The sequence below is a fragment of the Azorhizobium sp. AG788 genome (assembly GCF_943371865.1).
In the GTDB taxonomy this organism is placed as follows: domain Bacteria; phylum Pseudomonadota; class Alphaproteobacteria; order Rhizobiales; family Xanthobacteraceae; genus Azorhizobium.
In genome coordinates this window covers 1-56,297 of record NZ_CALRWL010000017.1, presented here as the reverse complement: position 1 = coordinate 56,297, position 56,297 = coordinate 1, and the positions used below count along the sequence as shown (strand labels likewise).

Genomic DNA, 56,297 nt, shown 5'->3' with positions numbered 1-56,297 from the left:
GGAGCGGGTGGGCCTGACGCGGGACGAGGTTAAGGTGGTGGCAACGCCTGCGGTCAAGGGCGGGGAAGTGGGCATCGCCGAAGCCGCCGCCCTCCTGGGCCTGCCGTTGGTGCTGGTGCCGCAGGGCCAGCTGGAGGCCATGGCGGACCAGACCCTGACCCATTCCGACCGGGTGGTGGCCTTGCTGCGCGTGCCCTCGGCGGCGGAGACCGCAGCGCTGGCCGCCTGTGGACCGGACTGCCACTTGCTCGGGCCGCGCCTGGCATTGGGCTCGGTCACCTGCGCCCTGGCGCGCAGTGGAAAGACCCCATGACCGTTCATTTCATCGGTGCCGGCCCCGGCGCTGCCGACCTCATCACCGTGCGCGGCCGCGATCTCATCGCCCGCTGCCCAGTGTGCCTCTATGCCGGCTCCATCGTGGCGCCGGAGCTTTTGGCCTATTGCCCGCCGGGCGCCCGCATCGTCGACACCGCGCCGCTGGATCTCGACCGGATCGAACAGGAATATGTGGCCGCGCATACCGCCGGGCTGGATGTGGCGCGCCTGCATTCGGGCGACCTGTCGGTCTATAGCGCGCTGGCCGAGCAGATCCGCCGGCTGGAGCGGCACGGCATCGCTTACACCCTCACCCCCGGCGTGCCGGCCTTTGCCGCCGCCGCCGCCGCGCTGGGACGTGAACTCACCGTGCCGGAGGTGGCCCAAAGCCTGGTGCTGACCCGCGTGTCGGGGCGCGCCTCCGCCATGCCGGAAACCGAGCGCCTCGCCGCCTTCGCCGCCACCGGCGCGACGCTGGCAATCCATCTCGCCATCCACGCGCTCGATCAGGTGGTGGCGGACCTGACCCCCTTCTATGGCGCCGATTGCCCGGTGGCGGTGGTGGTGAAGGCCTCCTGGCCGGACGAGCGCATCGTGCGCGGCACGCTGGCCACCATCGCTGCCCAGGTGGCGGCGGACCCCATCGCCCGCACGGCGCTGATCCTGGTGGGCCGGGCGCTCAGCGCCGCCGATTTCCGCGACAGCGCGCTTTATGACGTGGATTATGTCCGCCGCTTTCGCGGGATGGGCGAATGAGCCACTCAGTCCACCGCGCGGAACGGCGCCCGCCCCATGAGGGCGCCGTCGCGGTCGAACACCACGATCTCCAGCGCCGACCCGGAGCCGCGCAGCACCGGCGCCGCCGTCGCCCATGCGCGGGCCGCCACCAGATCGCCCAAGGCGATGCCGGCCGCCGCCGCCTCCTGGAAGGCCAGGGCCACGGTGTTGGCGGAGCCGATACGGTCGGCCAGATCGAGATCGGCCCCCGCCTCGCGTGCCAGATGGGCCAGCGCGGTGAGATCGGCGCTGCCGCGCTTGGAATGCAGATCCAGCAGCCCTTGGGCCAGCTTGGTCATCTTGGCGACGCCGCCGGCGATGGTCACCCGCGGCACCGGATGGGCGCGCAGATATTTCAGCGTGCCGCCGACGAAATCGCCCATGTCCAGCAGCGCGGTCTCCGGCAGATCGTGCAGCGCCTGAATGGCCGCCTCGGAGGCGGAACCGGTGGCGCCGGCCACATGGGTCAGGCCCATGGCGCGGGCCACGTCCACGCCGCGATGGATGGAGTGGATCCAGGCGGCGCAGGAAAACGGGATCACGATGCCGGTGGTGCCCAGCACCGAGAGGCCGCCGACGATGCCGAGGCGCCCGTTCAAGGTGCGCTTGGCCAGCATTTCGCCACCGGGAATGGAGATCTCCACCTCCGCATCGGCGGCAACCCCGGCTTGATGCGCCACCTCGGCGATGCCCTGGGCGATCATGCGCCGGGGCACCGGATTGATGGCCGGCTCCCCCGGCGGGATCGGCAGGCCGGGGCGCGTCACCGTGCCGACGCCTTCGCCAGCAATGAACGTGACGCCGCTGCCGGGACGGCCGCGCCGCACCGTGGCCCGCACCAAGGCGCCATGGGTGACGTCGGGATCATCGCCCGCATCCTTGATGATGCCGGCGCTGGCGCTGTCCGCGTCCAGGGTCGTGGTGGCGAGCGCGAAGGCCGGGCGGGCGCCGCTGGGCAGTTCCACCTCCACCGGATCGGGAAACACGCCCGTCACCAGCGCGGCGAAGGCGGCCTTGGCCGCGCCGGCGGCGCAGGCGCCCGTGGTCCAGCCTCGGCGCAGCACCGCGCCGGCCGCGCCGTCGGGCTGTTCTTCGAAATGCCCCTCGGGCGGGTCGTCGGACGGTTCCACGTCGCCATTCATGGCGCCCTTCATAGGCCGCGCATCGCGGCCCGTCACGGGGGCGACCTGCGATGACCCCACGCGGACTGCTCATCGCCGCGCCCCGCTCCGGCTCCGGCAAGACCACGGTGACCCTCGGCCTGCTGGCGGCCTTGGCGCGGCGCGGCGTCGCCGTGCGCGCGGCCAAGTCCGGGCCGGACTATATCGACCCCGCCTTCCACGCCGCTGCCACCGGCCGGCCGGGGCTCAATCTCGACAGCTGGGCCATGCCGCCGGACCTGTTGGGCCACCTCGCCTCCATGGCTTCCGCCGGTGGCGAACTGCTGGTGGTGGAAGGGGCCATGGGCCTGTTCGACGGCGTGCCGGGCCTGCCCGGCCGCTCCGGTGCCGGGGCCGACATCGCCGCGCGGCTCGGCCTGCCGGTGCTCCTGGTGCTGGATGTCTCCGGCCAATCCCAGACCGCCGCGGCGGTGGCGCGGGGCTTTGCCACCCATGATCCGGAAGTGCGCATCGGCGGCATCCTGCTCAATCGCGTCGGCAGCGAGCGGCATACCCGATTGGTCCGCGAGGCCATGGCGCCGCTGGGCATTCCGGTGGTGGGCGCCATTCCGCGCGATGACACGTTGGGCCTGCCCGAGCGCCATCTGGGGCTGGTGCAGGCGGGCGAGCATCCCGATCTTGCCGCCCGGCTCGATGCCCTGGCGGCCATGGCGGAACGCCATCTGGATCTGGACGCCATCCTCGCTTTGGCCGCGCCGCTCACGCTGGGCGACACGCCGCACGCCCCCGCCTTGCCGCCGCCGGGGCAGCGGATCGCCTTGGCGCAGGATGCGGCCTTTTCCTTCGTCTACGCCCATGTGCTGGCCCACTGGCGGCATGCGGGCGCGGAAATCCTGCCGTTCTCACCGCTGATGGACGAAGGGCCGGACCCGAGCGCCGATGTCTGCTGGCTGCCCGGCGGCTATCCGGAACTGCATGGCGGCCGGCTCGCCGCCGCCGGGCACTTCAAGGCGGAATTGGCCGCCTTCGCCCAGACCCGCCCGGTACATGGGGAATGCGGGGGCTATATGGCCCTGGGCACGGTGATGGTGGATGCCACCGGCACGGCCCATCCCATGGCGGGCCTGCTGGGGCTGGAAACCAGCTTTGCCAAGCGCAAGATGAATTTGGGCTATCGGGAAGCCCATCTGCTCGCCGCCTCGCCCATCGGGCCGGCGGGCGCCAAGGTGCGCGGCCACGAATTCCATTACGCCACTGTGCTGACCCGTGGCGCGGACGCGCCCCTGGCGGATCTCAGCGACAGCCAAGGCATCGCTCTGGGCGCGGCGGGAAGCCGGCGCGGGCTGGTGAGCGGCGGCTTCTTCCACGCCATCGCGCCGGTGCGCTGACAGGCGCGCGCACGCTCGAAGAGCCCTGCGTGGGACGCATGTCTTTTTAAGTGGTTTCAGCGTTATACTTCAAAAATAGAGCCCGAAGCGGCCACGCGCGCAGTTGCGAAGAAGCGCCTCAACACCGGGAGGACGTTTTATGCAGTGTCAGCACAAGGAAGACGATTTCCGCCAGGCGGTGGTTGATATCGTCAGCGCCAAGGCCGGACAGGCCATCGTGATTCAGGTGATCGGCGGCAATACCATCACCGGCTATGCGCCCATGAGCGTCGGGCGTGACTATCTGCGCTGCCATATTGCGGCGGGCGACAACCACAAAGAGCAAGTGGTGCCATTTCACTCCATCACCTGCGTACGCTGAGCGCAGACCTGCCATCCTGCGCCTTCGCAAACGCGCGTTGTCGACCTATATGAGGTCTCGCATCCTCGCGGGCGCACAGCTCTGATGTGCCTGCCTCCGGTCGGCGCCTGTTCGCGCGCCCCTCTTTCCAGGAGACGAAACATGGCCGCATCGCAGCCCTTGTCCACGGCGTCCGCCCTTTTGCCGTTCCAGCGCGAACAGATCCTTATCGGCGGCGTCTGGAGCGGCGCCGATAGCGGCGCGGTGGTCGAGGTGAACAACCCCGCCACCGGCGCCATCATCGGCACCGTTCCCAAGGCGGGCCGCGCCGAGACCGCCCGCGCCATCGAGGCCGCCGGCGCCGCCTTCAAGATCTGGCGCGCCAAGACCGCCACCGAGCGCTCCGCCGCCTTGCACAAGCTGGCGGATCTGATCCTCGCCAATCAGGACGATCTCGGCCGCCTGCTCACCACCGAGCAGGGCAAGCCGTTCGCCGAAGCCAAGGGCGAAGTGGGCGCCTCGGCGGCCTATGTGCGCTGGTTCGCCGAAGAAGCCCGCCGCCTCTATGGCGATGTGATCCCGTCGCCCTGGGCCGGACGCCGCATCATGGTGACCAAGGAGCCGGTGGGCGTGGTGGCCGCCATCACCCCCTGGAACTTCCCCTCCTCCATGCTGGCGCGCAAGATCGGCGCGGCGCTGGCCGCCGGCTGCACCATCGTCGCCAAGCCGGCGGAACTGACCCCCTATTCGGGCCTCGCCTGGGGCCTGCTGGCGGAACAGGCGGGCATTCCCGCCGGTTGCGTCAACATCATCACCGGCGATGCCAAGGAGATCGGCCTGGAGATGACCTCCAACCCGATCGTCAAGAAGGTGACCTTCACCGGCTCCACCCCGGTGGGCAAATTGCTGATGAAGCAGTCCGCCGACACCATGAAGAAGATCTCCATGGAACTGGGCGGCAATGCCCCGTTCATCGTGTTCGACGACGCCGATCTCGATGCGGCGGTGGAAGGGGCGATCGCCTCCAAATATCGCAACTCGGGCCAGACCTGCGTGTGCGCCAACCGCTTCTATGTGCAGGCCGGCATCCATGACGCCTTCGCCGAGAAGTTTGCCGCAGCCTCGCAAAAGCTGAAGGTGGGCAACGGCTTCGACGACGGCGTGGTGGCCGGCCCGCTGATCGAGGAAAAGGCGGTGGGCAAGGTGGAGCGCCTGCTGAAGGACGCTTTGGACAAGGGCGCCACCGTGGTCACCGGCGGCAAGCGCAGCGCGCTGGGTGGCACCTTCTTCGAGCCCACCGTGATCGCCAACGCCACCGCGGACATGGCCTTTGCCCGCGAGGAAATCTTCGGCCCCATGGCGCCGCTGTTCAAGTTCGAGACCGAGGAAGAGGCGGTGCGCCTCGCCAATGACACCGAATACGGCCTCGCCTGCTATTTCTACACCAAGGATCTCGGCCGCGCCTTCCGGGTGGCCGAGGGCCTGGAATATGGCCAGGTGGGCATCAATGCCGGCGTCATCACCACCGAGGTGGCGCCCTTCGGCGGCGTCAAGGAGAGCGGCGTCGGCCGCGAAGGCTCCAAGTACGGCTGCGACGACTATCTGAACATCAAGTACATGTGCATCGCCGGCATCTGAGCCGCCCGGACCCGCGACGCACGCGACGATTGGCGGCGGCCCCCTCCGGGGGCCGCCGTTCTCAATTCAGACCCCCGAACGGGCCGAAGACCATGTCTGGGGCGCTGGTGTTGTGGCGCGAGGGCACCATCCGCCCTGTCCACATCTCGCTCACCGTCCCGCCGGGATAGTCCATCACCGGCGCCTCGCCCCAGCCGGCGCCGCGGGCGGTCTTCCAGGCCAGGCGGGCCACGTCGGCATTGAATTCGGTCACATACATGGAGCGCAGCGCCGCGAACGGCGCCCCGGCAATGGGCGCGTCCAGCGTGACTTCGAGGGCGATATGCTCCCGATCCAGCGCCAGCAGCGCCATATGCGCGCCGCCGCCGCCGGCAAAGCTCAGCGCGAAGGTACGGGTCGCCGGATCGAAGCCAATCTCCTTCAGCTTCACCAGCGGCCGCTCTTCCTGTTCGACCGGCCCCACCAGGAAGGACGAGCCATAGCCTGCCCCGCCCAGATGCGCCGGCGGCAACGGGCGGGCGCGCCAGTAACCGTCAGGAGGATAGACCACCATCACCTCTTCGGCTCGCTCCGCATGGCGCACCCAGAGCTGCACCATATGCAGCCCCTCTACCACCTTGCCATCGACGCGGAACGGCACGGATGCCGGACGCCAGAAGCTGGGGAAGGTGTACCCGGTCAGCCAGAGATCGGGGGTTTCATAGAGCGTTACCCGCTTGGGCTCGGCGGGAACGACCGGATCATCGCTCATGTCGCAGGCGGTGAAATCCGCCGCGGTGCGGTCCACGGCAAGCATGCCGACATAAGCGGGATGCACCGCCTGGATGCGAAACTGCATCACCTCCGCCGAGGCGAAATTCAGCGCCACATTGTCGGTTTCGGCGCACAAGGTCGGCTGGCTTGCGTTGGTGACCTCCACCGACAGCGGCCGCGCCAGAGCCGGCGCCATACCCAGTGAAATCCCCGCAGCGCAGGCGAAGGCGATCTGCAACCGTGTCTTCAATCCCATGCGTGGGTTCCTCGGGTGGCCTTACGCCACCAAGGCATAACCCATGTTGCGCACCTCAATGCGGCCGCGATCGGGAATATGGGCCCCGGTCACGGGAATCTTATCTGCCGCCAGCCGGTCGAGGATGCCCCGGCGGGTGGCCGCCGCCTGGGCCTGGTCCACGTCGAACAGCACGGTCCAGGCCGGGTGCGGGAATTGCAGCAGGGCCGAATGGATGACATCGGCGAAGAACAGGAACTGCTCATTGCCGTCCGCCAGCATCAGGCCCGCATGGCCGGGGGTGTGGCCGGGCAGCGGCACAAAGGTCAGGCCCGGCGCCGCCGTGATGGCGCCGGCCACGGTGCGCACCTTGCCGGGATAGGCCGCCAGCGCCGCGCGGGCGATGGCGAACATGGCGTCCGTGCCGGCGGGGGCGCGGGAGCGCGCACCGTCGTCGGTCCAGAACGCCACTTCCGCCTGCTGCACAATGATTTCCGCATTGGGGAAGAAGGCCTTGCCTTCGGGCGTCATCAGCCCGCCCGCATGGTCGGCGTGCAGATGGGTCATCAGCACGGCCTCCACCTTGGCGGGATCGACCCCCACCGCCGCCAGCCGCTCCGGCATCTTGCCCAGGTCCGGGCCGAGCACGGTGCCCCCGCCCGCATCGATCATGAAGATGCGCTCGCCGCGCTGCACCACGAAGGTATTGACCGGCTGCGGCCACGGCCCCTTTGCGGGCAATCCGACCCGCTCCACCAGTTTCTCGCCTTCCACCGAATCGGCCTGGGGCATCAGCGCCGCCGTGAGGCCGAACGGGCCGTCGAGCAGCGGCATGACGGTAAACCCGCCTACCGCGAACGGCGCGTTGAGGGGCACCGAATGGGCCACCGAAGGCAAAGCCGACGCCAGCGGCAGCGCCGCGGCGGCGGAGAGGAAGGAGCGGCGGGTCAGGAGGGAGGGCATCGGGCCTCTCGAAACGGCGGGTGGCACCAGCACATGCAGCTATTACCCTAAGCGAGGCCTTGCCGTGCGGGCAATGCGGGCCGCAGCGTCCGCGCCAGCCTGGCGCAAGCCTTCCAGCGGCCCCCATATGCGCCGCGCCATTGTCTTGCGGCACCAGGAGTGCTAAAGACCCGCGCTTCAAGAGGACGGCACTGCCGATCCGCCGACCGGGCCAGGAGCCCGGAGGTCCCCGCCCGACAGCGCGTTGCGCCCTCGGGCGCGTTCCGCGTTGCGCCGTCATCGGCGCGATGCCCGGTGGTCGCCCAGCGCGGGACTTGCGAAACCCAACCTCGGCTTCGGCCGAGGGGACCAGGACGGACCCATGTTCGACAGCCTTTCCGACCGCCTTGGCGGCATACTCGACAAGCTGAAGCGGCGCGGCGCTCTCACCGAGGCCGACGTGGGCGAAGCCATGCGCGAAGTGCGCCGGGCGCTGATCGAGGCGGACGTGGCGCTCGATGTGGTGCGCGCCTTCATCGACAAGGTGCGCGAGCGCGCCGTGGGCGTGGAGGTCATCAAGTCGGTGACCCCCGGCCAGATGGTCGTGAAGATCGTCCATGACGAGTTGGTCGCCACGCTGGGCTCCGACGCTGAACCCATCGATCTCAATGCCCCCGCCCCCGTCGCCATCCTGATGGTCGGCCTCCAGGGCTCGGGCAAGACCACCACCACCGCCAAGATCGCCAAGCGCCTCACCGAGCGCGGCAAGCGCCGCGTGCTGATGGCCTCGCTCGATACCCGCCGCCCGGCGGCCATGGAGCAGTTGGCGACGCTCGGCACCCAGGTAGAGGTCACCACCCTTCCCATCGTGCCCGGCCAGTCCGCGGTGCAGATCGCCCGCCGCGCCATGGATGCGGCGCGATTCGGCAATTATGACGTGGTGTTGCTGGACACCGCCGGCCGCGTGACGCTGGACGAAGCGCTGATGGCGGAAGTCGCCGAAGTGCGCGCCGTCACCAATCCGCACGAAGTGCTGCTGGTGGCCGACAGCCTCACCGGCCAGGACGCGGTCAACACCGCCAAGGCCTTCGACGCCCGCGTCGCCCTCACCGGCATCGTGCTCACCCGCGCCGATGGCGATGGCCGCGGCGGCGCCGCGCTCTCCATGCGCGCGGTCACCGGCAAGCCCATCAAGCTCTTGGGCACCGGCGAAAAGATGGATGCGCTGGAGGATTTCGATCCCCAGCGGGTTGCCGGCCGCATCCTCGGCATGGGCGACGTGGTGGCGCTGGTGGAGCGCGCCGCCGAAACCATCGACATGGAGAAGGCCCGCGCCACCGCCGAGAAGATGCGCAAGGGCGCATTCGATCTGGAGGATCTGCGCGACCAACTGGCCCAGATGCAGAAGATGGGCGGCATGTCCGGCCTCATGGGCATGCTGCCGGGCGTGGCCAAGGTGAAGAACCAGATCGCCTCCGCCAATCTCGACGAGAAGGTGTTCAAGCGCCAGACCGCGATCATCAATTCCATGACCCGGCACGAGCGGCGCAACCCGAAGGTGCTGGATGCCTCGCGCAAGCGCCGCATCGCCGCCGGCTCGGGCACCAAGGTGGAAGAGATCAACCGCCTCATCAAGATGCACCGCCAGATGGCCGACATGATGAAGGCCATGGGCGGCGCCGCCGGCAAGCGCGGCCCGCTGGCGGGTCTTGCGGGCATAATGGGAATGGGCGGCGCGCCCTCCCCCGATGCGCTGCAGCAGATGGCCGAGAAGATGCCCGGCGGCATGGGCGGCCTCGGTGGCGGCGGCCTGCCGGCGAAGTTTCCGGGCGGCATGCCCGGCCTCGGTGGCCTGCCCAAGGGCCTTTCCGGCCTGCCGGGCCTGGGAGGCCCGAAGAAGAAATGACGCCGCGCCCCGCGGCTCCCGGCAGCGCCGGGCGCGGGGATCGGCCGATTAAACCTGAAGACACACCGCTTACAGAAATACCGAAAGGAAGAATCCCATGTCCCTGAAGATCCGTCTCGCCCGTGGTGGCGCCAAGAAGCGTCCCTACTACCGCATCGTCATTGCCGACGCCCGTTCGCCCCGCGACGGCCGCTTCATCGAGAAGATCGGCACCTTCAACCCGCTGCTGGCCAAGGACGCCGCCGACCGCGTCGTGCTCGACCAGGAGAAGGCCAAGGCGTGGCTCGAAAAGGGCGCCCAGCCCACCGACCGCGTGGCCCGCTTCCTGGACGCCCTCGGCCTGATCAAGCGCGAGACCCCGAGCAACCTGAAGAAGGGCGAGCCCGGCAAGAAGGCCCAGGAGCGCGCCACCGAGCGCGCCGCCAAGGCCGCCGCTGCCGCTGCCGCCCCCGCTGAAGACGCCCCCGCGGCCGAGTGATCCCGATGCAGCGGGGCGCACCTGCGCCCCGCTGCATGTTCCAGCCGGCCATCCTTTGCGACGGGGCGGTGATGTCCAAGACCGGAAGCCTGCCTACCATGACTGAGCGCATTCTCATCGCCCGCATCGGTGCGCCGCATGGCGTGAAGGGCGAGGTGCGCCTGTTCCCGTTCGGCGAAGATCCCAACGATCTCAAGCGCTACACTCTCACCGACGAAGCCGGCAAGCGGACCTTCAAGGTGCTCTCTTTGCGCCCCGCCAAGGACCACTACGTGGCCCGGTTCGAGGGCATTCCCGACCGCACCGCCGCCGAGGGCTTCACCAATACCGATCTGTTCGTGCCCCGCGACGCGCTGCCGCCCGCCGAGGACGACGAGACCTTTTATCATGTGGACCTGATCGGCCTGCGGGTGGAGGACGCCACCGGCGCCCATCTCGGCAACGTGCTGGCCATGCATGATTTCGGCGCCGGCGATGTGCTGGAATATGCCCCCCTCGATGGTGGCAAATCGCTGCTGCTGCCCTTCAGTAAAGCGGCGGTCCCGGTGGTGGACGTGCCCGGCGGCCGCCTGGTGGTGGTGCCCGACGCCGCCCCGGACGAGCCCCCGCCGCCGGAAGAAGCCGACGCGGCCAACGAGGCGTGACGGCACCCGGCGCTCATCAACCGCCCGCGATTGACGCGCCGGACCGCCTCCCCCATCACACCGCCATGACGACCAGCGCCCCCGCTTTCCGCGCCACCGTGCTCACGCTCTATCCCGAGATGTTTCCCGGGCCGCTGGGCTATGCCCTGGCCGGGCGAGCGCTGGCCAACGGCCTGTGGGCGCTGGAGGCGCTGCAGATCCGCGACTTCGCCACCGACAAGCACCGCTCGGTGGATGACACCCCCGCCGGCGGCGGCCCCGGCATGGTGATGCGGGCGGACGTGCTGGCCCGCGCCATCGATGCCGCTGCCCCCGAAGGCGATTCCCGCCCCCGTTTGCTGATGACCCCGCGCGGTCGCCCGCTGACCCAGGCCCGCGTGCGCGATCTGGCCGCCGGGCCGGGCGCGATCATCCTGTGCGGCCGCTTCGAGGGGGTAGACGAGCGCATCGTTGCCGGCCGGGATCTGGAAGAGGTCTGCGTCGGCGATGTGGTGCTGTCGGGGGGCGAGGCCGCGGCCCTGCTGACACTGGACGCGTGCGTGCGACTCATTCCCGGCGTCATGGGCAAGATCGAGAGCGGCACCGACGAGAGCTTCTCCCAGGCGCTGCTGGAATATCCCCAATACACCCGCCCGCAACTGTTCGAGGGCGCCGGCATTCCCGAGGTGCTCACCTCCGGCGATCACGCCCGCATCGCCGCCTGGCGCCGGGCGCAATCGGAAGCGGTGACCCGCGAGCGCCGGCCGGATCTGCTGGCCCAAACGCCCGCACAGCCGGAGAAGCGGCGGTAGGCGAATTGCCGATCAGATCACCGCCCCATGACGCGGCGATGAACAAAAAGGCATGACAGCCCGGCCATTCTCGGCTATGGACCGGCGTCCCTTAACTTATAACGACACGATGTGGCGCCGGGGCACGGCCGGAGACGGCTTGGCACGGGTGACTGCTAGAGGTTGGTGACATGAACATTATCCAGACCCTTGAGGCCGAGCAGGCTGCTCGCCTCCATGAAAACAAGACCATCCCCGACTTCCAGCCGGGTGATACCGTGATCGTCAACGTGAAGGTGGTCGAAGGCGACCGCACCCGCGTTCAGGCGTACGAAGGCGTCGTGATCGCCCGCAACGGCGGCGGCATCAACGAGAGCTTCACGGTCCGCAAGATTTCCTACGGCGAAGGCGTGGAGCGCGTGTTCCCGGTCTATTCGCCGCTGATCGATTCGGTGAAGCTGGTGCGTCGCGGCAAGGTCCGTCGCGCCAAGCTGTATTATCTGCGTGACCGTCGCGGCAAGTCCGCCCGTATCGCCGAGCGCACCGACGACCGCGCCAAGAAGGTCAAGGGCCCCGCCACCTCCGCTCCCGCGGCGGAGTGAGGCCGGGCGCCGCACGCCGGCGCCCCCATTTTTCTTCGAGCAGTTCAACGCCGCCGGGTTCGCCCGGCGGTTTTTTTATGCCCTGGCTTTCAGGGATGTCCGCGGCCTTCAGGCGGTGGCGGTTTCCAGCAGGCGGTCCAGCAAGCCATTGGGATCGGCCATGAACGCGCGCTGCACGGTCGCCAGCGCCGCCGCGCCGCCGCCGCGATGGCCGGCGCCGCCCACATGCAGCCAGCCATCCGCCAGCAGATAGGGCTCCGGCGTGCCGGTGTCCGGATCGGGGATCCAGGCGGTGCGGGTCGCCGCCTGCGCCAGGTCCGGCAGATGGAGGTCGCGATAGAGCACCTGCCAATTCTGCCCGCCGGTATCCAGGGTGAGGGGCGTATCGGTGCCGAAATCCAGCGGCAACGGGCCCAGAGCGGCAAAGTCGAACACGCTGTAGCCCGGCCACAGGAACCAGCCGCCGAACCGCGTGCCATGGCGCACCATGCCATAGGCCGGCTGATCTGCCACCAGGGCCGTCAGTTCCACCGGCGCCAAGGGCACCAGGTCATGGTCCAGCAGCGCGAACACCTTGGGTGCGGCGGGGCGGATCAGATTGTGCAGCACCCAGTTCAGCGCCACCGCATGGGAGCGGGAGCCGTTGCCCCCGCCCTTGAGCGGCGGCGGCGGCAGGGCGCAATAGGCCAGCCCCCGCTCGGCGCACAGCGCGGCGATGGCGGCGCGGGCCTCCGGCCGGCTGGAATTGTCGCATACCACCAGGGGCGTATCCGGCAGGAAGCGGGCCATGCCGTCCGCCAGCAGGGCGATGGCCGGCGGCAGGTTGAAGGCGATGGTGAAGGCCAGCGCCGGGGCGTCCAGGCCCTGCAGCCGGGCCACCAGTTCGCCCTGTCCCGGCGCCGGGCGGCCGCGATAGAGGCGATCCACCATCACGTTGCGGCCCCGGCGCAACCGGTGGATCGCCGGGGCGATCGCCAGCCATTCTGCCAGGGTATAGTCCTTCAGCGCGCGCATCGGCGCCTTGTCGGGGCAGAGGTGCGCGCCGTCAAGCCACCGCTCTCATTCAGCCGTGGCGGGGAGCGGCGCTTGGGCCGGCGCAGGCAGGGCCGCCCGCACCAGCGGCGCCACTTTGGTGCCGAACAGCTCGATGGATTTCATCAGCTTGGCATGGGGCAGCGTGCCGACGCTCATCTGCATCAGGAAGCGCTGATGGCCGAACAGGCCATGCTCGAACACGATCTTCTCCGCCACCTGCTCCGGGCTGCCCACCAGCAGCGCCCCGCGCGGCCCGCACTGGGCCTCGAACTGCCCGCGCGACGACGGCGGCCAGCCCCGCTCGCGGCCGAGCTTGGTCATCACATCCGCATAGGGCGGGAAGAATTCGGCCTTGGCCTGTTCCGTGGTCTCGGCCACATAGCCGTGGGAATTGATGCCCACGGCCAGCGTCTCCGGCGCCCGTCCGGCCCGGCGCGCCGCCTCGCGATAGAGCTTCACCAGCGGGGCAAAGCGCTCCGGCTCGCCGCCGATGATGGCGATGGCCAGCGGCAGGCCCAGATGGCCGGCGCGGGCCACCGATTGCGGCGTGCCGCCGACCGCGATCCACAGCGGCAGCGGCTGCTGGATCGGTCGCGGATAGACCCCCTGCCCGGTCAGGGCCGGCCGCAAGGTGCCGCTCCAGGTGACATGCTCGCTGTCCCGCAGCTTCAGCAGCAGCTCCAGCTTCTCGGTGAACAGGGTGTCGTAATCATCCAGGTCGTAGCCGAACAGCGGGAAGGATTCGATGAATGACCCGCGCCCCGCCATGATTTCCGCGCGCCCGCCGGACAGCAGGTCCAGGGTCGCGAACTGCTGGAACACCCGCACCGGATCATCGGAGCTGAGCACGCTCACCGCGCTGGTCAGGCGGATGCGCGTGGTGCGCGCGGCGGCGGCCGCCAGGACCACCGCAGGGGACGAAACCACATAGTCCGGGCGGTGATGCTCGCCGACCCCGAACACATCCAGCCCCACCGCGTCGGCCAGGGCGATCTCTTCCATGAGATTGGCCAGCCGCCGGGCCGGGCTGAGCAGACGGCCGGTGGCCGGGTCCGGGGTGTTTTCGGCGAAGGTATAGAGACCAAGTTCCATGGAAGTGCCTTCTCGGGGCCGTGTGCCCCCGTTTTGAAGCCCATCGCCGACACGACCCGGCGATGGGCGCATCGTTCAGGCCAGCGCCGCCACCTGCGCCAGGGCGGCGTCCACGCCTTGCTGCTTCTGCTCCGGCCCGAGGTTCACGCCGGCAGCGCGAACGACGTCGATGTGGGAAATGCCCAGAAAGCCCAGAACGCTGCGCAGATAGGATTCCTGATGCTCCAGGGCCGCCAGCGGACCATCCGCATCGTAGTGCCCGCCTTGGGCAGAGGCTAGGATGACTCGCTTGTTGCCGGCCAAGCCCTCGACGCCGGCGGCGCTGTAGCGAAAGGTCTTGCCGGCGACCGCGATGCGGTCGACCCAGGCCTTCAGTTGCACCGGGATGGTGAAATTATACATCGGCGCGCCGATCACAACGATGTCCGCGGCGAGGAATTCATCAACGATGGCCGTGCCTTGCGCCAGGTCCTGCTGAAGCGCCGGGCTGTGCTGGTCCGCCGGGACAAAGGCTGCCGACAGCGTCAGACCGCTGACCGCCGGGACCGGATCGGCAGCCACATCGCGATAGATCACCTCCAGGTGAGGATGCTGGTGGCGCAGCTTTTCGACCACGGCGGACGACACCTTCCGGCTCACGGAATGGTCCCCGAGAATGCTGGAATCGATGTGCAGGAGGTTCATGGGAGAGGGCCTTTGATCAGTACCTATTTGGTACCGAGGCTATATGGAGTACCGTCTCCAGCGCTCGCAAGGAGGCACAATTTTGGAACCCAGGCACATCCATACAACCGAGTCGTGCCAGCCCGCGACCGAGATCCTGGCCCGTGTCGGGGACAAATGGAGCATGCTGGTGGTCATGCTTCTGGGCGCCGGACCCAGGCGTTTCAACCAGTTGAAGCGGGAGGTGGGGACGGTGTCGCAGCGCATGCTCACCCTCACTTTGCGCGGGCTGGAGCGGGACGGGCTGGTGACGCGCACCGTCTTTCCCACCGTGCCGCCACGGGTGGATTATGAACTGACCGCGCTCGGCCATTCCCTCAGCGCCACGGTGCGGGTGCTGGCGGACTGGGCGTCGGCGAACCGGCCCGAGATCCTGATCGCGCGGGCCAAGTTCGATGCCGTCGAGCGCTAGAAGCGCGCTCTCTTCAAAGACTTAGAGCGCGGGACGCCCCGAGGGCGCATCGAAGTCCCGCTCCGGGCCGACCGGGACGATGCCGTGGGGATTGATGCCCCGGTGGCTCTGGTAATAGTGCTTCTTGATATGGTCGAAATCCACCGTCTCGCGGATCCCCGGCGCCTGGTAGAGGGCGCGGGTGTAGGCCCAGAGATGAGGATAATCAACGAGTTGGCGGATGTTGCACTTGAAGTGCCCCACATAGACCGGGTCGAACCGCACCAGGGTGGTGAACAGCCGCCAGTCGGCCTCGGTGGGGGTGTCGCCCACCAGATAGGGCTGGCGGGACAGCAGCGCTTCCAGCCAGTCGAGGCTCGCGAACAGCGGCCCGACGGCTTCCTCATAGGCGGCCTGGGTGGTGGCGAAACCACACCGGTACACCCCGTTGTTCACCGTTTGATACACCCTGTCATTGACCGCATCGATCTCGGCCCGCAAAGCGGCGGGATAATAGTCGCCGGCCTTTGCCCCCACTGCATCGAAGGCGGAATTGAACATGCGGATGATGTCGGCGGATTCGTTGCTGACGATTGTCTCAGACACTCTGTCCCACAACACCGGCACCGTCACCCGCCCGGAATAGGCCGGATCGCTGCTTGTATAGACCGCGTGCATGACCGCGGCGCCGCCGATGGTGTCGCCGGTCACGCCGGGTCCGGGGGCGAAGGTCCAGCCGTCGTCCTGCATCAGCCAGTGGGTGACCGAATAGTCGATCATCCCCTCCAGCCCCTTCAGGGCGCGGAAGATCATGGTGCGGTGAGCCCAGGGGCAGGCGCGGGCGATGTAGAGATGGTAGCGACCCGGCTCGGCCTTGAAGCCGCCGCTGCCGGTGGGACCGGGCGCGCCGTCCGCCGTCACCCAGTTGCGCAAGGGCGAGTCCGGGCGGGTGAAGCGGCCGCCGCTGTCGGTGGGAAAGTCTTCCTTGCCGTACCAGACGCCATCCACCAGCCGACCCATGATGTTCTCCTGCGCGGGTGCGCCCCGCCATTATAAGACAACGCCCCGAAGGGCGGTCGGTTCAGAATGCCTTGCCCTGCATCACCCGGGCGGACAGAGCGGCGGGGTCCGGCACCTTGGCGCCGTTGCCGCTCAGCGCATAGAGCTTGGCCTCCCCCTTGCCATCGGCGCGGGGATAGCTGGCCACCGGGCGGAAGCGATCCGGGAACGCCGCCGCCGCTTCCAGCAGTTGGCGATTGTGCAACAGGCTCTGGGAGGCCGGAGAGGTGTCCACCACCACGGCGCCGACCCCCAGATCATCCAGCCCGGCCATGAGCGCGGCGGGATCGGCATAAGTGGGGGTGTAATTGGCGGCGTTCCAGTCGCTGGTGGCCAGCATCTTGGTGCCGCGCAGCACATAGGTCTTGCGGGCGCGGTCGCGCTGGGCGACGGCGGCGATCAGCCCGCCCTCGCCTTCCGCATCCGCCCCCACCAAGATCAGCGGATTGGGCACCTCCCGCGCCAGGAAGGCCTGGGCGGCGGCGTCCATGCCGGTGGGCAATTTGCGCACCTCCACCAAGAGCGAGGGCAAGGTGCCGGACAGCAAGGTGAGCGAGACCACCAGCCCCACCAGCACCGGCCAGCCGCTGGTGAGGAGGCCCAGAAAGCGGGTGCCGCCGAAGGCCGCCAGCATCACCAAAGGCGCCGCCACCGGCAGCAGATAGCGCGCGTCCAGCCCCGCCGGCACCAGGCATTGAAACGCCAAGGTGCCGATCACCAATGCCGCCAGCGCCAGCCATAAGGCATCGGCGGCTTGGGCGGCCACCGCCTCGGCGTCCCCGTCCGCTGCATCCAGATCCGCCGCCGGGCGGCGCCCCCGCCAGCCGCGCACGCCGGCAAACAGCAGGCCGATGACGGCGAGGCCCAGCATCAATGCGCCCAGCGTCGCCGTGAGGCCATGGGCATAGGTGCGCCCGGCCAGAGCGCTGAAGTCCATGCCCCACTTATATTGGAAGCCGGCGGCGGCCATGGCGTAGGTGCCGAGCGTCCACGGCCCGGCCAGCACCGCCACGATGGGCACCGGCAGCCAGAACGACACCCGCTTCAACAGATCGAACCGCCCGCCGATCAGCACCGCCAAGGGCGGCAGCAGGGCGAGAGCCGCCCCGGTGCCCTTGGTGAGGATGGCGGCGGAGGCCAGCAGCGCGAACAGCACCGCGCTCTGCCAGCGCGGCCGGGCCAGATAGCGGGCATAGGCAAAGGCGGCCAGCAGGGCCAGCAGCGCCACCGGCAGATCCAGCAGGATCACCAGGGTCGCCTCGCGCACCAAAGGCAGCGCCAGCAGCACCACGCCCACCGCGATGCCCTGCAATGGCCCCAGCGCCCGCGCGGTGGCCCAGCCGGCGGAGACCACGAGCAGCGCCGCCAGGGCTGCCGGCAGCAGCAGCGCCACCGAGGTCATGGGCGGCAGCAGCAGGAACAGCGCGCCTTCCAGCAGGTAATAGAGCGGCGGCCAGTGGCCGATGCCCACCTTGGGAAAGTGCAGATAATAGTCGCGGGCAAACGGCAGCGGATTGGGCAGGCCGGCGCGCACATAGTCCGCCAGCATCAGGCCGGAGATGAAGTGGCTGGCCTCGTCCGCATTATTGGCGGACAGTTCGGCGGTATAGCCGCCCATGGCCCGCTGCTGGACCGCGATCACCACCACCACCAGCGCCACGAAGATGAGAAACAGCAGGCTGCGCAAGGCGGCACCGGCCACACGTTCCGTCCGATGGGTGCCTGCCACGCTGTCCTCCCCCTTCGCCTCGGCGCACCCGGCGTGGGCGCGGCCCGATGCGGCGCCCCCACGTCCGGCCCACGCAAGGCTGGTTCGCGACAAACTTCTAGTGCGCGGGCGCGCCGGAGGGAAGCTGAAGCAAAGCGGGCCCCAACCCGCAGGGGCGGAATGGCCCCGTCTTCACCTTTCCACACACATGGTCTAAGGCCGAAGGGGATGCCGCTGCGGGGCGGCGGTATCTCAGGGCGCCGGGGAGTTCGACGATGGGCAAGTTACGCTTGTGGCTCAGCGGGTTCGCCTGGGGCGCGGTGCTCGGTGTGGTGGCCAGCGCGGTGCTGGGGGTGATGGTGCTGCGCCCGGACATTGCCGAGCGCCTGAGCTATGAGCGCATCGAGCGGGCGCTGAACCGGGGCCTCGGACAGAAGGCGCAGGCGCCCGCCAGCGCCCCCGCGCCGCAGATGCAAAGCCGCACCCTGTTCACCAACACCACCACGTCGCCGGCGCTGGATGCGGACTTCAAGCCGCCGCGGAGCTTCTCCCCCGGTGATTCCCTGGTCATTCGCGGCACCAACACCTCCACCGACTTCCTGGAGATCGACCTGCGCATTGACGACGCCAGCTCCAAGGACTGGAGTTCGCGCTTCGGCGGGGTCAATGTGGTGGGGGCCGGCCCGTTCGAATGGGTGATCCCGTTCAAGGGCCTGCAGACCCAGGACAAACGGGCGCTGGATATCAACGCCATCACCCGCATCATCGTCTTCACCCCGGTGGATCTGCCCCCAGCCAAGATCGCCAGCGTGACGCTGGAGACGCGCGGCGCCGCCCCGGCCGCAGCCACCGGCGCCGCCGCCCCGGCCACCACCGGCACCGCGAGCGCTCCGGCCGCCGCCAGCGCCCTGTTCGCCAACACCACCACCGCCGAACCGCTGGAGCAGAATTTCGCCCCGCCCCGCGCCTTCGGCCCCGATGACGCTCTGGTGATCAAGGGCACCAATGCCAATCCCGATACGGTGGAACTGGACCTGCGCATCGATGACACCCAGTCCAAGGACTGGGGCTCGCGCTATGGCGGCACGCAGATGGTGGCGCCGGGGCCGTTCGAATGGGTGGTGCCGCTCAAGGGGCTGATGACCCCGAACAAGACCGCGCTGGACACCAAGGCGGTGACCCGCCTGATCCTGTTCAGCCCGGAAAAGCTCACCCCCGCCACCATCTCCAGCGTCACGGTGGAGACCCGCGCCGACGCGCCGCTCGCCACCACCAATGTGGCCAAGCTCGGCCAGAGCTGGCTGAAGGGCGCCAAGACCACGGCGGAACAGGAATTCTTCCCCCCGCTGGCCTTCGCCGCCGACCAGGAACTGGTGGTCACCGGCACCAATCCCGGCCCCAATCCCATCACCGTCTATCTGCGGGTGGACGACGTGAATTCCAAGAATTGGAACTCCCGCGTCAACACCACCCTCACCGTGCCGCCCGGCCCCTTCACCTTGCGCTCGCCGGTGTCGTCCTGGGTCACGCCGTCCAAGGCGCGGCTGGATCGCACCCAGGTCAGCCGGCTGGTGATCTCATTGGGCGATGGGGAGGGCACCATCCGCCTCGGCGACGTGCATGTGGCCGGCGGCAGCCCGGTGCCCAAGGACGCCCTGGCGCTGCGCTTCGGCCCGCCGGAGGTCTCGGTGCCGGGCTTCGAGACCGTGACCAAGAATGACCCACGCCTCTCCGCCCCCGCCCGCGATCTGGTGCGGACCCAGAACGATGCCCTGCTCTCCAGCGGCCTCAATGGCGTGCGCACCATCACCGTGCCCTGGACCAAGAGCCAGACCGCCACGGTCTCGCTGTGGACCGAGGATCAGGGCGAATGGGAATATTTTCCCCACTCCTTGCATCGCAGCTTCGTCATCAACGGCAAGGTGGCCTTGCAGGAGGACTACACGCCCGATGAGTGGGTGCGGCAGGTGTTCCATCGCGGCCTGAATAAGGAAGCGATGATCGACGGCGGCCCGTGGGAGGTCTATGCCGCCCGCCGCGCCGGGCTGGTGACCGCCACCGTGCCGGTGGTGAACGGCAAGATCGTGGTGGACATCTCCTCCGACCAGCCGCCCAATGACGGCTATATCGCCGCCATGGTGATTGCGCCGGGGGACAGCCACGCCGCCGTGGATGCCATCGAGGCCTGGCGCAAGGAACGCTATCTGGAGCGCTGGCCGGTGGTGGACAAGCCGGTGGACCCGGCCCTGGCCAAGGGCACCACCTTGCGGGTGCTGCCGGTGGGCACCCCGCGCAGCCAGCACCCGTTCTGGGACGCCAACCTGCCCACCGACACCACCCTGCGCGCCGTGCGCGGCACCTTGGTCTCGGTGGACTTCCTCGCCTTTTCCGATCTGAACGACGCCGCCCCCGACGTGGCGCTGAAATTGCCCGAGGGCCTCGTCGGCGAGGTGCGCTGGGGCAAGTGGACCTATATGCGCCGGGGCAGCGGCGAGAATTCGCTCTCCATCACCTCCGACGTGCTGGAGGGCGATCTCTCGCAATTGCGCATCGCCGCCGGCGTGCCGCGGCGGCTCAATGTCAGCTTCACCGTGCCGGACAGCGCCTCCGGCACCGTTCCCGTGGTGCTGGCGATGAATATCGGCGGGCAAGCGGTGGAGGCGCGGGCCAATGTGGAGGTGATCCCGCTCACCTTGCCGCCCACCACCACGCCGGTGGGCTATTACATGGCCGCCCCCAATCCGGACTTCTGGTTTCCGCCCGCCCCCGCCACCGCCGACCGGCTGATGGCCTGCGACCTGCGGGCGCTGCGCCGGTTCGGCCTCACCGGCCTGTCGCCGGATCTGGTGACGCCCACCGCCGACCAACGGGCGCGCTACATCGCCCAGACCCGCCTGGCCAAGGAGGCCGGCTTCTCGCCGCCCTTCTTCGATTATGTCTCGGTGAAATGGCTGGTGGACAAGGTGGGCGTGCAAGCCATGGGCGAGAACGTCGCCGCCACCCAGCAGGCGCTCACCGCCGCCGGCCTGCCGCTGCCGCTATGGTCCATCGCCGACGAGCCGCAGAATCTGGCCAATCCCCTGGCGGATCTCACCCGCATGCGCGACGCCATCCGCATGTATGCGCCCACTGCCAAGATCTCCGGCCAGCTCAACGACATCAAGGACAAGCCGTTCCTGAAGCTGTTCGACACCGTGCTGGTGAACAATGGCTATGGCGTCTCCTCGCGCCTCTTCGCCGACATGCGGGCGCAGGGCGTCACCCCCTGGCTCTACAATATGCCGGACATGGAGGCCGCCGCTGGCTTCCTGCTGTGGCGGGTGGGGGCGGAGGGCTATATCCAGTGGCATGCCCGCGCCGCCACCGCCGACCCCTCAGACCCCACCGACGGGCGCGAGCCGGACTTCATGTTCCTGCCCCTCACCGCCGATCGCTGCCAGCAGGTGCCGAGCGTGGATGCCCTGGTGATTTCCACCGGCGACGGCATCACCGATTTGCGCTTCCTGCAATGGCTGGATGGCCGGGCTGCCTCTGACCCCAAGGCCAAGGCCCTGCGCGACGAAATCTTCGCCGCGCTGCCCGGCGACTGGGCCGCCTTCGCCAAGGCCAAGCCCTCGCTGCCGGCCCTGCGGCAGAAGCTGCTGGACTATGCCGCCAGCCTGCCCCCCAGCTGAGGGGCGCGGGAGAGGGGATAAAAAAAGCTACCCGCCGGCCGCGCGCTCCGTGCACACTGGCGCGCGGCCATTCGGCGGCGATTTGCGCTCACATCACGGACGGGCATGGCCAGCGATCTCCTGTTGCGGATTGTCATCGTCGATGAAAGCCCGGTGCGCGCGGCGATCCTCAGCGAGGGCCTGCGCGAGGCCGGCTATGTGAACGTGCTGCGCATGGAAGGCCGGCACAATCTGCTGGAGCGCATCTATGCCATCGATCCGGACGTGATCCTGATCGACCTGGAAGATCCCAGCCGCGACGTGATCGAGCAGATGCTGCACGTCTCCCGCGAGGTAAAGCGGCCGGTGGCCATGTTCGTGGACCAGTCCGACGGCCAGACCATCCAGGCGGCCATCGAGGCCGGCGTCGCCTCTTATGTGGTGGACGGCCTGCGCAAGGACCGGGTGCGGCCCATCGTCGAGACCACCATCTCCCGCTTCCGCGCCTTCGCCCGGCTCAAAGCCGAGCTAGAGGAGGCCAAGGGCCAGCTGGAGGAGCGCAAGCTGGTGGACCGGGCCAAGAGCATCCTCATGAAGATGAAGGGCATCGACGAGGAGGCCGCCTACGGCCTGCTGCGGCGCACCGCCATGAATGAGAAGAAGCGCATGGCCGACATCGCCCAGTCGATCATCACCACCGCGGAGCTTTTCCGATGAGACGGCTTGCCATGGGGTTCATTCCCCTCACCGACGCCGCCGTGCTCATCGCCGCCGCCGAGCGCGGCTTTGCCATGGCCGAGGGCATCGAGATCGCCCTGCACAAGGAAGTGTCCTGGGCCAACATCCGCGACAAGGTGAATGTGGGCCTGCTGGATGGCGCCCACATGCTGGGGCCGCTCGCCATCGCCTCTTCGCTCGGGCTGGGCCATGTGCGGGTGCCTCTGGTGGTGCCGTTCGCGCTCAATCTCAACGGCAGCGCCATCACTTTGGCCAAAGACATCTATGCCGCCATGGGCGAAATGGGCGACCTTTCCACCGCCCCTGGCGCGGCGCTGGCCTTGGGCCGGGTGGTGGCAGAGCGCCGCGCGCGCGGGCTGGAGCCGCTGACGTTTGCGGCGGTCTATTCCTTCTCCACCCATCATTATCTCATCCGCCATTTCCTCACCGCCGGCGGCATCGATCCGGACACCGACGTGCGCCTGGTGGTGATCCCGCCGCCCTTCATGGCCGAGAGCCTGCGCAACGGGCTGATCCACGGCTTTTCCGTCGGCTCGCCCTGGAACAGCGTGGCGGTGGATGCGGATGTGGGCCGGATCGCCGTGCTGGGGGCGGAAATCTTCGGCTGGGTGCCGGAGAAGGTGCTGGGCGTCCACGCCCGTTTCGCCAATGCGGAGCCCGAGCTGCTGCACCGGCTGGTGCGGGCGCTGCACGCCGCCGCAGCCTGGTGCGAAGACCCGGCCAACCATGCGGATCTCGCCCGCCTGCTCAGTGAGCCGCGCCATCTGGCCCTGCCCGCCGACCTGATCCGCCGCACCCTGGACGGTCGCCTGCAAACCGCACCCGGCGGCGCGCTGCGGGCGCATCCGGACTATCTGGTGCTGCATCGCGACGGCGCCAACCGGCCCGATCCCGACCATGCCCTGTGGATGTACCACCAGATCGTCGCCGCCCATCAGGGCGAATGGGCGCCGGACGCGGCCCGCGAGGCCATCAGCGTCTACCGCCCGGACATCTTCGATGCCGCGGTCGGCGCCACTCCCCCCGCCCCGCCCCGCCAGCCCGATTGCGTGGCGACCCAGTTCGGCGCGGTGTTCGACGCCGAGCGCTTTCTCGCCACCGGCACCTGAGGGGCGCGCCCCTCAGCGCATGGCGTAGGCCGGCTCGGGCACGGCCACATAGATCCGCCATTGGCCCGGAACGGTTTCCGCCAGCCGGAACTGCGGGCTGATGGCGAAGGGATCGTTGGCAAAGGCTCCGTCCTGCGCGGTGACCACGGCGGTGACGCAGCCATAGCGCTTGGCCATCACCTCCACATCCTCGCGCGTGCCCTCCCCCGCGAAGACGCGGGCGAACAGGGCAGAAAGCGCGCCGCGCTGGCGCGGGGTGATGGCGGCGAAGGCCAAAGCCAGTTCATCGCCCGCAAAGCAGGAGCGGCGCTGGGCCAGCAGCGCCCAGGAGATGTTCACCGGCCAGGGGGTGAGGTCTTTCAGGAACGCCGGATTGTTGGCCACCCGCCCGTCCGGCGGGGTCCAGCGGCGCACTGCCTCCCACAGCGCCGGGCTCTTGGCGAACACCGCCCCCTGTGGCGTGGGCTCGCCGCGCAGATTGCCCTTCAGTATCCCCACGCCGTCAGGCAGGCCCAAAGCCAGCCCCAGCGCCACCACCGCCGCCACCGTGCGCGGCGCCGTGACCATCCAGCGCGACAGGCCGGCAGCGGCATAGACGGTCATCACCATCACCCCGGGCAGGATCGAGCGCCAGCCCAGGTCATTGTTCTCGCCGGTGGTGCTCACCAGCAGCCAGCCGCAGGCCAGGCTCACCGCCGCCAGAGCGGTCAGCGCGCGCACCCCATAGGGCATCCAGCTGCCGCGGAACAACAGGCCCAGCGCCACCACGCCGGGCAGGAACACCAGCGGGAATTCCACCACCAGCAGCACCAGCCAATAGGCCGGCAGATCCAGCAGCCGCCCCAGGCCATCCGGCAGGAACGGGCCGAGCACATGGAACGGCTCCACGATCACCGGCAGGCCGCCGCCGCGCGTCACCGCCGCATTCAGCTGCGCGGCGATCAAGGGCGCGGAGAGCACGGCGCCCAACAGCCCCGCCCCCACCGTGCCGGCGACGAAATCCAGCCGGTCCCGCGCGCTCAGCAGCAGCAGCACGAATGCCACCGCAAAACCGGCGAAAATGAACATGACCCCGCCGACCCAGAGCGAACTCTGGAACCCCGCCGCCAGCACCAGCCCCAGCACCACCACCGCATAAAGGGAAAAGCGCCGCGCCATCGCCGCCATGATCAAGGTGGCCAGCACGGTGCAGCCGGCGGCGGCCACATGGTGCGGGCTCCAGGTGACCTGGAACAGCCAGCCGGCGAGGCCACTGGCGGGCTCCAGCACCGCATCCACCCGGTCTTGCCCCACCAGCGCCAGCACCGGGCGCAGCGAGCCGCACAGGCAGGCCAGCAGCACGAGCACCGGCCCCAGCGCCCGCCGCGACAGCGCGAAGGCGAGGCCGCACATCAGGCTCAAGGTGGCAAAAGCGGTGAACCAGGTGGCGGCGATATCCGCCTCCCACCCGCTGGCGCCGGTGAGCCGGGCCAATTGGGCAGCGCTGAACTGCCAGAGATAATAATAAGCGAACGCCCCGCGCCCCGGCCCATCGCCGAACACCGGATTGGCCGGGGGCACGCCGTTGCGGGCGATCTCGTCGATCAGCGCCACCTTGGCATGATCGAAGATCGGCGCCGACAGCAGGATGCCATCGCCCACCGCCTTGGGCAGCAAAGCGACGGCGGGCGCCAAGGCCACCACGGCCGCCAGCCCATAGACCCACAAAGGCATGGCCGGCCCGCGCCAGGCCACCTTCGGCCCGCGCACCAGGGTGAGCGCCAGTGCGCACGGCACCACGGTGGCGGCGAGAATGACCGGGGCGGTGAAGCCGGCGAACTGCGTCACCGCCAAGGCGAGAACACTCTGCACCGCCCAGCCCAGCAGGGGGGCCAGCGGCAGGGCCAGCGCGCGAGGCAGCGGCAGGCGGCGGGCGAAGATCCAGCCCACGGCGCTCCACAGCACCAGGGCCAGCAGCGCGCACAAGGCGGCGGAGAAAGACGAGGCCATCGGGCTCCCGGAAAGCTGCGACGGCGGGCGGCCGTCCCGCCACCCATGGCACGGGACGGGCCCGGGGGAAATCCTTCCCGCGCCCGAGCGGCGCTACAGGCCGGCGAACCAGTTGAAGCCCTGCTTCTCCCAGAACCCCTGGGTGTAGGTGTTGGTGACCTCGATGGCCCGCACCCATTTGGGGTTCTTGAACCCCAGTTTCACCGCCGTGCGCAGCCGCAGCGGGGCGCCGAACGGATCGGTGATGGGCTCGCCGGCATAATGGGTGGCGAGGATGGTCTGCGGATGCAGCGCCGAGGCCATGTCGATGCTCTCCATATAGTCATCGGCCCCATGGAAGGCGACATATTTGGCGGTGAGATCCGCACCCACGCTGGTGAGGAACTGCCGCAAATTCGGCCCCGACCATTGGCCGATATAGTCCCACCCCTCCACGCAGATATGGCGGATGATCACCTCCTGCTGGGGGAAGGCGTTGATGCGCTCCAGCGTCCAGGGCCGCTTGTCGGTGACAAGGCCCGCCAGCTCCAGGGACCAGCCGTTGAGGTCCACCGGCTTGACGTCCTCGATCTCGTAATAAGCATTGAACCGCGGCGGCTTCACCACCTGGCTCGGGGAAAAGGTGGGGGCGAGCTTGGTGGGGTCGAACAGCGCCGCCTGCACGCCGTCGTTGAAATCGGACACGGTCTTCAGCACGCTCTGCACCGCGCTGTCATTGGAGATGTCGCAGCCGGTGAGCAGCGACAGTGCGCCGAGACTGAGCGTGCCGCGCAACAGCTTGCGGCGGCTGATGGTCTCCAGCAGCGCGCTGTGCTGGGTGAGGATGGTCTGATCGGGCGTCTGGCGGGGGCGGAAGCGCGAGGGGGCAGGCAGGCGGAACGACATGACGGCCTCCGATCAGTGCGCGGGGGGAGTTGTAGGCGGCGCGGGATCGACCCGCGGGCCGCCGGTGAGCATGGCGAGGATGGTCTTGGGCACCAGCAGAGCCAGCGCCACATGCACGACCATGAAGCCGACGATGAGCGCCATGCCGATGAAATGCGCCAGCCGCGCGCCCTGGAAGCCGCCGAACAGGGAGACGAGGCCGGAGAATTGCACCGGCTTCCAGATGGCGAGCCCGGTGATCACCTGCACAATAATGACCGCCATCACCCCCACATACAGCACCTTCTGCACCGCATTGTAGTGGGTGAGGTCCGCATGCTTGAGGCGGAAGGTGAGCGCGGCGAGCGCTTCGCGCACCACCTCCAGCGGCCGGATCGGCCACAGCAGGCGGCGAAAGCGGCCGGATATGAGGCCATAGGCCAGATAGACCAGGCCGTTCAGCATCAAGATCCACATGCCGAAGAAATGCCATTGCAGGGCATGCTGCGCCCAGATGCCGAGCACGATCTCCTGCGGAAAGTGCAGGAAGCCGAAGATCACCTCGTCATTGTAGATCTTCCAGCCGCTGCCGATCATCACCACCATGGCGATGGCATTGGTCCAATGCATCACCCGCACCGCCAGCGGATGCATGCGCGGCTTTGGTCGCGAACCGGCGACCGGCATGTCGATTGCGGTCATGACGCCACCTCTATCCTTTAACATTTATATTTTACTTGTATTTTACTTCATGATCGCTACTGATCAGTCGGTCAAATACACACACTCGCCCGATTAAGGACCGCGCCATGCGCCTTTCGTCCCGTTCCCGAAGCCGGCTGGCGCTGATCCTGGCCGCCGGCACCCTCGCCGCCGGCCCCATGGCGGCCCGCGCCGCTGACCCCGTGCCCATGCGGGCCGAGCCGCGCAGCGGCGGCGCCCACACCCAGGCCCAGCCGGCGGATGAGGACGAGGCCCTCACCCCGCAGGAGCGCATGGCCCGGCGCCATCCGCAGAAGGTCCGCGCCGGAGATCTGGTGGGCCTGCCGCTGCTGGATCTGGACGACCGCACGCTGGGCTTCGTCCGCCAGGTGACACGCACGCCGGACGGCGGCGTGGTGCTGGTGGTGCCGGTGGGCGGCTGGTTCGGCTGGGGCGGGCGCCCGGTGCCGGTGCCGCTGGAGACCGTCGCCATTCTCGGCCGCCAGATCGCCTTGCTGGACATTGACCGCGCGGATCTGCCCGGCCTTGCCACCTGGCAGGGCGGCGGCGACACGCCCATCGCCGCCGACGAGACCCTGCGCATCGCCATCACCCGCCGCTGAGGCGGGCGGGCGCGCCCGGGGGCGGCCGGCCCTCATGGCCGGCCACCGGCGAGCAGCATCGCCATGCCATTGACCTGCGCCATGGTCAGGCCGTCGGCGCGGTGGAGCATCAGTTCCCGCCCCAGCCGCAGCGCCCGGCGCTCGCAGGCCGCACGCACCGCCTCATCGGCAATCTGCTCGAACTCGGCGATATGGGCGAGGCCAAGGATGCGGCGGTGCATCTCCAGCCCGGCAAAGCCCAGCGCATCCTGCCACACCGCCGTGAGGCGACGGGCCAGCGCCAGTTCGGATGCCATTTCGTCCCCCTGCTCCTCGAACAGGCCGCGACCGCCCAGCATGCCGGTGCGCTCGGTGCGCCAGAGCAGGGAGAACTCCTGCATGAACACCTGCCACACGCTCTGCGCCGTCTCCAGGATCCAGGCGGCATAAGGCGCGCGGGCCTGCGGGCATTCCCCCAATCCCGCCTGGGCGAAGGCGGACAGCCACAGATTGCCCAGCAGCATCCCCACATCGAAGCCCATGGGGCCATAGACGGCAAATTCCGCGTCGATCACCCGGGTATCATCCCGCGTCACCATCACCGATCCGGTGTGCAGATCCCCATGCAGCAGGCTCTCGGCGCGGGTGGCGAAGATGAGCTTCAGCTCATGGGCCGCCAGCTTCAGGTCGCGATCGGCGCGCACGGCGGCGGCGTCCGCCTCCAGGCCCGGGGTGTGGCGGTTGCGCTCGCTGATCATGAACGGATCGGTGAACACCAGATCCTCGGTGATGCCGCACAATTCGCCATTGCCGGCGAACAGCGCCAGATCCGCCTTGCGCCGGGCGGTGTCCATGGCCAGGTCCGAGCCGCGGAACAGGGTGCGGGCGAGATAGAGCCCCAGATGCCGGCCCATATGGGGCATTTTCTCCCCGGCGATCAGCGCCTTGCGGGCGATCACATGGGGCGAGAGATGCTCCATCACCACCAGCGCCTGCACTTCATCGAAGGCGAACACCTCCGGCAACCGGTCGGGATCGCGGGCGCCGAGGCGGGTGAGCGCGTGATATTCGTAATAGGAGCGGTCCAGCGTCATGGGCCAGCTCTCGCCCACCACCCGCGCATAGGGCAGCGCCTGCTTCACCACCACGGACTCCTCCTCGCCCTCGACGATGAAGACCAGGTTGAGATTGCCGTCGCCCACCTCGCGCACCCGCCAGCCCTCCGGCTCGCCCAGGCGCAAGGTGAGATCGGGCCGCGACCCCAGGCGCTCGGCCAAGGTGCCCGCGTCCAGCGGTCGATAGGGTGTCCGGTCAAGCATGGGTGCCCCCCACTGTGGTGATGATGGTCTCAGGCGATCTTCAGCGTCGTCGCGCGGGCGCCCCCGCGTGGGTCGATCCTGGCGTCGGCCTGCGCCGTCCAGGCGGTGGCGAAGGCCCGCACCAGGGCCATGGAGGTGCTGGCGCCGTTGTGGCAGCCCTTCTCGAAATCCCCCTCCACCTGGCCCATCTGGTTGGTCACATGGGCGAGGCACAGCACCGGGCGATGGCGCGCGGCGGAAAAGGCGTAGAGCGCGGCGGCCTCCATCTCCACCGCCAGCAGGCCCTGGCCCTTGCGGGTGGCGATGCCGGCCTCGGTCTCGCGGAACGGCGCATCCGTGGTCCAGGTGGCGCCCGACAGCACCGGGCAGCCGGCGCCCGCGAACGCGGTGCGGGCCAGGGCCAGGAGCGCCGGGTCCGCCTCCGCATAGGGGCTGGGCGGGAGATAATGATAGCTGGTGCCCTCGTCTCGCAATGAGCGCTCGATCAGCACATGGTAGGAGACCGGCGCCTGTTCCGCGATCTGCCCGGCGGAGGCCACCGACACCAGGAGGTCACAGCCGGAGACGAACACCTGTTCGGCCACCAGCACCGCGAACGAGGCGCCCACCGCATAGCCGACGATGCCGAAGGCGAGGCCCCCTTCCTCCCACTCCCACATGTCGGTGTGGTAGCAGGCCCAATGGGGGGAGCGTGTGGCCTGCCGCTGGGCGCGGACGAAATCCACCATGTCGCCATCGGGATCGAGAATGCAGATGCGCGGCACATTGCCGGCGGAAAGGCCCTTCTGGCGCCGCGCCTCGCGCAGCATGTTCTCGGGGCGGAAGACGGAGGGCGCGCGATGGTCGGCGCGGTCCAGCAGCGGCAGGACGCGGGCGCTGGCGTCGCCGCGTGGGGACGCGGCCTGGGTCTCGAAGGCGGGAAGCGGGTGCAGCAACATCGGATGGGCTCTCACATCTCGCTGGCGGCGGGAACGGGAACGGCGGCGGGCGGGACGGGCTGGCGCGCCACCCGCAAAAACGTGGCGCAGATGCGCATCCCGGCGCGCAGCGAGGTGGACAGGTTTCCCGCCACCTTGGAGGTGCCGCCGCTGCGGCAGCGATAGGCCACCGGCACCTCGCGGATGCGCAGCCCGGCGCGGGCGACGCGCATCTGCATCTCGATGTTCCAGCCATAGGTCATCTCGCCCATGCCGAGCGCCAGCAGGCGATCGCGGCGAATGGCGCGGAAGGTGCACATGTCGGTGAAATGCACGCCATAGAGCGCGCGCATGCCGAGGCCCGCCATCTCCCCCGCCAGCACCTGATGCCAGGCCATGCTGCCTGGCTCCCGCTGGCCCCGGGTGCGCGAGGCGATGACGAAATCCGCCTCCCCCGCGAGCAGCGGCGCCAGCAGGTCGGGGATGAAGGCCGGATCGTCAGCGCCGTCGCCATCCATGAACAGCAGGATGTCCGCATCGTCCGCGGCGCGGGCGGCGGCGAGGCAGGCGCGGCCGAAACCGCGGCCGGCATTGAGCACCTGCGCACCGGCGGCGATGGCGGCGGCGGCGGTGCCGTCGGTGCTGCCGCTGTCGGCGATGAGGATCTGGTCCACCAGGACGCGCGGCACCTCCGCCACGGTGGCGCCGATGGACTCCGCCTCATTGAGGGTGGGGATGATGAGGGCAACGCGCGGGCGCATCACAGGCTCCACCGCAGGCCGCAGCTGGCGCAGGCCGAAGGCGGCGTGGGCGAGAGAAGCGCTTCGCGGAAATCCTGATAGGCCGGGCCGTCCCAGATCTCCCGCAAGGTCTGCTGGGTGGCATCCCCGAGGGTATAATTCTCATAGCCGCGCTGGGAAAACGGCGCGATGCAGCAGGGCAGCGCCCGGCCGTTGGCGGTCACATACATCACCGTCCAGGGCCGCCGGCACAGCGACCAGGGGGTGCCGTCATCGGCCCGCTTCAGGCTCATGCCCGGCTCGGAGGCGGCGCCCGAGGCGCTGAAGATCATGCCCTTTTCGTGGGCGATGCGGGTGGCCTCGGCAATATGGACGGCCTCGTCCGCATTGATCTGCTCATAGAGCGCCTGGTCGGGCCGGGCGAGGCCGATGCTGTCGGTCTCGAAGAACACCAGGCGCTGGAGATAGACCTCCTTCACGCCGATATCCGCAGCCACCTGCACGAAGGCGGGCAGTTCCGCCACCGTCTCCTTCAGCCCGGTGAGCCAGGCGGAGACGCGGGGATTGGTGGCGCCCTCGCGCTCCTGCAAGGCGCGGAAGGCGCGCACATTCTTCAGGATGCGGCCGAAATAGTCCTTGCCGCGTACCGCCTTGTAGGACTTGGCATTGGCCGCATCCAGCGAGACTCGCAATTCATCCAGGCCCGCATCGATGAGCGCGCGACCATTACGGTCATTCAGCACCGTGCCATTGGTGTTGAACAGCACATAGGTGCCGCGGTCCTTCAGATAGCGCACCATGCGCGGCAGGTCCTTCACCAGCATGGGCTCGCCCACCCCATGCAGCACCGCCCGCTCCAGATCGGGGATCTGGTCGACGATGGAGGTGAACAGCTCCCAGCTCATGTCCGCCGGTGGCTCCAGTTCCGCATAGGTGCGCGGGCAGGTGGTGCAGAGCAGATTGCAGCGGTTGGTGGTCTCCAGATAGAGGCATACCGGCTTGCGGGTGGGCACGCCGGCGGGCTGGGGCGCGGCCTGCTCGAAATAGCGCCGGGGGTCCACGGTCGGGGTCAAAGCATTCATGCGGCGAACCTTGGATCAAGAGCGGGAAGGTCTGGCGTCAGGAGGCGCGGCGGTAGTCCGGCGCACGCGCGGGCAAGCGGAGGCGCTCCCCCAGGTCGGCCTCATCCAGCAGCCGGGTCAGGAAGTGGGTGCTGTGCCGGGCGGCCCCGCGCGGCAGCGCGCCATCGCCGAACGGCACCCCGGCGATCAGCTCGCCATGGAGGGTGCGCAAAGCGGCGGCGTCATCCACGTCGTACCAAGGCGGCAGGATGTGCATGGGCAGGCCGATCTCCCGCGCCCGCGCCAGGGTCTGCGCCGCCACCTGGTCGGTGCTCCAGGCGATGTCCGCGAACAGTCGGTCGTGAGGGGTCTTGAGGGCGAGCAGATAATAGCCCCCGTCCGTGGACGGCCCCAGCACGCCCCGGTCGCCCGGCAACATCAGCGCTGCGGCCATCTCCACCAGCAAAGCCGGCGGCAAGGTGGGGCTGTCGGCGTTGAGCACCGCCGCGCCGCCATGGCCCTGGGCGAACAGCCGTTGCAGCGCCAGCCGCAGGCAATCGCCGAAATTCGGCAGCCAGGCCTCGAACCGGTCGATGCCCGGCAGAATGTCGGCAAAGAATGCCCCCGACCCCGGCGGGCCATAGGCCGCATGGCCGGTGAGCGGCACATGGCGGGCGGCATCCGTGATATTGGCGAAGATGTCTTTCAGGAACGCGGTGTTGGCCTCTGCCGCCTCGGCTCCGGTGAGGGGCGGAACGAGGCGGGTCTTGGTGCGTCCGGGGGCGGACGCCTTGGCCATCACCGCAACGCCGCAGGAAAATTCCCGGTTCGGCGGGGCAAACCCCTGGCTGTCACTCATCTGCGGCACCCCGAGCTGGAATCGTTCCAACAGGGGGACTTCGATGCTCAGCCCCGGTTCGTTACATGCCTCACGCGCCAGTGATGCAAAATTTCACCCTCAGCCCTGGGCGGCGCGCCCGTCCGGCCGGCGCACCAGCACCCGGCCCAGCGCCAGAGCGAGCACGCCCGCCAGCAACAGCGCCAGCGCCAGCACTTCCAGCCCGCTGCCATAGCCGCCGCTAGCCTGGCGCAGCAGCCCCACCACATAAGGCCCCGCCACCCCGCCCAGATTGCCGATGGCATTGATCAAAGCGATGCCCGCCGCCGCCGCCGTGCCGCGCAGGAACAGAGGCGGCAAGGTCCAGAACGGCCCGAGCGTGGCATAGATGCCCATGGAGGCGACCGTGATCGCCCCCAGCGCCAGCAGGTCGGAGCCCGCATGGATGCTGGCCACGAGGCCGACGCCGCCCAGCAGCAGCGGCCCCGCCACATGCCACACCCGCTCGCCGGTGCGGTCGCTGTGCCGGCCCCAGGCCAGCATGGCCACGGCGCTCAACGCATAAGGCAACACCAGGATCCAGCCGATGGCGCCGGGGGCATAGCCGCGCGCCTGCACCATCTGCGGCAGCCACAGCCCCACCCCATAGAGCCCCATGACCAGGCCGAAATAGATCAGCCCCAGGCCGATCACCCGCGGGTCGCGCAGCGCCGGGCCCATGGCATGGCGGGTGGAGGCATCATCCGTGGCCGCATCCGCCGCCAGCCGGGCCGCGATCGCCTGCTTCTCGGCGCCGGAGAGCCAGCGGGCCTGCTGCGGCCCATCGGGCAGGAAGATCAGCACCACGATGCCCAGCAGGCAGGCGGGGATGCCCTCGATCAGGAACAGCCACTGCCAGCCGGCGAGGCCCAGAAAGCCGTGGGTCTGCAACACCATGCCGGACAGCGGCGCGCCCACCGCACTGGCGATGGGCACCGCCGCCATGAACAGAGCGATGGTACGACCGCGAATGGCGAGGGGAAACCAATAGCCCAGATAGAGGATCATGCCCGGCAGGAAGCCGGCCTCCGCCACCCCGAGCAGGAAGCGCACCACATAGAAGGAGGTCGGCCCGGTGACGAAGGCGGTGGCGGCCGAGAGCAGGCCCCAGGTGACCATGATCCGGCAGATCCACAGCCGCGCCCCCACCTTCTCCATGATGAGGTTGCTGGGCACTTCGAACAGGAAATAGCCCAGGAAAAAGATGCTGGCGCCAAAGCCATAGACGGCGGGAGAGAAATCCAGATCCGCATTCATGGTCAGGGCGGCAAAGCCCACATTCACCCGGTCCAGAAAGCTGACCAGATAGAGCACCATCATCAGCGGAATGAGCCGCCGGGCCACCTTGCGGAAGGCGGGGTGCTCCTCGGGGGCGATCATGGCTGGCCTCTTGCTCTGTGCGTCCGGCGCGATTCGGGCGTGCGGATCATGGCGCAGGCGGGTGGGCCGGTGCCAGTCGGTTGTCGGTCGCCTCACGCCCCGAAGGGCTCAGCGCACCACGCCCTTGGCCGCCAACGCCGCGTGCTGCGCGGCGTCATAGCCCAGCCGCTCCGCCAATATGTCGGCACCGGCGGTGCCCAGCCCCGGCGGCATGCGGCGCACCGGCACCCGCGCCCCATCCAGCCGATAGGGCGGCGCCAGCACGCGGGCGGGGCCGTCGGCGCTCTCCTGCGCCCCGGCCACCACGCCCGCCTGGGTGGCGCGCTCCGAGGTCAGCGCCTCATGCAGGCCCAGCACTTCGCCGCAGGGAATGCCCGCCGCCCGCAGCCGGGCCAGCAATTCGACCCGCGGCAAGCGGGCCAGTTCCGCATCGATGAGCGGGATGAGGTCGGCGCGATGGCGCGCCCGCAGCAGATTGGTGGTGAAGCGGTCGTCGGCGGCGAGGTCCGGCCGGCCGATCACCTGGGCGCAGAAGCGCTGATACTGGGCATTGTTGCCCACCGTGATCACCAGCGGCCCGTCTGCGGCCTGGAACACCCCATAGGGCACGATGGAGGGATGGGCATTGCCATAGCGCGGCGGATCCTGGTTCTGCGCCAGGGCTTCCAGTCCGTAATAAGAGGTGAGCGCGGTGCCGCAATCATACAGCGCCAGTTCCACCAGCCGGCCCTTGCCGGTGCGCGCGCGGGCGAACAGCGCCGCCAGCACCGCCTGGGCGGCATATTGGCCGGTGAACAGATCCACCGCCGCCACGCCGAACTTCAGCGGCGGCTGGCTGGCCTCGCCGTTCAATGCCATCAGGCCGCTCTCGCCCTGCACCACCAGATCATAGCCGGGGCGGGTCGCCTCCGGCCCATCGGGGGCATAGCCGGAGATGGAGCAATAGATCAGGCCCGGATTGTCGGCGCTGAGTTGGGCATAGCCCAGACCCAAGCGATCGGCCCCGCCGGCCTTGAAATTCTGGATCACCACATCGCTGTCCCGCGCCAGCGCCTGGACGATGGCCAGCCCCTCGGGGGTGGCGAGATCCACGCCGATGGAGCGCTTGTTGCGGTTGACGCTGTCGAAATAGGCGGTGTTGCTGGCCCCGGTGCGCAGGCCCCAGTCGCGGGTGTCGTCGCCGGTGACGGGATGCTCCACCTTGATGACATCGGCGCCGAGATCGCCCAGCACCATGCCGCACCACGGGCCGGCCAGAATGCGGGACAGGTCCAGCACCCGCACCCCGGCCAAAGGCAGCGCGGGCGAACGATCATCACTCATGGGGTTTCCTCCACCCGTCTTTGGAGCGCTCACGCGCCCATGACGCCTTCCAGGCTGCGCACCACTTCGATCAGGCGGGGGCGCACCGTGTCCATCAGGAAGCGCGGATCGGTGATGACGGTGGGTGCGCCGCAATTCACCGCCATGGGCGGCAGGCCGCCGCCGGGATGGAAGCCCACCGCAATGGCGCTCACCGTCTCCTGCCACTCGCCGAACGAGGTGCAGCAGCCGATCTCCTGATATTCCGCCACCGCCTTGTTGAGGCTGTCGCGCACCTTGGGCCAGGCCAGCGGATCGAGCGCCTGAAGCTCCTCATAGATGGCGGCACGCTCGCGCGGGCTGCTCACCGCCACATAGGCACGGCCCATGGCGCTGCGGGCGATGTTCAGGCGCGAGCCCACATCAATGTTCAGCGAGATCGCCGCCGGCCCGCGCAGGCATTCCACATAGCGCATGCTCAAGCGGTCGCGCACCCCCAGGCCCACCGAGGCATTGGACAAGGTGGCCAGTTCGCGCAAGGCCGGGCGGGCGATCTGGCGCACATCCAGCCCGCCCAGGGCGATGGAGCTGAGCGCGATCAGCGCCGTGCCGAGGCGATACTTGCCCACCTCCTCCACATAATGGAGATAGCCCAGCTTGGTCAGGGTGTAGGTGAGACGCGACACGGTGGAGCGCGGCAGCTTGCAGCGCTCGGCAATGTCGTGATTGGCCAGGAACGTGCCGCCGCGACCGAAGCAGGCCAGCACGTCCAGACCGCGCGCCAGAGCGGTGACGAAATGGCGGTCGTCCTTGGGGCCGCCGATGTCGTCGGCGCCATCGGGCAGCAGCGGATCGAGGGATTTGGGGGCGTCGGTCATCGGGCGAAGAAGGCGGCGAAGGCCGCCTGCGCCTCGGGGCCACGGCGCAGAGCGTGGAAGGACTGCGCCTCGGTCTCCAGCGTCTGCGCCACCGTGGCGGCCACCCCGGCCTTGAGCAGACGCTTGGTGGTGGCAATGGACAAAGGCGGCAGAGCGGCGAGGGCCTGCGCCTTCGCCAGCGCCAGATCCAGCGCCCCGCCCTCCGGGGCAACGGCATTGATGATGCCCGCGTCCAGGGCGGTGTGGGCCGAGAAGCCCTCGCCCAGCAGCAGCAGTTCGGCGGCGAGCTTGGCGCCGGCCACCCGCGGCAGCAGATAGCTGGACGCCCCTTCCGGGCACAGGCCCAGATTGACGAACGGCAGGCGGAATTTCGCTCCCGCGCCCGCATAGGCCAGGTCGCAATGCAGCAGCAGCGTGGTGCCGATGCCCACCGCAAAGCCTTCCACCGCCGCGATCACCGGCTTGGAGAGGGTGGACAGCACCTTGAGGAAGGTGAGGCCGGCGCTCTCCTGGATGGTCTCGCCGCTGTCCTGGAAATCCGCCAGATCATTGCCGCTGGTGAAGCAGCCCGCCGCGCCGGTGAGCACCACCACCCGCACGGCAGGGTCCGCATCGGCGGCGGCCAGTGCCGTGCCGAGCGCGCCATAGGTGGCGCGGTCCAGGGCATTGCGCCGCGCCGGACGGGAGATGGTCAGCAGCCGCACGCCGTCATGGGGCGTGGCGATGATCAGGGTGTCGCCGGTGGGTTCCGTGCTCATGCCGCTTCCTCCTCTGCCCGGCCCTCAGGCCGGGACGAACGGCGCGGACGCCGCAATCATATCGGCGCGCGCCTGCGCATATTCGTGCCGCAACCGGGCCACCAGATCGGCGGTGGTGGGCACATCGGCGATGGTGCCGACGCCCTGCCCGGCGCCCCACACGTCCCGCCACGGCTTCACCCGGCTGCTGCCGAAATTCATGGCGCTCTTGTCCGCATGGGGCAAGGCCTCGGGATCCAGCCCGGAAGCGGTGATGCTGGCTTTCAGATAATTGCCCGGAACCCCGGTGAAGAACGGGGTGTAGAGAATGTCCGCCGCCGCCGACTGGGTAATCATGGTCTTGTAGCCGGGCGCCGCATTGGCTTCCGCCGTGGCGATGAATCTCGTGCCCATATAGGCCAGATCCGCCCCCATCGCCTGGGCGGCGAGAATGGCGCGGCCCGTGGTGATGGAGCCGGACAGGATCACCGGCCCGTCATAGAAGCGGCGCACCTCCCCCAGCAGCGCGAACGGGCTGAGCGCCCCCGCATGACCGCCGGCACCGGCACACACCAGGATCAGGCCATCCACGCCCGCTTCCAGCGCCTTTTCCGCATGGCGCACATTGGTGACGTCGTGGAACACCACGCCGCCATAGCTGTGCACCGGGCGCACCACCTCGTCGGGGGCGCGCAAGGAGGTGATGATGATCGGCACCTCATGGGCGACGCAGGCCGCCACATCTTCCGCCAGCCGGTCATTGGAACCGTGCACGATCTGATTGACCGCGAATGGCGCGATGATCCGCGCCGGATCTTCCGCCTTGGCCTGCGCCAGCTCAGTCTTGATGCGGGTGAGCCAGCCGTCCAGCGTATCGGGGGCACGGGCATTCAGGGCCGGGAACGAGCCGACCACGCCGGCCAGGCACTGGGCGATCACCAGCTCCGGCCCCGAGACGATGAACATGGGCGAGGCGATCACCGGCAAGGCCAGCGTGCCGCGCAAGGCGGGAGGCAGACGATCGCTCATCTTCTGCGGGCTCATGCGGTTTTGGCCTCCCGCGCGAAATAGAGATCGTGCAGGCGCTCGATCTGGACCTGCGCTGCCGGCTCGCTGAGCAGCACCTTGCCGGCGCGCAAGAGATGCACGTCATCGGCGACGCTCAGCGCGATGCTGGTGTTCTGCTCAATGAGCACGATGGTGGTGCCTTCCGCCTTCAGCCGGCGGATGATCTCGAACACTTCCTGCACGATCACCGGCGCCAAGCCGAGGGACGGCTCGTCGATCAGCAGGATGCGCGGCTTGGACATGAGGCCGCGGCCCATGGCCACCATCTGCGCCTCGCCGCCGGACAGCGAGCCCGCCGCCTGGCGGTAGCGCTCCTTCAGGCGCGGGAACAGGCCATAGACCCGCTCCAGGCTGGCGGAGAGATCGCCCCGGCTGCGCTTGGGGTAGGCGCCCAGGCACAGGTTTTCCTCCACGCTCATGTCGCGGAACACCATGCGGCCTTCCGGCACCAGCACGATGCCCTGCCCGGCCAGATCCCAGGTCTTGCCCGCCAGCGGCGCGCCGCCCAGCAGGATCTCGCCCTGATGCGGGATGAGGCCGGTGAGCGCCCGCAGCAGCGTGGTCTTGCCGGCGCCGTTCGGCCCGACGATGGCGGTGAGCGCGCCTTCGCGGAAGGCCAGCGACACATCCCACAGGACGGTGATGTGGCCGTATCCGGCGCGCAGATTGCGTGTCTCAAGCATGGGGCGTCCCCGTATAGCTTTCCACCACCAGCGGATTGCGAAACACCTCGGCGGGGGTGCCGTCGGCGATCAACTGGCCGAAGTTCAGCACCACCGCGCGCGAGCACAGGTCGGAGATGGTCTCGATGTCATGCTCGACGATGACGATGGTGAGGCCGAAGCGGGCGTGCAATTCCTTGAGCTTGCCGGTGAACTGGCGCTTGGCTTGGCTCTCCAGCCCCGCCAGCACTTCGTCCAGCAGCAGCAGCTTGGGTTCCGTGGCCAGCGCCTTGGCGATCTCCAACCGCTTCAGCTCCTGCAACGCCAGCCCGCTCTGGGCATCGCGATCCGCCTGCTCGGACAATTGCATCACATCCAGGATCTCGTCGATGCGCGCCGGATCATTACGTCCCGCGCCGAACACCTGCGCCACCGTGAGGTTTTCCCGCACGGTGAGGTGCTTCATGGGCTGGGGGATCTGGAACGTGCGGCCGATGCCGACCCGCGCTCGCTTATGCAGCGGCAGCGCGGAGATGTCCTTGTCGTTGAACAAGGTGCGGCCACGGGCGCGAGTGAGGCCGGAGATGACGTTGAACAAGGTGGTCTTGCCCGCCCCGTTCGGCCCCACCAGCCCGAGAATCTCCCCGCCCTTCAGCTCGAAGGAGACATCTTTCAGCGCCATGAGGCCGCCGAAGCGGACGGAGACCTGATCAAGCCTCAGCATGGCGATTGCCTCCCTTGGCCCGCTTGAACAGACCCAGCACGCCGTTGGGTGCCACCAGGATCATCACCGCCAGCAGGATGCCCAGCAGGATCTGGTGCCCCACCGCGATCAGGCTTTTGGCCACCACCTGATCGAACATATAGATGAGGATGGCGCCGGCCACCGGGCCGAGAATGGTGCGGTAACCGCCGAAGATGGCGGCAATGATCGGCATCACGCTCCACACGCCGGAGAAGGCATAATCGGGATCGAGAAAGCCGATGATATGGGCGTTGAGCGCCCCGAACAGGCCGGTCATGAAGGCGGACAGCAGCAGCATCCAGGCCTTGAGCATCACGCTGTTCACGCCCACCACGCGGGTGGCGTCCTCGCTCTCGGCAATGGCGCGCAAGGCGGTGCCCACATGGCTCCGGCGGATGGCCACATAGGCCAAGGCGCACAGCGCCACCAAGAGCACGAGCAGCACATAGCTGCCGGTGCGGGTGGAGAGGTCAAAGCCGAAGATCGTCGGCAGGCCGGGATAGCGCTGCAGGCCCGCCGCGCCGCCAGTGAGCCAGGTGGCCTCGGTGGCGAGAATGCGGAAGATCTGCGCATAGGCGAGGATCGCCAGCGCGAAATAGGGGCCGGACAGGCGCAGCGCCGGCAGCATGGCCAGCGAGCAGAGCGCCGCGCACAGGCCCGCCAACGGAATGGCGAGCAGCACCGGCACGCCGAGCCGCGCCGAAATCAGCGCCGAGGCATAGGCCCCGACCCCGAAGAAGGCCGCATGGCCGAACGAGACCATGCCGCCCAGATTGCCCAGGAGCGCCCAGGCCAGCGAAATGCCGGCGAGGATCAAGGCGGAGATGAACAGGCCCAGCAGATAATTGCTGGCTCCCAGCACCAGCGGCAGCGCCGCCAGCACCAGAACGCCAAGCACTAGCCCCGCGTTGCGGCCCATCTGCGGGCGGGAGGAAGATGAGGAAGCAGCCATGGGTCAGCCTTTCAGCCGCGCCGGGCGCGCGCGCCGAACAGGCCGTTCGGCAGGAGGAACAGGACCAGCAGGAACAGCACCATGCCCGCCAGTTCCTGCAGAGCGGAGCTGGCCAAGGTGACGGTGAGCGCCTCGGTGACGCCCAGCAGCAAGGCTGCCAGGAACACGCCGGGAATGGAGCCCACCCCCGCCAGCACGGTGACGATGAAGGCCTTGACGGTCAGCCCATGGCCCACCGCCGGCTGGATCACGCTCATGGTATAGAGGGCGATGCCGGCGAAGCTCGCCAGCGCACCCGCCGCCAGGAAGGCCACCAATTCGGTGCGGACGGGGCTGATGCCCATGAGCATGGCGGCGTCGCGATTGGACGACACCGCCCGCACCGCGCGGCCATACCAGCTCTTCTTGAGCCACCACCACAATATGGTCATCAGCACCAGGCTGACGGCGAAGGCGATGACCTCGCCCTTCATGGCGTACACATTGCCGAAAGAGATGGCATCCTGGAGCATGGGCGAGGTGGTTGAGCGCATGTCGCTGGCGAACAGCAGCAGCAGGCCATTGGTGAGGATGATGCCCACCGCGAAGGTGAGGATCAGGGAATTCAGTTCGCGATGCTCGCGGATGCGGTCGATCATCAGGAACAGCAAGGCGCTGAGCGCGCACACCGCCAGCAGGGCCAGCGGGATCGCCATATAAGGATCGAGCCCGGTGCGGGATTCGACCACATAGGCCATGTAGGCCGCCAGCAAGACCAGCTCGCCATGGGCCAGATTGATGATGCGCATGGCGCCGAAGGCGAGGGCGAGGCCCAGCGCCACCAGCGCATAGACGCTGCCGATGAGCACGCCGGAGAACAGCGCCTGAAGAATGAGATCAGTCATGTCACCTCAAGGGGTGGAGCATCGGCCGGCGGCGGGGCCCGAGGCGCCCGCCGCCCAACACAGATCACCAGGGCAGAGCCGGATAGGCGATGGCGCCGGTGGCCGAGGCCGCAGGCGACACCAGGACGATCTTGCCCCCCTGATGCTGGCCCATGGACAAAGTGAAGCGCGGGTTGTCGCCGGTGGCATCGAACACCACCTGGCCCAGCAGGGTCATGCGGTCGGTCTTGCGCATCTCGTCGGCGAGGCCGCCCTTGGCCAGGGTTCCGGCCTCGGCGGCGCGGGCGATGGCCTCGCACAGCACCGTGGTCTCCACGAAGCTGAGGGTGGAGAGATATTCGATCTCTTTATTATAGGTCTGCTTATAGACCTCGGCGAAGCGGCGGCCTTCCTCGCTCTTCACTTCCACCGGGAACGGCAGGAAGGAGGTGCCGACCACATTGTTCATCAGGTCGGGAAATTCGCTGTACATCTTCGGCGTGGCCAGCGACCAGGCGCCCACCACCAGCTTGACCTGCGGCTTCAGCACCTTGGCGGCGCGGATGATGCCCACATAGTCATTCTCATAGGCCGACATGATCAGGATGTCGGACTTGTCCTGCAGCTTCACCTTGTTGATGATCGGCTTGAAGTCGGTGATCGCCGGATCAAATTCATGCAGCGTGACCTTGATGCCCTTGGCGGCGAGGTCCTTCTCCAGCCCCTTGGCCAGCAGCATGGGCGCCTCCTTGGTGGAGACGATGATCGACACCGAGGCCGGCTTCAGCCCTTCCACCAGCGTGCCGATACCGCGCTGATAGCCATTGTTGTTGTTGATGCGGAAGAAGGTCTTCAGGCCGCGCGCTGTCAGTTCGTCGCTCACCGCGCCGGCGGTGATATAGACCGTGTTCAGCTTGTTGGAGGCATCCGAGGCCGGGCCGACGATGTTGGAGCCATAGCCGCCGATCACCGCCACCGCGCCGTCCGAGATCAGCTTCTCCACCGCCGAGACCGCCTTGGCGGGGGTGCTCTCGTCATCGATGACCTGGAGCTTGATCTTCACTTTGGGCGATGTCTCGTTGAACATCTTGATCGCCACCTTCATGCCTTCGTCGAAGGCCTGGCCGGAGCGCGCGAGCGAGCCGGTGAGGGGCATGTGGGCGCCGATCAGAATGTCCTCGGCCCGCGCTCCGGGCGCGCCCATCAGGGTCAGCGCGAAGGCGGCCGCCGTCATGGCTTTGCCGAACTGAATGGCTTTGCGGATCATGAATGTCCTCCCTTGCCGTCCGGCGTGCCCCGGACGCGGATCCAACCCATGCGCGGATGATCTCCGCGTCGTGCTCTGAAGCGGCCCCGCCGCAGCGGCACCGTCTTGATCTTGCCCGCGTCGCCGAGGCGCGCGAGGTGGAACTGCATGCCATGGCAGGACGCGCCCTGTCAATTTTTTGCAGGCACCTATTCTGCATAACGGAATAGCTGAGCAGCCGATGCGGCGTCAAATGCCATTTCGCCTTGACATCGACGGCCTCTCCGGGTCAAAAAACACAAAAATGCAGACGAACATTCTGCAATGCAGAACATATGGGAGAGCGCGAATGGCTGAGGTTCGGCAGGCAACGCAGGATGGCGTGCGCATCCTCACCATCGCCAATCCGCCGGTGAACGCGCTCGGCGCGGCGGTGCGGGCGGGGCTGGACGCCGCGGTGGCCGCGGCCCAGACCGATAGCACGGTGCGGGCCATCGTGATTGCGGCGGAGGGCCGCGTGTTCGTGGCCGGCGCCGACATCAGCGAATTCGGCAAGCCGCCCCAGCCCCCCGCTCTGCCCGACCTGCTGCGCACCATCGAGGACAGCACCAAGCCGGTGGTTGCCGCCGTCAACGGCCTGGCGCTGGGCGGCGGGCTGGAACTGGCCCTGGCCAGCCATGCCCGCATCCTGAGCCCCGCCGCCAAGCTGGGCCTGCCGGAAATCAAGCTGGGCCTCATCCCCGGCGCCGGCGGCACCCAGCGCCTGCCGCGCCTGGCCGGCCCCGTCGCCGCCTTCGCCATGATGCTGGATGGCGAGCCCATCACGGCCGAGACCGCCCTTGGCCTCGGCATCGCCGACGCCATCGCCTCCGGTGACCTGATCGCTGCCGCCTGCGCCAAGGCGCTGGAGCTGGCCGAGGCGGACACGCTGTCCAAGTCCAGCGCCTATGGCGCCAAGCTCACCGAGGCCGCCCAGGCCGAATTCGAGACCAAGGCCAAGGACGCTCTGCGCAAGTCACCCGACATGCCGAACGTGGCCGCCCTGGTGGATGCGGTGCGCGCCGCCTTCGATCTGCCGTTCGCGGAGGCCATCGCCGTGGAGCGGGCGCGGTTCAAGGCGCTGATCGATGATCCGCGCTCCAAGGCTCTGCGCTATGCCTTCTTCGCCGAGCGCGAAGCCGCCAAGGTGCCGGGCATCGCCAAGACCACTCCGCGCCGGCCCATCGCCAGCGCCGCCGTCATCGGCGCCGGCACCATGGGCGGCGGCATCGCCATGTGCTTTGCCAATGCGGGCATTCCCGTCACCGTCATCGAGACCGAGCCGGCCGCCCTGGAGCGCGGCCTGGACCGGGTGAGAGCCACCTATGCCTCCTCGGTCAAGCGCGGCTCGCTGTCTGAAGCGGTCGCGGCGGAACGGGTGGCGCGCATTTCCGGCGCCGTGGGCCTGGAGCATGCGGACACCGCCGACATCATCGTCGAAGCCGCCTTCGAGGACATGAAGGTGAAGGCGGAGATCTTCGGCACCCTGGATCAGGTGGCCAAGCCCGGCGCGATCCTGGCCACCAACACCTCCTATCTGGATGTGGCCGCCATCGCCGCCACCACCACCCGGCCGCAGGATGTGATCGGCCTGCATTTCTTCAGCCCCGCCAATGTCATGCGGCTGCTGGAAGTGGTGCGTCCCGCCGCCACCTCCGCCGATGTGGTGGCCACCAGCGTCGATCTCGCCCGGACCATCGGCAAATTGCCGGTGACGGTGGGCGTGTGCTTCGGCTTCGTCGGCAACCGCATGCTGGCGCGCCGCTCCGCCGCCGGCGAGCGGCTGCTGCTGGATGGCGCACTGCCCCATGAGGTGGATGCCGCCGTCACAGGGTTCGGCTTCCGCATGGGCCCGTTCGCCATGGCGGATCTGGCCGGCCTCGACATCGGCTGGCGCACCCGCAAGGCCACCGGCGGCAAGGCCCCCATTGCGGATGCGCTGTGCGAGCAGGAGCGCTTCGGCCAGAAGTCCGGCCGCGGCTTCTATCTCTATCCCGAAGGCGCCCGCACCGGCACCCGCGACCCGGAGGTGGAGGCCCTCATCGCCGACACCTCCGCCCGCGCCGGCATCACCCGCCGCAGCTTCACGGCGGAGGAGATCGTCGCCCGGCTGATGTATCCCATGGTCAATGAGGGCGCGCGCATCCTCGAAGAGAAGATCGCCGCCCGCGCCAGCGACATCGATGTGATCTGGCTCAATGGCTACAATTGGCCGGCCTGGCGCGGCGGCCCCATGCACTGGGCCGATGGTGTGGGCCTCGCCACCGTGGTGGAAGGCTTGCGCGCCTTCGCCGCCGCCACCGGCGATGCCACCCTGGAGCCCGCCCCCCTGCTGCTGCAATTGGCGGAAAGCGGCGGCAGCTTCGGCACTTTGGCGGCGGCGCAATGACCGCCGCCGACCGCCCCATCTGGCAGCGGTCGTTCCCGGACGCCTGCGCCTGGGACATGCCGCTGGAAATCGAGACCCTGCCGGAGCTGCTGGCCCGCGCGGTCACCGCGCGCGGCGATGCGCCGGCGCTGGATTTCCGCGGCCGCAAGATCAGCTATCGCACGCTGGGCGAAGACGTGGAGCGCCTCGCCAGCGGGCTGGCGCGGGCCGGCATCCGCGCCGGCGACAATGTGGCCCTGCTGCTGCCCAACACGCCGTTCCATCCGCTGGCGTTCCTGGCCATCACCCGGCTGGGCGCCCGCGTGGTGCATATCAGCGCGCTGGATGCTCCGCGCGAGATCACCCACAAGCTCCATTCCACCGGTGCGCGGCTGCTCATCACCACCAATCTGCCCGGCATCCTGCCCCAGGCGCTGGCGCAACTGGATGCCGGCGCGGTGCAGCAGGTGGCGGTGGGCGATGATGCCCGCTGGGGCGCCGGCGAGGCGACCCCGCTGGACATTCCCGCCCGCCCCGACGTGTGCAGCCTCGACACCCTGTTCAGCGAAGCCCCGCTCAAGGCGCCGTTGCCGAAGCATTATGACATCGCCGTGCTGCAATTCACCGGCGGCACCACCGGCGTGCCCAAGGCGGCCATGCTGAGCCATGGCAATCTCACCGCGGCGGTGAGCATGTATCGCGCCTGGAGCGATGGGGTCGTACTGGTGCCCGGCGAAGAGCGGGTCATCGCGGTGCTGCCGCTGTTCCATATCTATGCGCTCACCACCATTCTCTTGCGCCATCTGCGCGACGGCAATGAAATCCTGCTGCGCCAGCGCTTCGATGTGGAAACCCTCATCACCGACATCACCCAGGGCCGCGCCACCGCCTTTTCCGGCGTGCCCACCATGTGGGTGGCCCTGCTCAACCGCCCCGGCGTGGAGCGCGAGGATTTCTCCTCCCTGAAATCCTGCGTCAGCGGCGGGGCGCCCTTGCCGTTCGAGGTGCAGGCGCAATTGGAGCGCCTGCTGGGCACCCATCTGAACAATGGCTGGGGCATGACCGAGACCGGCCCCGCCGGCTCGCGGGTGCCGCACAAGGTGGAGCGCCGGCCCGGCCTCATCGGCATTCCCCTGGCCGGGCTGGACATGAAGGTGGTGTCGCTGACCGATCCCACCAAGGATGTCGCCACCGGCGAGGTGGGCGAGATCGCCATTCGCGGACCGAACGTGTTCAAGGGCTATCTGGACGATCCCGAGGCCACCAAGGCGGCCTTCCGCGACGGCTATTTCCTTACCGGCGACATGGGCCGCATGGATGACCAGGGCCTGTTCGACATCGTCGACCGGCTGAAGAACATGATCATCTCCGGCGGCTTCAACGTCTATCCCGCCGCCATCGAGAACGCCATTTACGAGCATCCGGACGTGGCCGAGGTGATCGTCATCGGCATTCCCGACGCCTATCGCGGCCAATCGGCCAAGGCCTTCATCACCCTCAAGCGCGGCGCCCAGCCCTTCACCCTGGAGGCGCTCACCGCCTTCCTGGCCGAACGGCTGGGACGGCACGAAATGCCCCGCGCTCTGGAATTCCGCGAGGCCCTGCCCCGCAGCCCCGCCGGCAAATTGCTGGCGAAAGTCCTCATCGCCGAACAAGCGGAGCAGACCGGCACCGACGCCGCGCCCGCCCCGGCCACACCCTCGAACGTGTGAGAGTCTCATGATCGACGCCGTCATCGTCTCCACCGCCCGCACGCCGGTGGGCAAGGCCCATCGCGGGGTGCTCAACATCACCCGTGGCGCCGACATGGCCGCCCACGCCATCCGCCATGCGGTGGCGCGCGCCCGCATCGACCCGGCGGACGTCGAAGAAATCGTGCTCGGCTGCGGCTATCCCGAGGCCGCCACCGGCGGCAACGTGGCCCGCCATGCGGGACTGGTGGCCGGCATTCCGGTCACCGCCTCCGGCGCCACCGTCAGCCGCTTCTGCGCCTCGGGCCTGGAAGCCATCGCCGGCGCCGCGCGCCGCATTATTCTGGACGGCGTGCCGGTGGCCGTGGCCGGCGGGGTGGAAAGCATCTCTTTGGTACAGCCGCAGGTGAAGCGCGAGCTGACTGCCAATGAGTGGCTGCTGGCGCATAAGCCGGAGATCTACACCCCGATGATCGAGACCGCCGACATCGTGGCGGCGCGCTACGGCATCACCCGCGAGGCGCAGGACATCTTCTCGCTGGAGAGCCAGCGCCGCACCGCCGCCGCCCAGCAAGCCGGGCTGTTCGACGGGGAGATCGTCCCCATCACCGTCACCCGCGCCGTCACCGACAAGGTGAGCGGCGAGACCCGCACCGAGACCGCGACGCTGTCCATGGATGAAGGCAACCGCCCCGATACCACGTTGGAGGGCCTCGCCAAGCTGAAGCCGGTGCGCGGGCCGGAGCATTTCGTCACCGCCGGCAATGCCAGCCAATTGTCCGATGGCGCGTCCGCCTGCGTGCTCATGTCCGGGGCGGAAGCCGCCCGGCGCGGCCTCTCGCCGCTGGGCATCTTCCGCGGCTTTGCCGCCGCCGGCTGCGAGCCGGACGAGATGGGCATCGGCCCGGTCCATGCGGTGCCGCGCCTGCTGGCCCGCCAGGGCCTCACGGTGGCCGACATCGGCCTGTGGGAATTGAACGAGGCGTTCGCCTCCCAGTCGGTCTATTGCCGCGACACGCTGGGCATCGATCCGGAACTGGTCAACGTCAATGGCGGCGCCATTTCCATCGGCCATCCGTTCGGCATGAGCGGGGCGCGCCTTGTGGGCCATGCGCTGCTGGAAGGCCAGCGGCGCGGCGTGCGCTATGCGGTGGTCACCATGTGCATTGCCGGCGGCATGGGCGCCGCCGGCCTGTTCGAGATCAACCAGGGATCGCACTGATGGACCTGCGCTTCACCCCCGAAGAGACCGCCTTCCGTGCGGAGGTGCGGGCCTTCTTCCACAGCGAGATTCCCGCCGAGATCCGCGCCAAGGTCTCCGAGGGCCGCTCGCTGGCCCGCCAGGATTATGTGACCTCCCAGCGCATTCTCAATGCCAAGGGCTGGGCCGTGCCCCATTGGCCGGTGGAGCATGGGGGCCAGCCCTGGACCGCCATCCAGCGCTACATCTTCATGGAAGAATTGATGCAGGCGGCGGTGCCGCTGCCGTTGCAGTTCAATTGTTTCATGGTCGGCCCGGTGATCGCCGCCTTCGGCAACGAGGCGCAAAAGCAGCGTTTCCTGCCGCGCATCGCCAATCTGGACGACTGGTGGTGCCAGGGCTTCTCCGAGCCCGGCTCCGGCTCGGATCTGGCCTCGCTCAAGACCCGCGCCGTGCGGGACGGCGACCATTATGTGGTGGACGGCCAGAAGGCCTGGACCACGCTGGGGCAATACGCCAACTGGATGTTCTGCCTGGCCCGCACCGATCCGGCGGCGAAGAAGCAGGCGGGCATCTCGTTCCTGCTGATCCCCATGGACAGCCCCGGCGTCACTGTGCGGCCGATCATCACCATCGATGGCCGCCACGAGGTGAACGAGGTGTTCCTCGACGCCGTGCGGGTGCCGGTGGAAAATCTGGTGGGCGAGGAGAACAAGGGCTGGGACTATGCCAAGTTCCTGCTCGCCAATGAGCGCACCGGCATTGCCCGCATCGGCATGTCCAAGGAGCGCATCGCCCGCATCAAGCGTCTCGCCAAGACCACCCCCGCCGGCGCCGGCACCATGTGGGATGATCTCGACTTCCGCGCCCGCATCGCCGCGGTGGAGATCGAGCTGAAGGCGCTGGAAATCACCCAGATGCGGGTGATCGCCGCCCAGGCCAAGCAGGATTCCAACAAGCCCGACCCCGCCTCCTCGATCCTGAAGATCAAGGGCTCCGAACTGCAGCAGGCCACCACCGAACTGCTGCTGGAACTGGCCGGCCCCAACGCCTTCGCCACCCGCGAGGGCGATGTTCTGCCCAACGATCCGGATCTGGACTTTAGCTGGGCGGACGCCGCCGCGCCCACCTATTTCAATATCCGCAAGGTCTCGATCTACGGCGGATCAAACGAGATCCAGCACAATGTGATCGCCAAGGCGATCCTCGGCCTGTGAGGAACTGATCCCATGGACTTCGATCTTTCCGCCGAACAGAGCCTGCTCAAGGACAGCGTCGACCGCTGGGCGGCCAACACCTATGGCAGCCTCGATCCGGTCAATGCCAGCCGCGCCCAGCCTCTGGGCTTCAGCGAGGCCCATTGGGGCCAATTGGCGGAGCTGGGCCTGCTGGGCCTGCCGTTCAGCGAAGAGGACGGCGGCTTCGGCGGCGGCCCGGTGGAAACCATGGTGGCCATGGAAGCCCTCGGCCGCGCCCTGGCCCCCGAGCCTTATCTGGCCAGCATCGTGCTCGGCGGCACCGCCGTGCGCCTTGCCGCCAGCGTGGAGCAGAAGGCGCGCATCATCCCGGCCCTGGCCGAGGGCAGCCTGCGCCTTGCCTTCGCCCATTCCGAGCGCCAGGCGCGCTATGATCTGGAGGATGTCGCCACCACCGCCCGGCAGACCCCTGAGGGCTTCGTGCTGGATGGCATCAAGACCGTGGCGCTGAATGCGGATGCGGCGCAGATCCTGGTGGTCAGCGCCCGCACCGCGGGCGAACGCCGGGACCGGGACGGCATCAGCCTGTTCCTGGTGCCCGCCGACGCCCCCGGCGTGACGCTGAAGACCTACCCGACCCAGGACGGCGGCCGCGCCTCGGACGTCACCCTGGCCAACGTCGCTCTGCCGGCGGACGCCCTGCTGGGCACGCTGGACGCCGGCCTGCCGGTGATCGCGCAAGTGGTGGATGCGGGCATCGCCGCGGTGGCGGCGGAAGCGGTAGGGTTGATGGAGGCGCTTCAGGCGCTCACCGTGGAGTATCTGAAGACCCGCAAGCAGTTCGGCACCACCATCGGCAGCTTCCAGGCGCTTCAGCACAAGGCGGTGGACATGCTGGTGATGCTGGAACAGGCCCGCTCCATGGAGCTTTACGCCACCATGATGGCGCAGGCGGAAGACGCCGCCGAGCGCGGCCCGGCCCTCTCCGCCGCCAAGGTGCAGGTGAACCGCGCCGCCCGCTTCGTGGGGCAGCAGGCGGTGCAGTTGCACGGCGGCATCGGCATGACCATGGAATATATCGGCGCGCACTATTTCCGCCGCTTGACCATGATCGAATTGCTGTTCGGCGATACCGCGCATCACATGCGGCTGATCAGCGAGGCCGGCGGCCTGATCGACGCCGCCTGAGGCGGCGGACGAGCGGCGGGCCTCAGCCCGCCGAAGCCGCCCCTACCGCGTCGCGGATGAGGGCGGCGACCTCCTCGGGGCGGGACAACAGCGACATGTGGCTGGCGTCCAGCTCCACCGTATGCGCCTTGAGGCGCGCCGCCAGCTCGCGCTGAAGCTCCACGCTCACCGCCCGGTCACGGGTGGAGATGGCGTACCAGTTCGGCCGTGAGGTCCAGGCGGGGGTGGAGACTTTGTCGGTGAAGGTGGTCAGCGCCAGTGGCGTCTGCGTCACCGCCAGCACGCGGGCGTCCTCCTCGGGCAGGTCCTGCGCCACATTGTTGATCCAGCTGTCAACGCCCATCTTGAGATAGCCGTCGCCGAAGGGCGCCACGCCGCCCAGCCCCGGAGGCGCGGGATGGGCGCCGACCTGATCGCCGGTGGACTGGCCGGCATCGGGCGCGAAGGCCGCCACATAGACCAGCGCCTTCACCTTGGGATCGTGGCCGGCCTCGGTGATCACCGTGCCGCCCCAGCTATGGCCCACCAGCACCACCGGACCATCCACCGCATCGATGGCCTGGCGGGTGGCGGCGACGTCGGCGGCCAGCGAGGTGGTGGGGTTCTGCACCGCCACCACCGCGATCCCGTCGCGGTGAAGCAAGGGAATGACCCGCCGCCAGGAGGATGCATCCGCCCAGGCCCCGTGCACGAGAACGACGGTTGCTGCGGTCGGGTCTACCTTGGTCATGAACAGGCCTCGCGGACGGAAAACGTCGGGGATGGAGTGCGCCCCGCGGCGGGGCCGCGGGGCGCTGGAGCGCCGGTCCGATCAGGGGGGCGGATGATCGAACCGGCGGGTTGGCGTCAGCCCTTCACGAAGGCGAGCAGATCGGGGTTGATCACGTCCGCATGGGTGGTGAGCATGCCGTGGGGATAGCCTGCGTAGACCTTCAGCGTGCCGTTCTTGAGCAGCTTGACCGACTTCAGCGCGGAGTCCGCGATCGGCACGATCTGGTCGTCATCGCCATGCATCACCAAAGTGGGAACGCTGATGGCCTTGAGGTCCTCGGTCTGGTCGGTCTCGGAGAAGGCCTTGATGCCGTCATAGTGGGCCTTGGCGCTGCCGGTCATGCCCTGACGCCACCAATTCTGGATCGCACCCTGGGAGACCTTCGCGCCCTCGCGGTTGAAGCCGTAGAACGGGCCGGCGGGGACATCGAGGAAGAACTGCGCGCGGTTCGCCGCCAATGCGGAACGGAAGCCGTCGAACACTTCCAGCGGCAGCCCTTCGGGGTTGCTGTCGGTCTTCACCATGATCGGCGGGATGGCGGCCACCAGCACCGCCTTGGCGACGCGGCCGGCCGGCTCGCCATGCTTGGCCACATAGCGGGCGACTTCGCCGCCGCCGGTGGAATGGCCGATATGCACGGCATTCTTCAAGTCGAGATGCTCGACCACGGCGAAGGCGTCGGCGGCGTAATGGTCGAGGTCGTGGCCTTCGGACACCTGCGCCGAGCGGCCGTGGCCGCGGCGATCATGGGCCACCACCCGGTAGCCATGCTGCACGAAGAACAGCATCTGCGCGTCCCAATCGTCGGACGACAGCGGCCAGCCGTGGTGGAACATGATGGGCTGGGCATCCTTCGGACCCCAATCCTTGAAGAAGATCTCGACGCCGTCCTGGGTGGTGATGCTCGGCATGGGGGAGTTTCCCTAAGTTGTCGTGGTGGAAGTGTCTGCGAACGCGTGCGAAACGAGACCTTGCGAAACGAACACTTGCGAAACGCGGGCTTGCGGAACCAGGGACTGCGAAACCCGGGTTTGCGACACGGAGCCGCCAGTGGCGGCCACCAGAGCCGGAACACCCACTTGCGACGCGGTCCGGCACGAAGGACGGCCGATCTAGGCCTGTGTCAGCAGAGCGAGCGGCGTGCGCATGCGTAAGTCCTCGAAAGTATGACGGGCGCCCTTGACGGGTTCATGACCCCGATCCCATCCGGCACGTCCCGCAGCGATCCTTGCCAGAATTCGAAGGCGCGGCCTTGGATGGAACCATCGTATTGGGATATCCCTCTGATGATCTGCAGCTTGGCCGGCGCCGCCGCGCATCCGAGCTGCGCAGAGATGGCGCATATCTCCACGCCGGCCCTGCGGTTGCCCCGCGGGTAAGTCCGATCACCTCGCCTCCATGGGTTCCCGGCGCGCGCGCAACCACGCGAACGCTGCGGTCTTGACCGGGGCGATCCGGGCGTCGGGGCCGCAGCGCCGGCGATTTGGCGCCGCCCAGCCCGGCCCGGCCCGCGCGCCATCCGAAAGCCGCACGGCGGCCGGCCCCGCTCGGTGCTCGCGGAAACGTCATGGGAACCGATCCAGCCGACGCGCATTCAGCTCAAGACATGCCGGAAGCAACGCTCGGCCCCCACGGCGCGCCGACTTTCGAACCGGCCCCCGCTGAGAATGATCGGATCCAAGAGATGCAAAGGTTTTCCGAAATTGGGCTGTCGCGGCGCGACCTTCTGGCCGCCGGCGCCGCCACGGTGGCGGGGAGCGCCGGTGTGCGCCAGAGCCACGCGGCAGAGACGGCCCGGCCCGCGGCAGCGACACCGGCGGCGCCCGAGCCCGTGGCCATGCCCGTGCACGTCACCGTGAACGGCACCGACCACACGCTGGATCTGGACACCCGCACCACGCTGCTGGATGCGCTGCGCGAGCATCTGCATCTCACCGGCACCAAGAAGGGCTGCGACCATGGCCAGTGCGGCGCCTGCACGGTGATGGTGGACGGGGTGCGCATCAATGCCTGCCTCACCCTCGCCGTCATGCACGAGGGCGCCAGCGTCACCACCATCGAGGGTCTCGGCCAGCCGGATGCCCTGCACCCGATGCAGGCCGCATTCGTCGCCCACGACGGCTATCAGTGCGGCTATTGCACACCGGGGCAGATCTGCTCAGCAGTGGCGGTGCTCGACGAGATCAAGGCCGGCATACCCAGCCACGTCTCCGCAGACCTCACCGCCCAGCCCAGCGTCTCCGCGGACGAGCTGCGCGAGCGCATGAGCGGCAACATCTGCCGCTGCGGCGCCTATTCCAACATCATCGCAGCCATCACCGAAGTGGCAGGGAGCCCGGCATGAAGCCCTTCACCTATGAGCGCGCCGCCTCGCCCGCCGATGCTGCCGCCCGCGCCGCCCGCGTGCCCGACGCGAAATTCATCGCCGGTGGCACCAATCTGCTCGACCTGATGAAGCTGCAGATCGAGACGCCCGCCCATCTCATCGACGTCAACGGCCTCGACCTCGACACCATCGCGCCCACCGGCGACGGCGGCCTGCGCATCGGCGCGCTGGTGAGCAACACGGATCTGGCCGCCGATGCGCGGGTGCGGCGCGACTATGGCTTGCTCTCCCGCGCCCTGCTGGCGGGCGCCTCCGGCCAGTTGCGCAACAAGGCGACCACCGCCGGAAACCTGCTCCAGCGCACCCGCTGTCCCTATTTCTACGACACCAACCAGGCCTGCAACAAACGCCAGCCGGGCAGCGGCTGCGCCGCCATCGGCGGGGTCACGCGCCAGCTGGGCATCATCGGCACCAGCGTGGCCTGCATCGCCACCCATCCCAGCGACATGGCGGTGGCCATGCGGGTGCTCGACGCCACCGTGGAGACGGTGCGAGCGGACGGCACCGGCCGGCGCATCCCCGTGGCGGAGCTGCATCTCCTGCCCGGCGACACGCCGCACCTGGAGACGGCGCTGGAGCCGGGCGAACTGATCACCGCGGTGGTGCTGCCGCCGCCCGTGGGCGGCACCCACATCTATCGCAAGGTCCGCGATCGCGCGTCCTATGCCTTCGCGCTGGTCTCCGTCGCCGCCATCGTCAACGCGGACGGCACCGGCCGGGTCGGCGTCGGCGGCATCGCCCCCAGGCCCTGGCGGGATGAAGCTGCGGACGGCGAATTGCCGCGCGGCGCCCGCGCCGTCACCGCGCGCCTGCTGGACGGTGCCCGTCCCACCCGCGAGAACGCATTCAAGGTGACGCTGGTCGAGCGCACGCTCGGCGCCGTCCTGAACCAGGCAAAGGGCTGAGCCATGAAGTTCGAGACCCCCGCCACCGCCAATCCCATCGACCAGTTGAAGCGCGTCGGCCAGCCGCTCGACCGTATTGACGGCGCGCTCAAGACCACCGGCACCGCCCCCTATGCCTATGAGCGCCACGATGTGGCGGCCGATCCCGCCTATGGCCATGTGGTGGGTGCGAGCATTGCCAAGGGACGCATCCGGGCCATGGATCTGGATGCCGCCCGGCGCGCGCCGGGAGTGCTGGCCATCGTGACGGCGGAGACCGCCGGGGCGCTCGCCAAGGGCAAGCACAACACCGCCAAGCTGCTGGGCGGGCCGGAGATCGACCATTATCATCAGGCGGTCGCTTTGGTGGTGGCGGAGAGCTTCGAGCAGGCCCGCGCGGCCGCGGCGCTGGTGCGCATCGATTATGTGGCTGACCCTGGCCGCTTCGATCTCCACGCCGCCAAGGGGACCGCCCCGGTGCCGGAGGGGGACGCCTCCTCCCCGTCCGAGACCCGCGTTGGCGATTTTTCCGGCGCCTTTGCCGCCGCGCCGGTCACGCTGGATGCCACCTACACCACCCCCGACCACTCCCACGCCATGATGGAGCCCCACGCCACTTTGGCGCGCTGGGATGGCGACCAGCTCACCGTGTGGACCTCCAACCAGATGGTGGCCTGGACCCATGCGGACCTCGCCAAGACCCTGGGCGTCGCGAAAGACAAGGTGCGGGTGATGTCGCCCTTCATCGGCGGCGGCTTCGGCGGCAAACTGTTTTTGCGCGCCGACGTGGTGCTGGCAGCGCTCGGGGCGCGGGCGGCGGGGCGGGCGGTGAAGGTGGCGCTGCACCGGCCGCTGATCGCCAACAACACCACCCATCGCCCCGCCACCATCCAGCGCATCCGCATCGGGGCGCAGGCGGACGGCACCATTACCGCCATTGCCCATGAGAGCTGGTCCGGCGATCAAAAGGACGGCGGACCGGAAACGGCGGTCAACCAGACCCGCCTGCTCTATGCCGGCGCCAACCGCATGACCGCCATGCGCCTCGCCGAGCTGGATCTGCCCGAGGGCAATTCCATGCGCGCCCCCGGCGAGGCGCCGGGCATGATGGCTTTGGAAATCGCCATGGACGAGATGGCGGAAAAGCTCGGCATGGATCCGATCGCGTTCCGCATCCGCAACGACACCCAGGTGGACCCCGAGCATCCCGAACGCCCGTTCTCCGCCCGCGCTTTGGTGGAGTGCCTGCGCCTGGGCGCCGAGCGGTTCGGCTGGAGCCGGCGCAACCCGCAGCCGGGCCGGCAGCGGGAGGGACAGTGGCTGATGGGCATGGGCGTGGCGGCCGCGTTCCGCAACAATCTGTTGGTGAAGTCCGGGGCGCGCGTCCGGCTGGATGGCGATGGCCGGGTGACGGTGGAAACCGACATGACCGACATCGGCACCGGCAGCTACACCATCATCGCCCAGACCGCCGCCGAGATGATGGGCGTCGCCATGGACCAGGTGAGCGTGCGGCTGGGGGATTCGCAGTTTCCGGTCTCCGCCGGATCGGGCGGCCAGTTCGGCGCCAACAATGCCACCGCCGGCGTCTATGCCGCCTGTGTGAAGCTGCGGGAGGAAGTTGCCCGCCGGCTGGGGTTCAACTCGCAGGATGCGGCCTTCAGCGACGGGCAGGTGCGCGCCGGCAACCGCGCCGTTCCGCTGGGCAGCGCGGCGGCCAGCGGCGAGATCGTGGCCGAGGACGCGATCGAATATGGCGACCTGGCGAAAAAGTACCAGCAGTCCACCTTCGGCGCCCATTTCGTGGCAGTGGCGGTGGATGCGGCCACCGGCGAAACCCGCATCCGCCGCATGCTGGCCGTGTGCGCCGCCGGGCGCATTCTCAATCCCAAATCCGCCCGCAGCCAGGTGATCGGCGCCATGACCATGGGCGCCGGCGCGGCGCTGATGGAGGAACTGGCGGTGGACACCCGCCACGGCTTCTTCGTCAATCACGACCTCGCCGGCTATGAGGTGCCGGTGCATGCGGACATTCCGCACCAGGACGTGATCTTCCTCGACGAGACCGACCCCATCTCCTCGCCCATGAAGGCCAAGGGCGTGGGCGAGCTGGGCATCTGCGGGGTGGGCGCGGCGGTGGCCAACGCCGTCTACAACGCCACCGGCGTGCGGGTGCGCGATTATCCCATCACCCTGGATACCTATCTCCACCAATTGCCCGATGTGGCCTGAGCCCTCCGGGTCGGCGGCG

At 68.7% G+C, this 56,297-nt stretch carries 51 protein-coding genes (1 of these 51 running past the window's edge); 23 read left to right on the top strand and 28 right to left on the bottom strand.

Features of this window, described 5'->3' with window-relative positions; translation table 11 throughout:
• Window positions 1-313, top strand: the 3' portion of a protein-coding gene (locus AAG816_RS12215) for a cobalamin biosynthesis protein (RefSeq protein WP_341989906.1). 74 nt of this gene lie to the left of the window's left edge; the window shows 313 of its 387 coding nt (coding positions 75-387); its start codon lies off the left edge, out of view; its stop codon occupies window positions 311-313.
• Complete coding sequence (cobM, locus tag AAG816_RS12210; protein WP_341989905.1) at window positions 310-1,071, top strand: precorrin-4 C(11)-methyltransferase; 762 nt, start codon at window positions 310-312, stop codon at window positions 1,069-1,071. Before AAG816_RS12215 ends, cobM begins: the two co-directional genes overlap by 4 nt.
• A gap of 5 nt (window positions 1,072-1,076) precedes the next feature.
• On the opposite strand, the gene AAG816_RS12205 is transcribed toward cobM, so the two are convergent.
• On the bottom strand, window positions 1,077-2,234 hold the full coding sequence (locus AAG816_RS12205; RefSeq protein ID WP_341989904.1) for a cobalt-precorrin-5B (C(1))-methyltransferase: 1,158 nt from the start codon (window positions 2,232-2,234) through the stop codon (window positions 1,077-1,079).
• A 50-nt stretch (window positions 2,235-2,284) separates the two neighbouring features.
• Between AAG816_RS12205 and AAG816_RS12200 the strand changes: the two genes are divergently transcribed.
• The 3 genes from AAG816_RS12200 to AAG816_RS12190 all read left to right on the top strand — a co-directional run bounded on the left by AAG816_RS12200 (window position 2,285) and on the right by AAG816_RS12190 (window position 5,579).
• Entirely contained in the window at window positions 2,285-3,601 is a 1,317-nt protein-coding gene (locus AAG816_RS12200) for a cobyrinate a,c-diamide synthase (RefSeq protein WP_341989903.1), read from the top strand.
• Between the two features lie 139 nt (window positions 3,602-3,740).
• Window positions 3,741-3,962: a hypothetical protein gene (locus tag AAG816_RS12195; RefSeq protein ID WP_341989902.1), complete on the top strand. Its 222-nt coding sequence runs from the start codon at window positions 3,741-3,743 to the stop codon at window positions 3,960-3,962.
• Between the two features lie 141 nt (window positions 3,963-4,103).
• Window positions 4,104-5,579 carry an NAD-dependent succinate-semialdehyde dehydrogenase gene (locus AAG816_RS12190; RefSeq protein WP_341989901.1) on the top strand — a complete coding sequence of 492 codons (1,476 nt, stop codon included), beginning with the start codon at window positions 4,104-4,106 and terminating at the stop codon, window positions 5,577-5,579.
• 61 nt (window positions 5,580-5,640) lie between these two features.
• Here AAG816_RS12190 and AAG816_RS12185 read toward each other — a convergent pair whose 3' ends face one another.
• Together AAG816_RS12185 and AAG816_RS12180 are read right to left on the bottom strand one after the other, a co-directional pair.
• Window positions 5,641-6,588: a hypothetical protein gene (locus AAG816_RS12185; protein WP_341989900.1), complete on the bottom strand. Its 948-nt coding sequence runs from the start codon at window positions 6,586-6,588 to the stop codon at window positions 5,641-5,643.
• 21 nt (window positions 6,589-6,609) lie between these two features.
• Window positions 6,610-7,530 (bottom strand): MBL fold metallo-hydrolase, encoded by a 921-nt coding sequence (locus AAG816_RS12180; RefSeq protein WP_341989899.1) that lies wholly within the window; start codon window positions 7,528-7,530, stop codon window positions 6,610-6,612.
• A gap of 361 nt (window positions 7,531-7,891) precedes the next feature.
• Here AAG816_RS12180 and ffh point away from each other — a divergent pair, with 361 nt between their 5' ends.
• From ffh to rplS, 5 genes are all read left to right on the top strand, one after another.
• Window positions 7,892-9,415: a signal recognition particle protein gene (ffh, locus tag AAG816_RS12175; RefSeq protein WP_341989898.1), complete on the top strand. Its 1,524-nt coding sequence runs from the start codon at window positions 7,892-7,894 to the stop codon at window positions 9,413-9,415.
• Between the two features lie 97 nt (window positions 9,416-9,512).
• Window positions 9,513-9,893, top strand: a complete 381-nt coding sequence (gene rpsP, locus AAG816_RS12170) for a 30S ribosomal protein S16 (protein ID WP_341989897.1) — start codon at window positions 9,513-9,515, stop codon at window positions 9,891-9,893.
• Window positions 9,894-9,991: 98 nt separating this feature from the next.
• Window positions 9,992-10,537, top strand: a complete 546-nt coding sequence (gene rimM, locus AAG816_RS12165) for a ribosome maturation factor RimM (RefSeq protein ID WP_341989895.1) — start codon at window positions 9,992-9,994, stop codon at window positions 10,535-10,537.
• Window positions 10,538-10,602: 65 nt separating this feature from the next.
• Entirely contained in the window at window positions 10,603-11,328 is a 726-nt protein-coding gene (trmD, locus tag AAG816_RS12160; RefSeq protein ID WP_341989894.1) for a tRNA (guanosine(37)-N1)-methyltransferase TrmD, read from the top strand.
• 170 nt (window positions 11,329-11,498) lie between these two features.
• Window positions 11,499-11,909 carry a 50S ribosomal protein L19 gene (gene rplS / locus AAG816_RS12155; protein WP_341989893.1) on the top strand — a complete coding sequence of 137 codons (411 nt, stop codon included), beginning with the start codon at window positions 11,499-11,501 and terminating at the stop codon, window positions 11,907-11,909.
• Window positions 11,910-12,017: 108 nt separating this feature from the next.
• On the opposite strand, the gene AAG816_RS12150 is transcribed toward rplS, so the two are convergent.
• From AAG816_RS12150 to AAG816_RS12140, 3 genes are all read right to left on the bottom strand, one after another.
• Window positions 12,018-12,923, bottom strand: a complete 906-nt coding sequence (locus AAG816_RS12150; RefSeq protein WP_341989892.1) for a hypothetical protein — start codon at window positions 12,921-12,923, stop codon at window positions 12,018-12,020.
• Window positions 12,924-12,968: 45 nt separating this feature from the next.
• Window positions 12,969-14,036 (bottom strand): LLM class flavin-dependent oxidoreductase, encoded by a 1,068-nt coding sequence (locus AAG816_RS12145; RefSeq protein ID WP_341989891.1) that lies wholly within the window; start codon window positions 14,034-14,036, stop codon window positions 12,969-12,971.
• A 75-nt stretch (window positions 14,037-14,111) separates the two neighbouring features.
• The gene (locus tag AAG816_RS12140; RefSeq protein WP_341989890.1) at window positions 14,112-14,720 is read right to left on the bottom strand and encodes an FMN-dependent NADH-azoreductase; all 609 of its coding nucleotides are present in this window, start codon (window positions 14,718-14,720) and stop codon (window positions 14,112-14,114) included.
• An 82-nt stretch (window positions 14,721-14,802) separates the two neighbouring features.
• On the opposite strand from AAG816_RS12140, the gene AAG816_RS12135 reads away from it, so the two are divergent.
• The gene (locus tag AAG816_RS12135; RefSeq protein WP_341989888.1) at window positions 14,803-15,171 is read left to right on the top strand and encodes a helix-turn-helix domain-containing protein; all 369 of its coding nucleotides are present in this window, start codon (window positions 14,803-14,805) and stop codon (window positions 15,169-15,171) included.
• 21 nt (window positions 15,172-15,192) lie between these two features.
• On the opposite strand, the gene AAG816_RS12130 is transcribed toward AAG816_RS12135, so the two are convergent.
• Complete coding sequence (locus tag AAG816_RS12130) at window positions 15,193-16,170, bottom strand: glutathione S-transferase family protein (RefSeq protein ID WP_341989887.1); 978 nt, start codon at window positions 16,168-16,170, stop codon at window positions 15,193-15,195.
• Between the two features lie 61 nt (window positions 16,171-16,231).
• Window positions 16,232-17,938: a hypothetical protein gene (locus AAG816_RS12125; protein ID WP_341989886.1), complete on the bottom strand. Its 1,707-nt coding sequence runs from the start codon at window positions 17,936-17,938 to the stop codon at window positions 16,232-16,234.
• A gap of 254 nt (window positions 17,939-18,192) precedes the next feature.
• Between AAG816_RS12125 and AAG816_RS12120 the strand changes: the two genes are divergently transcribed.
• From AAG816_RS12120 to AAG816_RS12110, 3 genes are all read left to right on the top strand, one after another.
• Entirely contained in the window at window positions 18,193-21,591 is a 3,399-nt protein-coding gene (locus AAG816_RS12120) for a hypothetical protein (RefSeq protein WP_341989885.1), read from the top strand.
• Window positions 21,592-21,696: 105 nt separating this feature from the next.
• Entirely contained in the window at window positions 21,697-22,287 is a 591-nt protein-coding gene (locus tag AAG816_RS12115) for an ANTAR domain-containing protein (protein WP_341989884.1), read from the top strand.
• Window positions 22,284-23,417, top strand: coding sequence for a CmpA/NrtA family ABC transporter substrate-binding protein (locus AAG816_RS12110; protein ID WP_341989883.1), 1,134 nt, complete (start codon window positions 22,284-22,286; stop codon window positions 23,415-23,417). Before AAG816_RS12115 ends, AAG816_RS12110 begins: the two co-directional genes overlap by 4 nt.
• Window positions 23,418-23,429: 12 nt before the next feature.
• Here the strand turns inward: AAG816_RS12110 and AAG816_RS12105 are convergent, their stop codons facing one another.
• The 3 genes from AAG816_RS12105 to AAG816_RS12095 all read right to left on the bottom strand — a co-directional run bounded on the left by AAG816_RS12105 (window position 23,430) and on the right by AAG816_RS12095 (window position 26,972).
• A complete protein-coding gene (locus AAG816_RS12105; protein WP_341989882.1) occupies window positions 23,430-25,406 on the bottom strand; it encodes a hypothetical protein in 1,977 nt (658 codons plus the stop codon).
• 93 nt (window positions 25,407-25,499) lie between these two features.
• Window positions 25,500-26,291, bottom strand: coding sequence for a molybdopterin-dependent oxidoreductase (locus AAG816_RS12100; RefSeq protein WP_341989881.1), 792 nt, complete (start codon window positions 26,289-26,291; stop codon window positions 25,500-25,502).
• Window positions 26,292-26,303: 12 nt separating this feature from the next.
• Window positions 26,304-26,972 (bottom strand): cytochrome b/b6 domain-containing protein, encoded by a 669-nt coding sequence (locus AAG816_RS12095; protein ID WP_341989880.1) that lies wholly within the window; start codon window positions 26,970-26,972, stop codon window positions 26,304-26,306.
• A 107-nt stretch (window positions 26,973-27,079) separates the two neighbouring features.
• On the opposite strand from AAG816_RS12095, the gene AAG816_RS12090 reads away from it, so the two are divergent.
• Window positions 27,080-27,595: a PRC-barrel domain-containing protein gene (locus tag AAG816_RS12090; protein ID WP_341989879.1), complete on the top strand. Its 516-nt coding sequence runs from the start codon at window positions 27,080-27,082 to the stop codon at window positions 27,593-27,595.
• Window positions 27,596-27,627: 32 nt separating this feature from the next.
• Here AAG816_RS12090 and mtnK read toward each other — a convergent pair whose 3' ends face one another.
• The 15 genes from mtnK to AAG816_RS12015 form a co-directional block, all read right to left on the bottom strand.
• On the bottom strand, window positions 27,628-28,893 hold the full coding sequence (mtnK, locus tag AAG816_RS12085; RefSeq protein ID WP_341989878.1) for an S-methyl-5-thioribose kinase: 1,266 nt from the start codon (window positions 28,891-28,893) through the stop codon (window positions 27,628-27,630).
• Between the two features lie 29 nt (window positions 28,894-28,922).
• Entirely contained in the window at window positions 28,923-29,831 is a 909-nt protein-coding gene (locus AAG816_RS12080) for a nucleoside phosphorylase (protein ID WP_341989877.1), read from the bottom strand.
• Window positions 29,832-29,842: 11 nt separating this feature from the next.
• The gene (locus AAG816_RS12075; RefSeq protein WP_341989876.1) at window positions 29,843-30,571 is read right to left on the bottom strand and encodes a glycosyltransferase family 2 protein; all 729 of its coding nucleotides are present in this window, start codon (window positions 30,569-30,571) and stop codon (window positions 29,843-29,845) included.
• Window positions 30,571-31,632 carry a radical SAM protein gene (locus AAG816_RS12070; RefSeq protein ID WP_341989875.1) on the bottom strand — a complete coding sequence of 354 codons (1,062 nt, stop codon included), beginning with the start codon at window positions 31,630-31,632 and terminating at the stop codon, window positions 30,571-30,573. Before AAG816_RS12070 ends, AAG816_RS12075 begins: the two co-directional genes overlap by 1 nt.
• A gap of 37 nt (window positions 31,633-31,669) precedes the next feature.
• Window positions 31,670-32,470: a TIGR04282 family arsenosugar biosynthesis glycosyltransferase gene (locus AAG816_RS12065; RefSeq protein ID WP_341989874.1), complete on the bottom strand. Its 801-nt coding sequence runs from the start codon at window positions 32,468-32,470 to the stop codon at window positions 31,670-31,672.
• Between the two features lie 99 nt (window positions 32,471-32,569).
• Complete coding sequence (locus AAG816_RS12060) at window positions 32,570-33,868, bottom strand: MFS transporter (RefSeq protein ID WP_341989873.1); 1,299 nt, start codon at window positions 33,866-33,868, stop codon at window positions 32,570-32,572.
• Between the two features lie 108 nt (window positions 33,869-33,976).
• A complete protein-coding gene (locus AAG816_RS12055) occupies window positions 33,977-35,191 on the bottom strand; it encodes a CoA transferase (protein ID WP_341989872.1) in 1,215 nt (404 codons plus the stop codon).
• A 29-nt stretch (window positions 35,192-35,220) separates the two neighbouring features.
• The gene (locus AAG816_RS12050; protein ID WP_341989871.1) at window positions 35,221-36,048 is read right to left on the bottom strand and encodes an IclR family transcriptional regulator; all 828 of its coding nucleotides are present in this window, start codon (window positions 36,046-36,048) and stop codon (window positions 35,221-35,223) included.
• A complete protein-coding gene (locus tag AAG816_RS12045) occupies window positions 36,045-36,806 on the bottom strand; it encodes an enoyl-CoA hydratase-related protein (protein WP_341989870.1) in 762 nt (253 codons plus the stop codon). The genes AAG816_RS12050 and AAG816_RS12045 overlap by 4 nt, the downstream gene beginning before the upstream one ends.
• A 24-nt stretch (window positions 36,807-36,830) precedes the next feature.
• Window positions 36,831-37,829: a nitronate monooxygenase family protein gene (locus AAG816_RS12040; RefSeq protein ID WP_341989869.1), complete on the bottom strand. Its 999-nt coding sequence runs from the start codon at window positions 37,827-37,829 to the stop codon at window positions 36,831-36,833.
• On the bottom strand, window positions 37,826-38,536 hold the full coding sequence (locus tag AAG816_RS12035) for an ABC transporter ATP-binding protein (RefSeq protein WP_341989868.1): 711 nt from the start codon (window positions 38,534-38,536) through the stop codon (window positions 37,826-37,828). Before AAG816_RS12035 ends, AAG816_RS12040 begins: the two co-directional genes overlap by 4 nt.
• Entirely contained in the window at window positions 38,529-39,239 is a 711-nt protein-coding gene (locus AAG816_RS12030; RefSeq protein WP_341989867.1) for an ABC transporter ATP-binding protein, read from the bottom strand. Before AAG816_RS12030 ends, AAG816_RS12035 begins: the two co-directional genes overlap by 8 nt.
• A complete protein-coding gene (locus AAG816_RS12025) occupies window positions 39,226-40,212 on the bottom strand; it encodes a branched-chain amino acid ABC transporter permease (RefSeq protein ID WP_341989866.1) in 987 nt (328 codons plus the stop codon). Before AAG816_RS12025 ends, AAG816_RS12030 begins: the two co-directional genes overlap by 14 nt.
• Window positions 40,213-40,223: 11 nt before the next feature.
• A complete protein-coding gene (locus AAG816_RS12020) occupies window positions 40,224-41,096 on the bottom strand; it encodes a branched-chain amino acid ABC transporter permease (protein WP_341989865.1) in 873 nt (290 codons plus the stop codon).
• 64 nt (window positions 41,097-41,160) lie between these two features.
• Window positions 41,161-42,342: an ABC transporter substrate-binding protein gene (locus AAG816_RS12015; protein ID WP_341989864.1), complete on the bottom strand. Its 1,182-nt coding sequence runs from the start codon at window positions 42,340-42,342 to the stop codon at window positions 41,161-41,163.
• A 328-nt stretch (window positions 42,343-42,670) separates the two neighbouring features.
• Between AAG816_RS12015 and AAG816_RS12010 the strand changes: the two genes are divergently transcribed.
• Genes AAG816_RS12010 through AAG816_RS11990 form a run of 5 tightly spaced genes read left to right on the top strand, consistent with a single transcriptional unit; the run spans window position 42,671 to window position 50,004 of the window.
• Entirely contained in the window at window positions 42,671-44,749 is a 2,079-nt protein-coding gene (locus tag AAG816_RS12010; RefSeq protein WP_341989863.1) for a 3-hydroxyacyl-CoA dehydrogenase NAD-binding domain-containing protein, read from the top strand.
• On the top strand, window positions 44,746-46,440 hold the full coding sequence (locus tag AAG816_RS12005; RefSeq protein ID WP_341989862.1) for an AMP-binding protein: 1,695 nt from the start codon (window positions 44,746-44,748) through the stop codon (window positions 46,438-46,440). Before AAG816_RS12010 ends, AAG816_RS12005 begins: the two co-directional genes overlap by 4 nt.
• A gap of 7 nt (window positions 46,441-46,447) precedes the next feature.
• Complete coding sequence (locus AAG816_RS12000; RefSeq protein WP_341989861.1) at window positions 46,448-47,641, top strand: acetyl-CoA C-acyltransferase; 1,194 nt, start codon at window positions 46,448-46,450, stop codon at window positions 47,639-47,641.
• Window positions 47,641-48,837 (top strand): acyl-CoA dehydrogenase family protein, encoded by a 1,197-nt coding sequence (locus AAG816_RS11995; protein WP_341989860.1) that lies wholly within the window; start codon window positions 47,641-47,643, stop codon window positions 48,835-48,837. Before AAG816_RS12000 ends, AAG816_RS11995 begins: the two co-directional genes overlap by 1 nt.
• A 12-nt stretch (window positions 48,838-48,849) precedes the next feature.
• The gene (locus AAG816_RS11990; RefSeq protein ID WP_341989859.1) at window positions 48,850-50,004 is read left to right on the top strand and encodes an acyl-CoA dehydrogenase family protein; all 1,155 of its coding nucleotides are present in this window, start codon (window positions 48,850-48,852) and stop codon (window positions 50,002-50,004) included.
• Window positions 50,005-50,026: 22 nt separating this feature from the next.
• On the opposite strand, the gene AAG816_RS11985 is transcribed toward AAG816_RS11990, so the two are convergent.
• Complete coding sequence (locus AAG816_RS11985) at window positions 50,027-50,734, bottom strand: alpha/beta hydrolase (RefSeq protein ID WP_341989858.1); 708 nt, start codon at window positions 50,732-50,734, stop codon at window positions 50,027-50,029.
• Between the two features lie 116 nt (window positions 50,735-50,850).
• The gene (locus AAG816_RS11980) at window positions 50,851-51,687 is read right to left on the bottom strand and encodes an alpha/beta hydrolase (RefSeq protein ID WP_341989857.1); all 837 of its coding nucleotides are present in this window, start codon (window positions 51,685-51,687) and stop codon (window positions 50,851-50,853) included.
• Window positions 51,688-52,460: 773 nt separating this feature from the next.
• On the opposite strand from AAG816_RS11980, the gene paoA reads away from it, so the two are divergent.
• From paoA to paoC, 3 genes are read left to right on the top strand one after another with little or no spacing between them, the layout of a single operon-like run.
• On the top strand, window positions 52,461-53,120 hold the full coding sequence (paoA, locus tag AAG816_RS11975) for an aldehyde dehydrogenase iron-sulfur subunit PaoA (protein WP_341989856.1): 660 nt from the start codon (window positions 52,461-52,463) through the stop codon (window positions 53,118-53,120).
• A complete protein-coding gene (locus AAG816_RS11970; protein WP_341989855.1) occupies window positions 53,117-54,067 on the top strand; it encodes a xanthine dehydrogenase family protein subunit M in 951 nt (316 codons plus the stop codon). Before paoA ends, AAG816_RS11970 begins: the two co-directional genes overlap by 4 nt.
• A 3-nt stretch (window positions 54,068-54,070) precedes the next feature.
• A complete protein-coding gene (gene paoC, locus AAG816_RS11965; protein WP_341989854.1) occupies window positions 54,071-56,278 on the top strand; it encodes an aldehyde oxidoreductase molybdenum-binding subunit PaoC in 2,208 nt (735 codons plus the stop codon).
• The last annotated feature ends 19 nt before the right edge of the window (window positions 56,279-56,297 follow it).

Coding starts and splice junctions, on each gene's coding strand:
- cobM (WP_341989905.1), top strand. CDS start 310: ATGACCGTTCATTTCATCGGTGCCGGCCCCGGCGCTGCCGACCTCATC.
- AAG816_RS12205 (WP_341989904.1), bottom strand. CDS start 2,234: ATGAATGGCGACGTGGAACCGTCCGACGACCCGCCCGAGGGGCATTTC.
- AAG816_RS12200 (WP_341989903.1), top strand. CDS start 2,285: ATGACCCCACGCGGACTGCTCATCGCCGCGCCCCGCTCCGGCTCCGGC.
- AAG816_RS12195 (WP_341989902.1), top strand. CDS start 3,741: ATGCAGTGTCAGCACAAGGAAGACGATTTCCGCCAGGCGGTGGTTGAT.
- AAG816_RS12190 (WP_341989901.1), top strand. CDS start 4,104: ATGGCCGCATCGCAGCCCTTGTCCACGGCGTCCGCCCTTTTGCCGTTC.
- AAG816_RS12185 (WP_341989900.1), bottom strand. CDS start 6,588: ATGGGATTGAAGACACGGTTGCAGATCGCCTTCGCCTGCGCTGCGGGG.
- AAG816_RS12180 (WP_341989899.1), bottom strand. CDS start 7,530: ATGCCCTCCCTCCTGACCCGCCGCTCCTTCCTCTCCGCCGCCGCGGCG.
- ffh (WP_341989898.1), top strand. CDS start 7,892: ATGTTCGACAGCCTTTCCGACCGCCTTGGCGGCATACTCGACAAGCTG.
- rpsP (WP_341989897.1), top strand. CDS start 9,513: ATGTCCCTGAAGATCCGTCTCGCCCGTGGTGGCGCCAAGAAGCGTCCC.
- rimM (WP_341989895.1), top strand. CDS start 9,992: ATGACTGAGCGCATTCTCATCGCCCGCATCGGTGCGCCGCATGGCGTG.
- trmD (WP_341989894.1), top strand. CDS start 10,603: ATGACGACCAGCGCCCCCGCTTTCCGCGCCACCGTGCTCACGCTCTAT.
- rplS (WP_341989893.1), top strand. CDS start 11,499: ATGAACATTATCCAGACCCTTGAGGCCGAGCAGGCTGCTCGCCTCCAT.
- AAG816_RS12150 (WP_341989892.1), bottom strand. CDS start 12,923: ATGCGCGCGCTGAAGGACTATACCCTGGCAGAATGGCTGGCGATCGCC.
- AAG816_RS12145 (WP_341989891.1), bottom strand. CDS start 14,036: ATGGAACTTGGTCTCTATACCTTCGCCGAAAACACCCCGGACCCGGCC.
- AAG816_RS12140 (WP_341989890.1), bottom strand. CDS start 14,720: ATGAACCTCCTGCACATCGATTCCAGCATTCTCGGGGACCATTCCGTG.
- AAG816_RS12130 (WP_341989887.1), bottom strand. CDS start 16,170: ATGGGTCGGCTGGTGGATGGCGTCTGGTACGGCAAGGAAGACTTTCCC.
- AAG816_RS12120 (WP_341989885.1), top strand. CDS start 18,193: ATGGGCAAGTTACGCTTGTGGCTCAGCGGGTTCGCCTGGGGCGCGGTG.
- AAG816_RS12115 (WP_341989884.1), top strand. CDS start 21,697: ATGGCCAGCGATCTCCTGTTGCGGATTGTCATCGTCGATGAAAGCCCG.
- AAG816_RS12110 (WP_341989883.1), top strand. CDS start 22,284: ATGAGACGGCTTGCCATGGGGTTCATTCCCCTCACCGACGCCGCCGTG.
- AAG816_RS12105 (WP_341989882.1), bottom strand. CDS start 25,406: ATGGCCTCGTCTTTCTCCGCCGCCTTGTGCGCGCTGCTGGCCCTGGTG.
- AAG816_RS12100 (WP_341989881.1), bottom strand. CDS start 26,291: ATGTCGTTCCGCCTGCCTGCCCCCTCGCGCTTCCGCCCCCGCCAGACG.
- AAG816_RS12095 (WP_341989880.1), bottom strand. CDS start 26,972: ATGACCGCAATCGACATGCCGGTCGCCGGTTCGCGACCAAAGCCGCGC.
- AAG816_RS12090 (WP_341989879.1), top strand. CDS start 27,080: ATGCGCCTTTCGTCCCGTTCCCGAAGCCGGCTGGCGCTGATCCTGGCC.
- mtnK (WP_341989878.1), bottom strand. CDS start 28,893: ATGCTTGACCGGACACCCTATCGACCGCTGGACGCGGGCACCTTGGCC.
- AAG816_RS12080 (WP_341989877.1), bottom strand. CDS start 29,831: ATGTTGCTGCACCCGCTTCCCGCCTTCGAGACCCAGGCCGCGTCCCCA.
- AAG816_RS12075 (WP_341989876.1), bottom strand. CDS start 30,571: ATGCGCCCGCGCGTTGCCCTCATCATCCCCACCCTCAATGAGGCGGAG.
- AAG816_RS12070 (WP_341989875.1), bottom strand. CDS start 31,632: ATGAATGCTTTGACCCCGACCGTGGACCCCCGGCGCTATTTCGAGCAG.
- AAG816_RS12065 (WP_341989874.1), bottom strand. CDS start 32,470: ATGAGTGACAGCCAGGGGTTTGCCCCGCCGAACCGGGAATTTTCCTGC.
- AAG816_RS12060 (WP_341989873.1), bottom strand. CDS start 33,868: ATGATCGCCCCCGAGGAGCACCCCGCCTTCCGCAAGGTGGCCCGGCGG.
- AAG816_RS12055 (WP_341989872.1), bottom strand. CDS start 35,191: ATGAGTGATGATCGTTCGCCCGCGCTGCCTTTGGCCGGGGTGCGGGTG.
- AAG816_RS12050 (WP_341989871.1), bottom strand. CDS start 36,048: ATGACCGACGCCCCCAAATCCCTCGATCCGCTGCTGCCCGATGGCGCC.
- AAG816_RS12045 (WP_341989870.1), bottom strand. CDS start 36,806: ATGAGCACGGAACCCACCGGCGACACCCTGATCATCGCCACGCCCCAT.
- AAG816_RS12040 (WP_341989869.1), bottom strand. CDS start 37,829: ATGAGCCCGCAGAAGATGAGCGATCGTCTGCCTCCCGCCTTGCGCGGC.
- AAG816_RS12035 (WP_341989868.1), bottom strand. CDS start 38,536: ATGCTTGAGACACGCAATCTGCGCGCCGGATACGGCCACATCACCGTC.
- AAG816_RS12030 (WP_341989867.1), bottom strand. CDS start 39,239: ATGCTGAGGCTTGATCAGGTCTCCGTCCGCTTCGGCGGCCTCATGGCG.
- AAG816_RS12025 (WP_341989866.1), bottom strand. CDS start 40,212: ATGGCTGCTTCCTCATCTTCCTCCCGCCCGCAGATGGGCCGCAACGCG.
- AAG816_RS12020 (WP_341989865.1), bottom strand. CDS start 41,096: ATGACTGATCTCATTCTTCAGGCGCTGTTCTCCGGCGTGCTCATCGGC.
- AAG816_RS12015 (WP_341989864.1), bottom strand. CDS start 42,342: ATGATCCGCAAAGCCATTCAGTTCGGCAAAGCCATGACGGCGGCCGCC.
- AAG816_RS12010 (WP_341989863.1), top strand. CDS start 42,671: ATGGCTGAGGTTCGGCAGGCAACGCAGGATGGCGTGCGCATCCTCACC.
- AAG816_RS12005 (WP_341989862.1), top strand. CDS start 44,746: ATGACCGCCGCCGACCGCCCCATCTGGCAGCGGTCGTTCCCGGACGCC.
- AAG816_RS12000 (WP_341989861.1), top strand. CDS start 46,448: ATGATCGACGCCGTCATCGTCTCCACCGCCCGCACGCCGGTGGGCAAG.
- AAG816_RS11995 (WP_341989860.1), top strand. CDS start 47,641: ATGGACCTGCGCTTCACCCCCGAAGAGACCGCCTTCCGTGCGGAGGTG.
- AAG816_RS11990 (WP_341989859.1), top strand. CDS start 48,850: ATGGACTTCGATCTTTCCGCCGAACAGAGCCTGCTCAAGGACAGCGTC.
- AAG816_RS11985 (WP_341989858.1), bottom strand. CDS start 50,734: ATGACCAAGGTAGACCCGACCGCAGCAACCGTCGTTCTCGTGCACGGG.
- AAG816_RS11980 (WP_341989857.1), bottom strand. CDS start 51,687: ATGCCGAGCATCACCACCCAGGACGGCGTCGAGATCTTCTTCAAGGAT.
- paoA (WP_341989856.1), top strand. CDS start 52,461: ATGCAAAGGTTTTCCGAAATTGGGCTGTCGCGGCGCGACCTTCTGGCC.
- AAG816_RS11970 (WP_341989855.1), top strand. CDS start 53,117: ATGAAGCCCTTCACCTATGAGCGCGCCGCCTCGCCCGCCGATGCTGCC.
- paoC (WP_341989854.1), top strand. CDS start 54,071: ATGAAGTTCGAGACCCCCGCCACCGCCAATCCCATCGACCAGTTGAAG.